46 protein-coding genes and 1 tRNA gene (1 of these 47 only partly in view) are annotated in these 56,613 nt (G+C 69.2%); 21 read left to right on the top strand and 26 right to left on the bottom strand.

All coding sequences use genetic code 11. The features are described from left to right. The 3 genes in view from J2X20_RS28390 to J2X20_RS28380 are tightly spaced (each overlapping or abutting the next) and all read left to right on the top strand, a layout consistent with a single transcriptional unit that may run on beyond the window. A protein-coding gene (locus J2X20_RS28390; RefSeq protein WP_310272942.1) for a TolC family protein crosses the window boundary here: on the top strand, nucleotides 1-615 show its end. The gene continues 621 nt to the left of window position 1, outside the view; the window shows 615 of its 1,236 coding nt (coding positions 622-1,236); the start codon falls outside the window, past its left edge; it ends in the stop codon at nucleotides 613-615. Then, nucleotides 612-1,838 carry an efflux RND transporter periplasmic adaptor subunit gene (locus J2X20_RS28385; protein ID WP_310272940.1) on the top strand — a complete coding sequence of 409 codons (1,227 nt, stop codon included), beginning with the start codon at nucleotides 612-614 and terminating at the stop codon, nucleotides 1,836-1,838. The genes J2X20_RS28390 and J2X20_RS28385 overlap by 4 nt, the downstream gene beginning before the upstream one ends. After that, nucleotides 1,835-4,981 (top strand): efflux RND transporter permease subunit, encoded by a 3,147-nt coding sequence (locus tag J2X20_RS28380; protein ID WP_310272939.1) that lies wholly within the window; start codon nucleotides 1,835-1,837, stop codon nucleotides 4,979-4,981. The genes J2X20_RS28385 and J2X20_RS28380 overlap by 4 nt, the downstream gene beginning before the upstream one ends. Here the strand turns inward: J2X20_RS28380 and J2X20_RS28375 are convergent. From J2X20_RS28375 to tssA, 19 genes are all read right to left on the bottom strand, one after another. Continuing rightward, on the bottom strand, nucleotides 4,962-5,369 hold the full coding sequence (locus J2X20_RS28375) for a DUF4280 domain-containing protein (RefSeq protein WP_310272937.1): 408 nt from the start codon (nucleotides 5,367-5,369) through the stop codon (nucleotides 4,962-4,964). The two genes, J2X20_RS28380 and J2X20_RS28375, sit on opposite strands and share 20 nt — an antisense overlap. A 181-nt stretch (nucleotides 5,370-5,550) precedes the next feature. Continuing rightward, entirely contained in the window at nucleotides 5,551-6,300 is a 750-nt protein-coding gene (locus tag J2X20_RS28370) for a PP2C family protein-serine/threonine phosphatase (protein WP_310272935.1), read from the bottom strand. Nucleotides 6,301-6,308: 8 nt separating this feature from the next. After that, nucleotides 6,309-8,078 carry a type VI secretion system-associated FHA domain protein TagH gene (gene tagH / locus J2X20_RS28365; RefSeq protein ID WP_310272933.1) on the bottom strand — a complete coding sequence of 590 codons (1,770 nt, stop codon included), beginning with the start codon at nucleotides 8,076-8,078 and terminating at the stop codon, nucleotides 6,309-6,311. Between the two features lie 67 nt (nucleotides 8,079-8,145). Continuing rightward, nucleotides 8,146-8,964 carry a hypothetical protein gene (locus tag J2X20_RS28360; RefSeq protein WP_310272931.1) on the bottom strand — a complete coding sequence of 273 codons (819 nt, stop codon included), beginning with the start codon at nucleotides 8,962-8,964 and terminating at the stop codon, nucleotides 8,146-8,148. Beyond that, nucleotides 8,964-10,703, bottom strand: coding sequence for a hypothetical protein (locus J2X20_RS28355; RefSeq protein WP_310272929.1), 1,740 nt, complete (start codon nucleotides 10,701-10,703; stop codon nucleotides 8,964-8,966). The genes J2X20_RS28360 and J2X20_RS28355 overlap by 1 nt, the downstream gene beginning before the upstream one ends. Beyond that, on the bottom strand, nucleotides 10,703-11,179 hold the full coding sequence (locus J2X20_RS28350; protein ID WP_310272927.1) for a DUF4123 domain-containing protein: 477 nt from the start codon (nucleotides 11,177-11,179) through the stop codon (nucleotides 10,703-10,705). Before J2X20_RS28350 ends, J2X20_RS28355 begins: the two co-directional genes overlap by 1 nt. Before the next feature lie 62 nt (nucleotides 11,180-11,241). Continuing rightward, a complete protein-coding gene (locus J2X20_RS28345; RefSeq protein WP_310272925.1) occupies nucleotides 11,242-14,109 on the bottom strand; it encodes a type VI secretion system Vgr family protein in 2,868 nt (955 codons plus the stop codon). Between the two features lie 167 nt (nucleotides 14,110-14,276). Further along, nucleotides 14,277-16,952, bottom strand: coding sequence for a type VI secretion system ATPase TssH (tssH, locus tag J2X20_RS28340; protein ID WP_310272922.1), 2,676 nt, complete (start codon nucleotides 16,950-16,952; stop codon nucleotides 14,277-14,279). 48 nt (nucleotides 16,953-17,000) lie between these two features. Beyond that, nucleotides 17,001-18,059, bottom strand: coding sequence for a type VI secretion system baseplate subunit TssG (tssG, locus tag J2X20_RS28335; RefSeq protein ID WP_310272920.1), 1,059 nt, complete (start codon nucleotides 18,057-18,059; stop codon nucleotides 17,001-17,003). Continuing rightward, nucleotides 18,056-19,927: a type VI secretion system baseplate subunit TssF gene (gene tssF / locus J2X20_RS28330; protein WP_310272918.1), complete on the bottom strand. Its 1,872-nt coding sequence runs from the start codon at nucleotides 19,925-19,927 to the stop codon at nucleotides 18,056-18,058. The genes tssG and tssF overlap by 4 nt, the downstream gene beginning before the upstream one ends. Nucleotides 19,928-20,044: 117 nt before the next feature. Further along, the gene (gene tssE / locus J2X20_RS28325; protein WP_310272916.1) at nucleotides 20,045-20,581 is read right to left on the bottom strand and encodes a type VI secretion system baseplate subunit TssE; all 537 of its coding nucleotides are present in this window, start codon (nucleotides 20,579-20,581) and stop codon (nucleotides 20,045-20,047) included. Next, complete coding sequence (locus J2X20_RS28320; RefSeq protein ID WP_310272914.1) at nucleotides 20,581-21,411, bottom strand: type VI secretion system accessory protein TagJ; 831 nt, start codon at nucleotides 21,409-21,411, stop codon at nucleotides 20,581-20,583. The genes tssE and J2X20_RS28320 overlap by 1 nt, the downstream gene beginning before the upstream one ends. Next, nucleotides 21,401-21,979, bottom strand: a complete 579-nt coding sequence (locus tag J2X20_RS28315; protein WP_310272912.1) for a double zinc ribbon domain-containing protein — start codon at nucleotides 21,977-21,979, stop codon at nucleotides 21,401-21,403. Before J2X20_RS28315 ends, J2X20_RS28320 begins: the two co-directional genes overlap by 11 nt. A 19-nt stretch (nucleotides 21,980-21,998) precedes the next feature. Then, nucleotides 21,999-22,841, bottom strand: coding sequence for a type VI secretion system tube protein Hcp (locus J2X20_RS28310; RefSeq protein ID WP_310272910.1), 843 nt, complete (start codon nucleotides 22,839-22,841; stop codon nucleotides 21,999-22,001). Continuing rightward, a complete protein-coding gene (locus J2X20_RS28305) occupies nucleotides 22,841-23,368 on the bottom strand; it encodes a type VI secretion system tube protein Hcp (RefSeq protein ID WP_310272908.1) in 528 nt (175 codons plus the stop codon). The genes J2X20_RS28310 and J2X20_RS28305 overlap by 1 nt, the downstream gene beginning before the upstream one ends. A gap of 44 nt (nucleotides 23,369-23,412) precedes the next feature. After that, entirely contained in the window at nucleotides 23,413-23,913 is a 501-nt protein-coding gene (locus J2X20_RS28300; RefSeq protein WP_310272906.1) for an Hcp family type VI secretion system effector, read from the bottom strand. Between the two features lie 92 nt (nucleotides 23,914-24,005). Then, complete coding sequence (gene tssC / locus J2X20_RS28295; RefSeq protein WP_310272904.1) at nucleotides 24,006-25,499, bottom strand: type VI secretion system contractile sheath large subunit; 1,494 nt, start codon at nucleotides 25,497-25,499, stop codon at nucleotides 24,006-24,008. A gap of 45 nt (nucleotides 25,500-25,544) precedes the next feature. Then, complete coding sequence (tssB, locus tag J2X20_RS28290; protein ID WP_310272902.1) at nucleotides 25,545-26,039, bottom strand: type VI secretion system contractile sheath small subunit; 495 nt, start codon at nucleotides 26,037-26,039, stop codon at nucleotides 25,545-25,547. 102 nt (nucleotides 26,040-26,141) lie between these two features. Next, complete coding sequence (gene tssA / locus J2X20_RS28285) at nucleotides 26,142-27,251, bottom strand: type VI secretion system protein TssA (RefSeq protein ID WP_310272900.1); 1,110 nt, start codon at nucleotides 27,249-27,251, stop codon at nucleotides 26,142-26,144. A gap of 158 nt (nucleotides 27,252-27,409) precedes the next feature. Here tssA and J2X20_RS28280 point away from each other — a divergent pair, with 158 nt between their 5' ends. The 4 genes from J2X20_RS28280 (at nucleotide 27,410) to J2X20_RS28265 (ending at nucleotide 30,770) form a co-directional block, all read left to right on the top strand. Then, nucleotides 27,410-29,203, top strand: coding sequence for a serine/threonine protein kinase (locus J2X20_RS28280; protein ID WP_310272898.1), 1,794 nt, complete (start codon nucleotides 27,410-27,412; stop codon nucleotides 29,201-29,203). Nucleotides 29,204-29,245: 42 nt separating this feature from the next. Then, entirely contained in the window at nucleotides 29,246-29,851 is a 606-nt protein-coding gene (locus tag J2X20_RS28275) for a hypothetical protein (protein WP_310272896.1), read from the top strand. 147 nt (nucleotides 29,852-29,998) lie between these two features. Beyond that, on the top strand, nucleotides 29,999-30,562 hold the full coding sequence (locus tag J2X20_RS28270) for an RNA polymerase sigma factor (RefSeq protein ID WP_310272894.1): 564 nt from the start codon (nucleotides 29,999-30,001) through the stop codon (nucleotides 30,560-30,562). 131 nt (nucleotides 30,563-30,693) lie between these two features. After that, a tRNA-Met gene (locus J2X20_RS28265) sits at nucleotides 30,694-30,770 on the top strand. Between the two features lie 68 nt (nucleotides 30,771-30,838). Here the strand turns inward: J2X20_RS28265 and J2X20_RS28260 are convergent. Both J2X20_RS28260 and J2X20_RS28255 read right to left on the bottom strand, forming a co-directional pair. Beyond that, entirely contained in the window at nucleotides 30,839-31,330 is a 492-nt protein-coding gene (locus J2X20_RS28260; RefSeq protein WP_310272892.1) for a DUF4224 domain-containing protein, read from the bottom strand. Between the two features lie 132 nt (nucleotides 31,331-31,462). Next, nucleotides 31,463-32,068: a hypothetical protein gene (locus tag J2X20_RS28255; protein ID WP_310272890.1), complete on the bottom strand. Its 606-nt coding sequence runs from the start codon at nucleotides 32,066-32,068 to the stop codon at nucleotides 31,463-31,465. A 96-nt stretch (nucleotides 32,069-32,164) separates the two neighbouring features. Between J2X20_RS28255 and J2X20_RS28250 the strand changes: the two genes are divergently transcribed. From J2X20_RS28250 to J2X20_RS28205, 10 genes are all read left to right on the top strand, one after another. Further along, nucleotides 32,165-33,031, top strand: coding sequence for a LysR family transcriptional regulator (locus tag J2X20_RS28250; protein WP_310272888.1), 867 nt, complete (start codon nucleotides 32,165-32,167; stop codon nucleotides 33,029-33,031). 52 nt (nucleotides 33,032-33,083) lie between these two features. After that, complete coding sequence (locus J2X20_RS28245) at nucleotides 33,084-33,977, top strand: HpcH/HpaI aldolase/citrate lyase family protein (RefSeq protein ID WP_310272886.1); 894 nt, start codon at nucleotides 33,084-33,086, stop codon at nucleotides 33,975-33,977. Nucleotides 33,978-34,015: 38 nt separating this feature from the next. Continuing rightward, nucleotides 34,016-36,346, top strand: a complete 2,331-nt coding sequence (locus J2X20_RS28240) for a sodium:solute symporter family protein (protein WP_310272884.1) — start codon at nucleotides 34,016-34,018, stop codon at nucleotides 36,344-36,346. Nucleotides 36,347-36,383: 37 nt separating this feature from the next. Next, a complete protein-coding gene (locus J2X20_RS28235; RefSeq protein WP_310272882.1) occupies nucleotides 36,384-37,259 on the top strand; it encodes a LysR family transcriptional regulator in 876 nt (291 codons plus the stop codon). A 163-nt stretch (nucleotides 37,260-37,422) separates the two neighbouring features. Further along, complete coding sequence (locus J2X20_RS28230) at nucleotides 37,423-39,603, top strand: TonB-dependent receptor (protein ID WP_310272880.1); 2,181 nt, start codon at nucleotides 37,423-37,425, stop codon at nucleotides 39,601-39,603. 35 nt (nucleotides 39,604-39,638) lie between these two features. Beyond that, nucleotides 39,639-40,850 (top strand): serine hydrolase domain-containing protein, encoded by a 1,212-nt coding sequence (locus J2X20_RS28225; RefSeq protein WP_310272878.1) that lies wholly within the window; start codon nucleotides 39,639-39,641, stop codon nucleotides 40,848-40,850. Continuing rightward, nucleotides 40,847-41,737, top strand: a complete 891-nt coding sequence (locus J2X20_RS28220) for a ribokinase (RefSeq protein WP_310272876.1) — start codon at nucleotides 40,847-40,849, stop codon at nucleotides 41,735-41,737. The genes J2X20_RS28225 and J2X20_RS28220 overlap by 4 nt, the downstream gene beginning before the upstream one ends. Before the next feature lie 4 nt (nucleotides 41,738-41,741). Further along, complete coding sequence (locus J2X20_RS28215) at nucleotides 41,742-43,859, top strand: formylglycine-generating enzyme family protein (RefSeq protein WP_310272874.1); 2,118 nt, start codon at nucleotides 41,742-41,744, stop codon at nucleotides 43,857-43,859. Nucleotides 43,860-43,923: 64 nt separating this feature from the next. Continuing rightward, nucleotides 43,924-45,735, top strand: coding sequence for a glycoside hydrolase family 127 protein (locus J2X20_RS28210; protein ID WP_310272871.1), 1,812 nt, complete (start codon nucleotides 43,924-43,926; stop codon nucleotides 45,733-45,735). Between the two features lie 71 nt (nucleotides 45,736-45,806). Beyond that, complete coding sequence (locus tag J2X20_RS28205; protein WP_310272869.1) at nucleotides 45,807-46,961, top strand: CaiB/BaiF CoA transferase family protein; 1,155 nt, start codon at nucleotides 45,807-45,809, stop codon at nucleotides 46,959-46,961. Here the strand turns inward: J2X20_RS28205 and J2X20_RS28200 are convergent. After that, entirely contained in the window at nucleotides 46,958-47,329 is a 372-nt protein-coding gene (locus J2X20_RS28200) for a VOC family protein (protein WP_310272867.1), read from the bottom strand. The genes J2X20_RS28205 and J2X20_RS28200 overlap by 4 nt on opposite strands. Before the next feature lie 103 nt (nucleotides 47,330-47,432). Between J2X20_RS28200 and J2X20_RS28195 the strand changes: the two genes are divergently transcribed. From J2X20_RS28195 to J2X20_RS28180, 4 genes are all read left to right on the top strand, one after another. Then, entirely contained in the window at nucleotides 47,433-47,900 is a 468-nt protein-coding gene (locus J2X20_RS28195; RefSeq protein WP_310272866.1) for an Lrp/AsnC family transcriptional regulator, read from the top strand. After that, complete coding sequence (locus J2X20_RS28190) at nucleotides 47,897-48,277, top strand: DnaJ family domain-containing protein (protein WP_310272865.1); 381 nt, start codon at nucleotides 47,897-47,899, stop codon at nucleotides 48,275-48,277. Before J2X20_RS28195 ends, J2X20_RS28190 begins: the two co-directional genes overlap by 4 nt. A 69-nt stretch (nucleotides 48,278-48,346) precedes the next feature. After that, nucleotides 48,347-49,075, top strand: coding sequence for an NIPSNAP family protein (locus J2X20_RS28185; RefSeq protein WP_310272863.1), 729 nt, complete (start codon nucleotides 48,347-48,349; stop codon nucleotides 49,073-49,075). Nucleotides 49,076-49,083: 8 nt separating this feature from the next. After that, complete coding sequence (locus J2X20_RS28180) at nucleotides 49,084-49,563, top strand: DUF1579 domain-containing protein (RefSeq protein ID WP_310272861.1); 480 nt, start codon at nucleotides 49,084-49,086, stop codon at nucleotides 49,561-49,563. Here the strand turns inward: J2X20_RS28180 and J2X20_RS28175 are convergent. From J2X20_RS28175 to J2X20_RS28160, 4 genes are all read right to left on the bottom strand, one after another. Then, nucleotides 49,560-52,079, bottom strand: coding sequence for a response regulator (locus J2X20_RS28175; RefSeq protein WP_310272859.1), 2,520 nt, complete (start codon nucleotides 52,077-52,079; stop codon nucleotides 49,560-49,562). The two genes, J2X20_RS28180 and J2X20_RS28175, sit on opposite strands and share 4 nt — an antisense overlap. Before the next feature lie 109 nt (nucleotides 52,080-52,188). Next, nucleotides 52,189-53,367, bottom strand: a complete 1,179-nt coding sequence (locus J2X20_RS28170; protein ID WP_310272857.1) for a glycoside hydrolase family 5 protein — start codon at nucleotides 53,365-53,367, stop codon at nucleotides 52,189-52,191. After that, nucleotides 53,364-54,938, bottom strand: a complete 1,575-nt coding sequence (locus tag J2X20_RS28165; protein ID WP_310272855.1) for a GH39 family glycosyl hydrolase — start codon at nucleotides 54,936-54,938, stop codon at nucleotides 53,364-53,366. Before J2X20_RS28165 ends, J2X20_RS28170 begins: the two co-directional genes overlap by 4 nt. Then, complete coding sequence (locus tag J2X20_RS28160) at nucleotides 54,935-56,512, bottom strand: family 43 glycosylhydrolase (RefSeq protein WP_310272853.1); 1,578 nt, start codon at nucleotides 56,510-56,512, stop codon at nucleotides 54,935-54,937. The genes J2X20_RS28165 and J2X20_RS28160 overlap by 4 nt, the downstream gene beginning before the upstream one ends. Between the last annotated feature and the right edge of the window lie 101 nt (nucleotides 56,513-56,613).

Below are 56,613 nucleotides of genomic sequence, written 5' to 3'. Positions count from 1 at the left end.
TTGGAGCGCTGGATGGGCGCGCCGGCCGAGGAGCTGGCAGAGCCCGCGGGCCTGCCGCCACCGCAAGAGCAGGCCTATGTGGCCAGCCATCCCGCCGTCCTCGCCGCCCAACTGGACGCCGAGCTGGCCCGCAAGGAGGCTGAACTGGCGCGGGCCAGCCGCAATCCGAACTGGTCCTGGGAGCTCAGCTACGGCCAGCGCGCCGGCTATCCCGACATGGTCTCTGTCGGCGTCAGCATCCCCTTGGTCGTCGCGCCGGCGCGCCGCCAGGACCGCGACATCGCCTCCCGGCTGGCCCTGATCGAAAAGGCCGAGGCTGCGCTGGCCGAGGCCACACGCATGGCCACTGGCGAGTACCGCGCGCTGGCCGGCGATGCCGGCCGTCTTGCCGAGCGCATCGAGCGCTACCGCGCGACCGTGGCCGTTGCGGCTCGACAGCGCACGAGCGCCGCCCAGGCGGCCTACCGCTCCAACCAGGCCCCCCTCATGACGCTGTTCGAGGCGCGCCACGCCGAGGTCCAGGCGCAGCGCAGGCTGCTCGCCCTGCAGCGCGAGCTGGCCCGGGCCCAGGTCCAGCTGGCCCTCAAGCCCATTCTCGAAGGAGGTGCACGATGAAGCGCGCAACTCTCGCTGCCGCGCTGATCGCCGCCGGCGCAGTGCTGGCCGTTGGCGGCTTCTACGCCGGCCGATCGACCCCACCCGCGGCCGCAATACCGCAGGCCGCCGAGCGCAAGCCGCTGTACTGGCACGACCCCATGGTGCCGGGGCCGCGCTTTGACAAACCGGGCAAGTCGCCCTTCATGGACATGCAGCTCGTGCCCGTCTATGCCGACGCGGCGGGCGAGGGCGGCGTCAAGGTCAGCCCGACCATTCAACAAAACCTCGGGGTGCGCACCGCCGTCGTCAAGAAGGCCGAGGTCTCGGCTTCCTTCGACGCCGTGGGCACGGTGCAGTTCGACGAGCGCTTGAGCGTCGCCGTGCAGAGCCGCGTGGCCGGTTACGTCGAGCGCCTGGCGGTTCGCGCGCCCATGGAGCAGGTGCGCAAGGGCCAGGCCCTGGCCACCGTCTTCGCGCCCGAATGGCTGGGGCCGCAGAACGAACTGCTGGCGCTCCAGCGGGCCGGCGTCGCACCGGACCTGATCGCGGCGACGCGCGAGCGCCTGCGCGCCATGTCGATTCCGGAGAGCCTGATCCGCCAGAGCGAGGAGGCCGGGACGGCCCAGGCCCGGTTCACGCTGAGCGCGCCCTCCGGCGGCGTGGTGGCGGAGCTGGGCGTGCGCGAGGGCGTTGCCGTTTCGCCCGGCATGACTCTCTTCCGCATTGCCGGCCTGGAGAAGGTCTGGGCCGTTGCTGAAGTCCCGGAAGCCCAGGCGATCCGACTCGTGCGCGGCCAGAAGGTCAGGGCCGTGCTGCAGGCCGACGCCTCGCAGGCCTTCAGCGGCGAGCTCAAGGAAATCCTGCCCCAGGTCAGCGCCAGCACGCGCACGCTGCAGGCTCGCTTCGAGGTCGACAACCGGTCCGGCCGGCTGATGCCGGGGATGCTGCTGCGCCTGCAGATCGCAGGCGCAACGACCTCACGTCTGGTCGTGCCCGCCGAAGCCGTCATACGCACGGGCACGCGGGCCGTGGCCATCGTGCGCAAGCAGGGCGGCGCCTTCGAGCCGCGCGAGCTCAAGCTGGGCGCCGAGCTGGGCGAACAGGTCGAAGTGCTCGAAGGGCTGAGCGAAGGCGATGAGGTCGTCGCCAGCGGCCAGTTCCTCATCGACTCCGAGGCGCGGCTGAAGTCCGTGCTCGGCGCCATGCAGGCCGCGCCAGCCGCGTCCGGAGGCGCCCAATGATTGCCGCCCTCATCCGCTGGTCGGTCGCCAACCGTTTCCTCGTCCTCATCGCCACGGCCTTCCTCGTCGCGGCGGGCGTGTGGTCCCTGTCTCGAACGCCGGTGGATGCCCTGCCGGATCTCTCGGACACGCAAGTCATCGTGCGCACCACCTACCCGGGCAAGCCGCCCCAGGTGGTCGAGGATCTGGTGACCTACCCGCTGACCACCACCCTGCTCAGCGTGCCGGGCGCCAAGACCGTGCGCGGCTACAGCTTCTTCGGCGACTCCTTCGTCTACGTCCTCTTCGACGACAAGACCGACCCTTACTGGGCGCGGTCGCGCGTCGTCGAGTCGCTGAACCAGGTGCAGGGCCGCCTGCCCGCGGGGGCGACGGCGGCGCTGGGGCCGGACGCGACCGGCGTGGGCTGGGTCTATGAATACGCCCTCATCGATCGCAGCGGCCACACCGACATCGGCCAGCTGCGCGCCCTCAACGACTGGTTCCTGAAGTTCGAGCTGAAGACCGTGCCCGACGTGGCCGAGGTGGCCAGCATCGGCGGCATGGTGCGCCAGTACCAGGTGGTGCTGGATCCGGATCGGATGCGCGCCCTCAGCGTCACGCAGGCCGTGGTCGCCCAGGCGCTGCAGAAGGCCAACCAGTCCTCGGGCGGCTCGGTCGTGGAGATGGCCGAGACCGAGTACATGGTGCGTTCGCGCGGCTTCCTGCAGTCGCTGGACGACTTCCGGACCATCCCGCTCAGCGTGGCGGGCACGACACCGGTGCTGCTGCGTGATGTGGCGACGGTCCAGATCGGCCCCGAGATGCGCCGCGGCGTTGCCGAACTGGACGGCGAAGGCGAGGTCACGGGCGGCGTGGTCGTGATGCGCTCGGGCAAGAACGCCCGCACCACCATCGCGGCCGTCAAGGCCAGGCTGGAGGCCCTCAAACCCAGCCTGCCCCGGGGCGTCGAGGTCGTCGAGACCTATGACCGCTCCCAGCTCATCGACCGCGCCATCGACAACCTGCGCGTCAAGCTCATCGAGGAGTTCGTCGTCGTCGGCGTCGTCTGCGCGCTGTTCCTGTTCCATCTGCGCTCAGCCTTGGTGGCCGTGGTGACCTTGCCGGTCGGTGTGCTCACAGCCTTCATCGTCATGCACTGGCAGGGCGTCAGCGCCAACATCCTGTCGCTGGGCGGGGTGGCCATTGCCTTGGGCGCCATGGTCGATGCCTCGGTCGTGCTGGTCGAGGCCGTGCACAAGCATCTCGAGCATTTCGAAGAGCGGCACGGCCGGGCGCCGATCTTGGCCGAACGCTGGGAGCTGGTTGCGCAGGCGTCGATGGAGGTGGGGCCGGCGCTGTTCTTCTCGCTGCTGGTCATCACCCTGTCCTTCCTGCCCGTCTTCACCCTCGAAGCCCAGGAAGGCCGGCTGTTCTCGCCGCTGGCCTTCACCAAGACCTATGCGATGGCGGCGGCGGCCGGGCTGTCGGTGACGCTGGTGCCGGTGCTGATGGGCTATCTCATCCGTGGTCGCATTCCCAGGGAGACGGCCAACCCGCTGAACCGCTTGCTCATCGCCAGCTACCGGCCGGCGCTGGAGGCCGTGTTGCGCCATCCCAAGGCCACGCTGGCCATCGCGGCGTTGGTACTCGCCGTGACCGCGGTTCCGGTCTCGCGCCTGGGTGGCGAATTCATGCCGCCGCTGGATGAGGGCGACCTGCTCTATATGCCGTCGGCCCTGCCAGGCATCTCGGTGTCCAAGGCGTCCGAACTGCTGCAGCAGACCGACCGCCTCATCAAGACCGTGCCCGAGGTCGAACGCATGTTCGGCAAGGCGGGGCGTGCCGACACCGCCACCGACCCGGCGCCCCTGGAGATGTTCGAGACCACCATCCGCTTCAAGCCCCGCGAGCAGTGGCGGGCGGGCATGACGCCGGACAAGCTGGTGGAGGAGCTGGACCGCGTCGTCAAGCTGCCCGGCCTGTCCAACGTCTGGGTGCCGCCCATCCGCAACCGCATCGACATGCTGGCCACCGGCATCAAGAGCCCGGTGGGCATCAAGGTGGCCGGGGCCGACCTGACCACCATCGACCGGCTCGCCGCGCAGATCGAGTCGGCCGTGAAGAGCGTCCCCGGCGTGTCCTCGGCGCTGGCCGAGCGGCTGACCGGCGGCCGCTATATCGACGTGGATGTCGACCGCGCCGCGGCGGTGCGCTTCGGGCTGTCGGTGGCCGATGTGCAGGCCGTGGTGTCCACCGCCATCGGTGGCGACAACGTCGGCGAGGTCGTCCAGGGCCGCGAACGTTTCCCCATCAACCTGCGCTACCCGCGCGAGCTGCGCGATTCGCTGCAGCGCCTGCGTCAGCTGCCCTTCCTGACCGACAGGGGTGCGACCGTGCTATTGCAGGACGTGGCCCGCATCGCCATCGCGGACGGGCCGCCCATGGTGCGCAGCGAGAACGCGCGCCTCTCGGGCTGGGTGTATGTGGACGTGCGCGGTCGCGACCTGCGCTCGGTCGTGCGCGAGATGCAGCAGGCCGTTCGCCGGCAGGTGGTGCTGCCGGCCGGCTACGCGGTGTCGTGGTCGGGCCAGTTCGAGTATCTGGAGCGCGCCACCGAAAGGCTGAAGCTGGTCGTGCCCGTCACCCTGGCCATCATCTTCGTGCTGCTCTATCTGCTGTTCCGCTCGGCCGGGGACGCGGCCCTGGTCATGGCCGCGGTGCCCTTCTCGCTGGTGGGCGGGTTCTGGCTGATCTGGATGCTGGGGCACGCCATCTCGGTGGCCACCGCGGTGGGCTTCATCGCCCTGGCCGGCGTGGCCGCGGAGTTCGGCGTCGTGATGCTGGTCTATCTGCAGAACGCGTGGACCCAGCGCCTGGCCGCTGGTGAGCCCGAGAACGAGGCGACCTTGCTGGCCGCCCTGCGTGAAGGCGCGGTGCTGCGGGTGCGGCCCAAGGCGATGACGGTGGCCGTCGTGATGGCGGGCCTGCTGCCCATCCTGTTCGGGCATGGCACGGGCTCGGAGGTCATGACACGCATCGCCGCGCCCATGGTCGGCGGCATGGTGACGGCGCCGCTGCTGAGCATGCTGGTCGTGCCGGCCGCCTGGCTGCTGCTGCAGCGCCGCCGGCTGACCGGCCGGCTCAGGGCACCATCTCCGTGACCTGGCCGGGCGACACGATGCTGACGACGCCGGCATAGGCGCACATCAGCTTGGAGGTGTTGTTCAGCACCGGCATATTGGCCAGCATGACCGTCGGCGCGCCCGGCACCCAGGGGGCCGGGAAGACCGGCACGCAGGGCATGGGCGTCAGCGTGAACACGCCCTGGGCCGCGGCCGTGGCGGCGGCGGTGGCGGAGGCGACGGCCGGGTTGGCCATGCTCTTGCACGGGCCGAAGGGCTGGATGTTCACCATGGGCTTGTTGTCCATGATGTTGGCCGCGAACTGGTTGCTGGTCTTCATCTTGTTCAGCGGCAGCACTTCCAGCGCGCTGGGCTTGGAGCCGAAGGTGCAGACCAGCTGGGCACCCTTGCAGACATGTTGAGGCATGGTGCTTCTCCTTCAGGTAGCGGAGCCTGGCGATTCCGGGCCGAGCGCCGGGCCGCTCCCTAGCCGGCCCGTCTGGCGATGTGCTTGCGGCTCGATGCCGCAAGCATCGCGGTCCCCTCGGGGGACCGGCTGGGCTTGCCTGCGTTCAGCAGGGCAAGACTGGACGAGGGGCCCACACATTTCAATCGGGCCTGAGCCAGAGGGCCAAGGCGGTGAAGTTGTCGTGGTTGGGCTTGTCGGCAGCGGCCAGGCGAACGCGCTGGCCGAGGTCGTTCAGCCAGGCCTGGGGATCCGGCGCGAAGGACAGGGCGGCGGCGATCTCCTCGTCGGTCATCCATTCCCACAGGCCGTCGGTGCACAGCATCAGGGCCTCGCGGCCCAGCAGGGGCCAGGGCTGTTCGGACACGCTGATGTGCAGGTCCTCGCCCTGGGTGCCCAGGGCCGAATAGAGCTCGCTGCGCTTGGGGTGGGCGCGGGCGCCGGCCTCGTCGAGCAGGCCGCCGTCGATGAGGGACTGCACCAGGCTGTGGTCACGGGTGCGCTGGGCCAGCAAGCCGTCGCGGAAGGCGTAGAAGCGCGAGTCGCCGCAGTGACCCCACAGCGCCGTGCGCTCCTGCAGGTCGATGGACAGCACCACCACGGTCGAATGCATATTGCGCAGCTGCGGATTGGCGTCGCGCTGGGCGAGCAGCTCGCGGTTGGCGTCCACCAGCAGGGCTTCCAGGGCTTGCGGGTGATGGGCCGGCAGGCTGGCATAGCCCTGCAGCACATGGCTGACGGCGAGCTTGGACGCGATGTCGCCGCCGCCATGGCCGCCGGCGCCGTCGGCCAGCACGCAGCACAGATAGCGCTCGGAATGCCAGTGGCCGCAGGCGTCCTCGTTGTAGTCGCGGCCGCCCTGTTCCGACATCAATGCGAGCTCAATTTGCACAGGGCTCCTTATCCTTGTTCTTGTTGAAGCGCATCGAGCTGCGCTTCATAGGCACGCAGGAACTCGCGCCCGAAGACCTGGTGGAAATCATCCGCCAGTTCGCCGGCGATCTGCTGGTATTCCTGCTGGAAGACCGACCACAGCTGGGCCTTGCGCGCCGCCGGCAGCAGGCTTGAAAGCACCGACTTCTGCGTCAGCCGCGATTCCAGCTGGGCGGGGTCGAAGCGCTGCAGCAGGCCTTCGAGTGCGGCGCGCATGCCGGCCAGGAAGGCGAGCTGGTGGGCGCGCAGGTCGTCGAAGGCATCGCGCATGGCGCGCTGCGGCGGGATGAAACCGCGCACCGTCGGGCCCAGCAGATGGCCCAGTGCCACCTCGGCCGTCGGCGAGAACTTCAGCGGGTTGTTCTCCTTGGCGACGATCATGGTCGCCTCGGCGCGCACCTCGCGCTTGAGGGCTGCGCGGGCGACGAGCAGGTCCACCGTGCCGCGGGCCGACTCGTGGATGAGCTGGCCGAGCAGGCGCATGAACTCGGGCGTCAGGCCCTCGGCCGGCAGATTGGGAATGCCCAGACCTTCGCGGAAGGCCGCCAGCAGGGCGGCCTGGTCGGCCGGCATGGCCGCAGGCGCGGCCTGGGCGACCGGCGCGGCCATGGCGGGCGGCGGAGGCGGCGGCATCAAGGGTGCCGCTGCCGCGATGGGTGGCGCAATCGTGACCGGCGCAGGCGCCTCGGCCTTCTTGCCGGCACGGATGATGGTGCGGCCTTCGCCGGCGCTGTCGTTCCAGGACACGACGGCGCCCGACAGCGTGCCGGACGGATCCAGCGCATTCAGCGCCGCCATGGAGGCAGCGGGCGGGCGGGGGCGCTGGCCCGTCGTCGAGGACGAGGGGGCGTTCGGAGGAATGAAGGGCCGGTTCAGCTCCGAGGTCGTGTCCGGCAGGGCCTGGCCGGCCGCAGCAGGCAGCATGCCCAGGGCCTGCATGGGGTCGGCGTGGCCCGCCATGTTGGGCTGTGCCACCGCCTCGCCGAGCAGGGACTGGGCCAGCGGGTTGTTGCTGGCCGGCGTGGGGGCGCCGAGGCCGAAGAGGGCGTCAAGCGAATCGCCGGCCGCGCCTCCCCGAGGGGCTGAACCGGGCAGGTCGGGGATCAACGGCGCGGGGGCCCCGGCGCCCAGGTCCAGGCCCAGGGCGCGTGCGCCGGCTGATTGCTGAGGGGCGGCGGCCTGCTTGGGCGCGGCCACCGGGGCGAAGGGATCCCAGTCGGCCGGGATGCCGCCCATGGCCTGCGCGGGCGGGGGCGGCGCGGCAAGCGGTGGTGCGGCCTGCGGCGCGGGCGGATTCGCGCCGCCGAACAGGCCCAGCGGGTCGGCGGCCTTCAGGTCGCGGCGGATGCCGGGTTGGGTCAGGGCCGTGGCCGGGGCCATGCCGAAGAAGTCGGCAAAAGGATCGGCCGCGGCGCCGCCGGCGCTGCCGACCTCGACGACGAGGACATAGCCGCCGATCTGGATCTGGTCGCCCGGCTTGATGGCGGCCTCGCGGCCCTTGCCGAGCTGGATGCCGTTGACGCTGATGGCATTGCTGCCCTGGTCGACGATGCCGTAGCCGCTGCTAGCGCGGAACAGCACGCGGGCGTGCACGCGCGAGATGGTGCGTTCGGGGTCGGGCAGCACCAGCTGGTTGGTGTCCGCGCGGCCGATGTCGCCGCCGAGTTCGTCGAACTGGGCGGACAGCGGCTGGCTCACGGGCAGGCCGTTGTAGGTGGTGACGTTGAGGCGGATCATGGTCAGTGATTCTCAGCGCGCCACGAGCGGGCGACGACCCCTGCAAAACGGGTGTTGGTCAAGGGGCTCATCTAAGCACATAGACCTTGCCTTCGATCAGGGTCAGGCGCAGGGGCCATGCGATATTGCCGAGGGTCGCGTCGTCGTTCTGGCTGCCCAGTATGGGGGTACCCAGGGGGTTCAGGCATTCCAGCAGGCGCCCGCCCGCCACCAGGCGCAGCAGCAGGGTCTCGGGCGTGGGCGGTTGCAGTGTCGCCAGTACCCCCGACTGCCAGAGCTGCTGCACCTGCTCGCGCAGGGCCGCCACGCCCTGGCCGGCCGGGCGCTGGTAGGCCTGGTCGACTTCCTCGAGCTTGAGTCGGCAGGCCGCCAGCAGACTGTCGGGGTTGCCGCGCGAAAGGTCGAAGGCGATGCGCTGCGCCGCGGCCAGCACGAGCTGGCGGTCCTGGGGCCCGGGGTTGAGGACGGGGGCGTCCAGCCAGCGCCAGCGCGGGAAGCCCACGGGCAGCTCCAGGTCCTGGTGCTGGACGGTCGGCGCCTCGAAGCTGGTGCCTTCCTCGACAGCCCAGACCACCTCGGCCAGCACGCGCACGGCCTCGTCGGCCAGGCTCTTGCCCTGGCGCAGCAGCACCAGCCGGGCCCGCGCATGGGCGGCGCGGGAAGCCATGCGCGGCTGGGCCGGCGCGTTCGGTGCGGCCACCGCCTGGGCGATGGGCGGCGGTGCGACGACCAGCGTGATGCGGTTGCTGCCGTTCTGCAGATATTCGTGCACCGTGATCGACTGGCTGCCCGCACCGGCCGGCAGGGCGAGCACGGGCACGCCATTGACCAGCACCTCGACGGGCTCGCCGCTGGTCTGCACGTGCAGGCACATCAGCCTGTCCATCAGCCTGCGCTCCAGTCGACGAGGGTGAGTGCGGGAAGCAGCTCGCACAGCTTGCGCTGCGTGCCACCGAGCGGGTCCTGGCGCAGCAGGCGGACGTGGGCCGGCTCGATGGCCAGGCGATAGAACCATTGCATGCCGCGACCGTCGGGGCGCGGGCGCAGGCCGCATTCGCCGACGACCGCGCCGCCCAGGCCCTCGGCCAGCGGGCCGGCCGACAGCAGGGCCGGCTGGCCGTTGGCGATGGCCTCGACGCTGAGAATGAAGGGTTGGCGCCAGCTCGTCTTGACCTGCTCCAGGTCCTGGCCGTCGGCCAACGTGGCCCGCCATTCGCTGCGGCCCTGGGCGCGCAGGCTGATGCGGGCGCGGCTGCCGGCCCAGTCCAGCTCGCCGCTGAGCTTGAGGTCTAGCACCAGGGCCGCGAAGTCGATGGCGCCCAGCACGCGCAACGCGACGCTGCCGTCGGCCGCACGCTGCCAGCCCCAGCTGATGTCGGCCTGGCCGACCAGCGGTGCCATCTCGGCTTCCATGCGGCCGCTGGTGCCGGCCATCTGCCGCGACCAGGCGATGAAGAGCTTCTCCAGGCCGGTGCGGGCCGTCGGCTGCAGGCCCTGCCAGGCCTTGAGCCAGGCAGGCGCCAGTTCGGCATGGCCGTCGGCTTCGAGGCGGCAGGCCGTGCTCGCGGCGTTCAGCGGCGGCGCCTCGCCTTCGACCGGCCAGGCCTGGGCGGGCAGGGCGCCATGGCGGATCTCGACGAGGTGCTGCGTCGCGGCATGCACCTGCAGGCCGAGTTCCAGGCGACCCAGGGTCGCGCCGGCATTGCGGATGCCGCAGCTCGTGATGCTGACGGTCTGCATATCGGGCGGCTCGCCATGGGCGATGCCGGCCGGGCCCAGCTTGGGGTCGGGCGGCGGGCTGGGCGGGGCGTGCAGGGTCAGGCTCAGCCGCGCCGTGTCGGCGCCGCGCCAGGCCAGGCGGCCGCTGCCGCTGACGTGCAGCACCTCGGGGTGGTGGGCATCGCAGATGGCCTGGGTCGTCACGGCGAGCTGCAGGCGCGCGCTGGCGCCGGCGCCGACGGCGCGGCTCAGCACCGGCAGCACCCGCGGTTCGTCCAGAGGCGCGGACAGGGTTTCAGGTTGTGGCGCCCGGGGCACGAGGTCGACGCGGCGCCAGGCACCGTCCTGGCCCTGGTAGGCCTGCAGGGGCTTGGGCTCGGTGACGGCGAAGGTGATGGCGGCCAGGTCGCAGGCCTTGGGCCGGGGCGGCGGCGGTTGGTCCAGGAAGATGGCGCGGCCGCAGGCGGCGCGGGCCAGCCCGGCCTCGATGGCGGCCTGGGCCTTGTCGAAGCCGGCCGGCGTCAGCGCATCGCCGCTGGGTGCGGCCTTGGCGGCGCGGCGCACCAGCTCCTCGCGCGAGCGGTGGGTGAGCTGGTGCAGCCTCAGCGTCGGGCTGAGCTGCGGGTCGGCGGCGATGGCCGCGGCCCAGTCGAAGCGAGGCCTGGCTTCGAAGTTGGCGCCCCACAGGCAGCACAGCGAGGCATAACGGGCCAGTTCGGCGACATGGCGCAGGCCGATCTGCTGGGCGCGCTCCAGGGCCGCGTCGACAAAGGCCGGCCAGCGGGCCTGGAGCTGCTGGGCCACTTCGGGCCAGGCGCTGCCCAGCAGCCGCAGCAGCTCGCGCGAGTCGCGCTTGAGCTGCAGGGCCTCGACCTTTTCGAGCTGTTCGGGGTTGAGCTGCAGCATCAGGCCACCCGTTCCCGCACTTGGGTGTCGAGCACGCCATCCAGCCTTTGCCACCAGGTCCAGCGCTGCGCGCCGGGGCTGACGAGCTGCTGGCCGGCGGCGAAGAAGGCGTCCAGCTGCGAGGGCGCCAGGCCCGGCAGCAGCAGGGCCAGCAGCTCCGGGTCCCACCAGCGCCAGGGGCGGCGGCGGCCGTCGGGGCAGCGCACCTCGGCGAGGTCGCGGCTGTGCTCGCGCATGGCCAGCAGCGGGCGCGTGCAAGACATCAGCACGCCCCAACCCTCGAAGGCGGTGCAGGCCTCGCCGAACAGCCAGCTCGTGAACTCGGCCTCGGGTTGCAGCTCGACGATATAGGCGGCTTGCGATGCAGCTTCGGGGGCCAGTGCGCCGCGCTGCAGGCAGTCCCAGCCGACCGACTGCGCGGCCTGCAGCCTTTCGGGCAGGCCGGGAATGACGCCGCCGTCGACGACAGCATGCACGCGTGCGTCAGTCCGGTCCCATAGCGCTGATCGGATCTGGGCCGTGGCCAGAGCGCCAGCTTTCAAACCGACCCTCCGCCGCCTTCGGAAGCTTCGGGCGGAGGCGGCGGATCCGCGGCGGCCGCTGCCTCGGCGGCAGCCTTGGCCTCGGCCTCCTTGGCGGCAGCATAGGCGGCTTCGGAGGCGGCCAGGGCTTCATCGGCACTTGGGCCGGCGTTCTCGGCCGCGGCCGCAGCTTCGGCCTGCTTGGCGGCTTCGTAGGCTGTCTCGGCGGCGGCCACGGCTTCGGAGGCCGTCTGGCGCTCGGTCTCGTTTTCGGCGGCGGCCTCGGCCGCCTTCGCGGCTTCGTAGGCAGCTGCGGCTTCGGCCGTGACCTCGGCCTTTGTCTTGCGCGGTGTCTCTGCTTCGGCCTTGGCCTCGGCGTCGCGTGCCGCATCCTCGTTGGCAGCGGACTCGGCCAGGGCCTGGTCGCGGGCGGCGCTGCCGTCATCGACCGGCTCCTCGGGCTCGTCGCTGTTGCTGCTCAGCGTGGCTCCGCCGGCCACGGCCATGGCGGCGGCACCGGCGGCTGCCAGGGCCGCGGCACCCAACCCGAGAGCACCGGCGCGCAGCGAGGACACGGCCGGCGGCCTCGCACCTGCCGCGCCAGCGCCGGCTGCACCCGCTCCACCGGCACCCGCCGCGCCGGCGTTGTCGGCCAGCGGGTCGGCAAACAGCTTGTCGTAGTCCTCGGCCTTGGCCGGGGTCAGGATCTCCTGGTTCTTGGCGTCCTCGGGCGCCTTGGGCTCGGCCGCGGCCGCGCTCTCGGCGGCGCCGGCGGAACCGCCGCCACCGCCGCAGTTGACCTTGACCATCGGGCCGTCAATGGTGACGCCGGTCGAGCTCAGCGTGATGACGGAGGCACCGCAGACGATCTTGATGCCGGCGGTGGCCTCCAGCACGATCTCGGCGCTGCCCTTGGCCTTGATGTTGACGGCCTGCATCAGCAGGTCGGCCGTGGCCTTCATCGACAGCTTGGCGCCCGACTCGCTGACGAGGTTGCCCGTCGTCTTGATATTGCCGGCGCCGCCGCTTTGCAGATTGATGTCGCCGCCGGCCTTGATGGCCATCTTGCCGGTGACGTCATAGCCCATGTCGGCGCCGATCTTGGCGTTGAAGTCCTTCTCCAGCTTGAGCTGGTAGGTGGCCGCGCCGGTCGTGAAGATGTCGCCGGCGACCTTGGTGTGCAGGTCCTTGCCGAGGTCGTGCATGACGTCCTTGCCGACGTTGACGTACCAGTTCTCGCCGACCACTTCCTTGCGCGTGAGCTTGACCTTCTTGGTCTCGTTCTTCTCGATCCAGTCGAAGGCGTCTTCCTTCACATGGCGGTGGAAGTTCTTCTGCGACTGCAGCCAGATGTATTCGCTGTCCTTCTTGTCGTCGAAGCGCAGCTCGTGGCGGGCGTCGGCGGCGCCCTCCTTGGTCGAGTGGGTGCGCCAGCCGCTGATGTCGGAATTGGCGGGCAGGGGGTAGCTGGGGATGTTGACGTCGTTGTGCACCGAGCCCGTGATCAGCGGCCGGTCGGGGTCGCCGCCGATGAAGCTGACGACGACTTCGTGCCCGACGCGCGGGATCATCCACAGGCCCATGCCCTTGCCGGCCCAGGGCTGGGACAGGCGCACGAAGCAGGAGCTGTTCTCGTTCTTGGTGCCCAGGCGGTCCCAGTGGAACTGCACCTTGATGCGGCCATGCTTGTCGGTCTCGACCTCGTTGCCCGAGGCGCCGACGACGAGGGCCGTCTGCGGCCCGTACATGACGGGGCGGGCGGTGCGTCGCTGCGGCCGGAAGGGGTTGCCGCTCGTGCTGATGCACATGACGCTGGCCAGCACGCCGTCGCGGCGGCTGCCCGACGGCTTGAGGTCCTCGATGGCCTCGTGGTCGTTGAACTCGGCGCTGAAGTTCATGCTGACGACGAGGTAGCTGTCCTCGTCGTCGGCATGGGGCGAGTCTTCGAGGTCGAAGGTGGCGCCCACCGCCAGGTCGTTGCAGTTGGTGGTGCCGGTATAGACCTTCTGCAGCGACTGCAGCTCCTCCAGCCGCATCTTGGCGACGCGGGTGGCGGCGGCCGTGGCGGGCTGGGCCGCGTCCTTGACCTGGTTCTGCACGGCGCGGGCCGGGAACTCATAGACCTCGCCCTTGCCGAGCTTGGCGGTCTCGGCCGTCGTCAGCGCGCTGTGGGTCTGCTCGATGGCGGTGGCGGTGGCGAGGTAGTCGAAGTCGCGCACGACGGCCTTGACCGAGTGCACCTCCTCGGCCACATGCCACTCCACCATGCTGGGCGTCTTGGCATCGAGCTTGTTGGACCACTTGACGACCTTGTCGCCATCCTTGGCCTTGTGCTTGCCCATCGAGTCGGTCAGCACCAGGGTGTGGGTGGTGCTGGTGTGCTCGAAGAAATAGTAGATGCCGACCTCTTCGAGCAGGCGGCTGACGAAGTCGAAGTCGGACTCCTCGTACTGCACGCAGTACTCCAGCGGCTTGTAGACCGAGGGATCCTGCAGCCGCCAGGCGAAGTCGGCGCTGTAGGGCGTCAGCACGGCGGTGACGATGTCCTTGACGCTCTTGTTCTGGAACACCTGGGAGTTGCGCGACTTGGTCGCGAACCAGGTCCAGGGCCGCATGGTGATGCGGTAGGAATCGAAACGGCCGCGGCGCTCGCCGCGCTGGGCCTCGGTGATGAAGCCGTTGAAATGGCGCTTGGCGCCATGCTCGATGGTGACGTTGGCGCGCGAACCCAGCAGGGCGTGCAGGTCGATGGACTCGCGCACGCCCAGCAGGCTGACATTGCCGACCAGGTCGACATGCCACTCCGGCAAAGCGCCGAGCTGCTCCTTGCCCTCCAGGCGCAGCACCAGCAGCTTGTCACCACCGAGCTTGGTGGTGATGGACATCACATCAGACATTTGTTGACCCCTCGTCCGATGAGTACATCAGCCGGTCCCCCGTGGGGACGGCGATGCTTGCGGCGTCGAGCCGCAAGCACATCGCCTGACGGGCCGGCTCGGGAGCGGCCCAGCGCTCGGCCCGGTAAGTCACTACGGCCACCATCTGCTCGTCCTCAATCGAACGCGTAGCTGAAGTCGCCGTCCGCCACGCCCAGGCTGACCTTTTGCAGCGGCTGGCCCGAGGCCGTGCGCGACAGGTATTCGATGGACACCTTGGGCAGCACGGTGTTGGTCAGGATGGCGTCAATGATGCGGCCGCCCGACTCGGCGTTGTTGCAGCGCTTGACGATGAGCTCCACTGCGGCGTCGCTGTACTCGAAGGGGATGCGGTGGTTTTCGGCCACGCGCTTGACGATGCGGCCCAGTTGCAGGCGCACGATGCGGGCCAGCATCTCGTCGGAGAGCGGGTAGTAGGGAATCGTCACGATGCGGCCCAGCAGCGCCGGCGGGAACACCTTCTGCAGCGGCTCGGTCAACGCCGTGGCCAGCGACTCGGGGTCGGGCAGCAGCTCGGGGTCGCGGCACATGTTCATGATGAGCTCGGAACCCACATTGCTCGTCAGCAGGATGATGGTGTTCTTGAAGTCGATGAGGCGGCCTTCGCCGTCTTCCATCCAGCCCTTGTCGAAGACCTGGAAGAACAGCTCGTGCACGTCGGGGTGGGCCTTTTCGACCTCGTCCAGCAGCACGACGCTGTAGGGCCGGCGGCGCACGGCCTCGGTCAGCACGCCGCCTTCGCCGTAGCCCACATAGCCCGGAGGCGCGCCCTTGAGCGTGGAGACGGTGTGCGACTCCTGGTACTCGCTCATGTTGATGGTGATGACGTTCTGCTCGCCGCCGTAGAGCGACTCGGCCAGGGCCAGGGCCGTCTCGGTCTTGCCCACACCCGAGGTGCCGCACAGCATGAAGACGCCGATGGGCTTGTTGGGGTTGTCGAGCTTGGCGCGCGAGGTCTGGATGCGGCGCGCGATCATGTCCAGGCCATGCTGCTGGCCGATGACGCGCTGGCCCAGCGTGGCGCCCAGGCGCAGCACGGCTTCCAGCTCGTTCTTGACCATGCGGCCCACGGGGATGCCGGTCCAGTCGGCGACGACGCTGGCCACGGCCTGCGCATCGACCGAGGGCAGGATCAGCGGGGCGTCGCCCTGCAGCTCGCTGAGCTTGGCCTGGGCGGCGTGCATCTCTGCCAGCAGCGCATCGCGGTCGGGTTGGGCCGAAGCCGCTTCGTCGACCGGCTGGCCATCGCCGCGCAGCTTGGCGCGCAGCTCCAGGATCTTGGCGACGACTTCCTTTTCCTGCGTCCAGCGGGCTTCCAGCTCGCCCAGACGGGTGCGCTCGGCGGCCAGCTTTTCTTCCACCAGCGTGCTGCGGTCGCCGATGTGCACGCCGACCTGGGCCTCGCGGGCAATGATGCCCTGCTCGATCTCCAGCGACTCGATGCGGCGCTTGCAGTCCTCGACCTCGGCCGGCATGGCGTGCTGGCTGACGGCCACGCGGGCGCAGGCGGTGTCCAGCAGGCTGACAGCCTTGTCGGGAAGCTGGCGGGCCGGGATGTAGCGATGCGACAGCTTGACGGCCGCCTCGATGGCCTCGTCCAGCAGCTGGATCTGGTGGTGCTTCTCCAGCACCGTGGCCACGCCGCGCAGCATCAGGATGGCCTTCTTCTCGTCGGGCTCCTCGACCTGCACGGTCTGGAAGCGGCGGGTCAGGGCCGGGTCCTTCTCGATGTACTTCTTGTACTCGGCCCAGGTCGTGGCGCCCACGGTGCGCAGGTTGCCGCGCGCCAGGGCCGGCTTGAGCAGATTGGCCGCGTCGCCGGTGCCGGCAGCGCCGCCGGCGCCCACCAGGGTGTGGATCTCGTCGATGAACAGGATGATGGGCGTGGGGCTTTGCTGCACCTCGTCGATGACCTGGCGCAGGCGCTGCTCGAACTCGCCCTTCATGGAGGCGCCGGCCTGCAGCAGGCCGATGTCCAGCGTCAGCAGGGTCACGCCCTGCATGGGCGGCGGCACGTCGCCACGGGCCAGGCGCAGCGCGAAGCCTTCCACCACGGCCGTCTTGCCGACGCCGGCCTCGCCGGTCAGCAGCGGGTTGTTCTGGCGGCGGCGCATCAGGATGTCGACGATCTGGCGGATCTCGTCGTCGCGGCCGGTGACCGGGTCGATCTCGCCCTTGCGCGCCTTCTCGGTCAGGTCGACGGTGAACTTCTTCAGCGCTTCCTGGCGGCCCATGGCGGCCGGCGCCATGGCGCCCGAGGCCTCGCCCGGCTGGCCGCCACTCAGCGCGCTGCCGTCGGTGGCGCCGAGGCCCGCTTCGCCGGTCTTGCCGATCAGGCTCTGCAGCTTGTCGGCCAGGTCGTCGGCCTTGATCTTCTCGAACTGGCGCGAGATGCCGATCAGGGCGTCATGCAGGGTGCGGGTGCTGAGGATGGCCAGCAGCAGGTGGCCGGAGCGCACCTGCGCTTCGCCGTACATCAGCGTGGCATAGACCCAGCCCTGCTGGATGGCGTGGGTGATGTGCTCGGAGAAGTCGCTGATCGACGTCGAGCCGCGCGGCAGGCGGTCCAGGTTCGTCGTCACGTCGCGGGCGAGGGCGGCCGCATCCAGGCCGTAGTGGCGCACGATGGCGGCCACGTCGGACTCGTTGTTCTCCAGCAGCTGGGTGATCCAGTGCACCAGCTCGACATAAGGGTTGCCCCTGAGCTTGCAGAAGACGGTAGCGCCTTCGATGGATTTGTAGGCCAGCGGGTTGAGCTTGCCGAACAGGGCTTGGCGGCTGATGTCAGTCATTTCCAGTTCTCCTCGGTGCTGAGTGACCGGGGCCGCCGTTCGGTTCCGCTACATCTGGTGTCGGGGCGCCAATGAGGGACCGAGGGGCTCCCGGCAGATGCTTTCCACGTTCATGACCAGCTGGTCGGCGCGCTTGCGCGGGCGCTGGCTGTTGAGCCAGGCGCTGCGGCCCAGCATGCCGACGCCGGGCTTCTTACCCAGCGACCAGGAAGGCACCTCGGCGGGCTTGAGCTTCAGGCGCACATCCCAGGCGAACTCGTGGCCGACGTATTGCCTGACCATGGCCTGCAGGGCCTGCAGGTTCTGGCCCGAGGGCAAAAAGGCCTGGAAGGCCGGCCAGCTCAGGGGGCCGATCTCGATGCGGAACTTGTGCTGCACGTCCCAGACCTGGCGGCCCAGCATGGCGCCACGGCCCAGGGCGACGCCGTCGTGCTTGACGAGGCGGGTGCGCTCCTCGGTCTCCAGCGTCATCCAGTGGCCGCTGAACTGCTGCACCTGAGCCGGCACGCGAAAGCGCAGCGCGATCCAGCTTTGCAGGCCGTCGGCATCGCGGGCCGAGCGGGCCAGGCGGCCGGCGAAATACAGCTTCGAGAAGTCGCCCAGGGCGTCGCGCTCGCGCAGCGCGGGCTCCGCCAGGCCGATGAGGGCGCCGACATGACGCACGATGGGCGCCTCGCGGCCGCGGTCCATGCCGACGACCGGGTTGGCGCGTGCCCAGGCCCGGTAGAACAGCAGGCCGAAACGGTGCAGCAGCATGTCGGCGAAGGCCGCGAAGGTGCGGTCGCCGTGGTGCAGCGAGCGCTCGCGGGCGTACTCCGTCATGTGGGTCGGCAGCGCGCCGTTGGGGCCGAACAGGCTCAGCACCCGCTGCACCAGGCGCGGCGGGCTGTGTTCGCTGGGCGCCAGCCTGGTGATGGGCGTGGGCGCGAAGTTCAGCGCCGGCTCGCTGGCAAAGCGCACCGGTTCGTCGCCGGGGCGCAGCGCGTCGCCCAGGCGCGGCTTGTCGGGGTGGGCAGCCTCGATGCGGCGCAGGGCCTGGAAGAGGTCGAAGCGGCCCGGGCGCGCCGTCAGCGCGTCGAAGATCGAGGGCTCGGGCTTCTGGCTCACAGGACTGCCCGGGCGCCGGGCAGGGGCTGCCAGCGCTTCAGCTCGCCGCGCGTGCGCGAGACCAGCAGGGTCTGCACAAAGCTGTTCATCGACACATGGCGGCTGAAGTAGTGGTGCAGCACGGCGCCCAGCAAAGTCGCGCTGCCGCCCTCGAAGGACAGCTCATCCACGGTCAGCTGCACCTCCAGGCCGCGGCCAAAGGCGATGGGGCCCGGTGCCGGATGGCGGCGCACCACCGGACGGGTGTCAACGGCGCGCACGCCCTCGATCTGGCGCAGCAGGCCGGCGTCCGAACTCTGGCCGAACAGGCCCAGCAGTTCGCGCAGGGCCAGGGCGCCGCGCTCGGCGTCCTCATCCACCAGCGACAGATAGTTCAGGGACAGCAGGGACAGCAGCCGCCAGGCGAGAGGACCCTCACGCGCCGCGCTGCAGGGGCGAGACGGGCCGGCGACGACGGCGATGTGGTCGACCGGCGCACGGGTCTCCAGCGTCAGCCCGCCATGGTCGCGGCCGGCCGGCATGAAGAGGGGCAGGTCGCGGTTGGTGCAGCGGATCTTGGCGCCCAGCTGGCGCAGCTCGGTCCGGTAGGGGGCGCGCTGCAGGTCGACCAGGGACAGGAAGACCTCGCTGCCGACATAGGCCGAGCGCGGGCCTTCGCGCTTGGTGCGGTCGCTGGCCAGGCGCGGCTCGCGCAACAGGCTGAAATAGCCCGAGGCACCGGCTGGGTCGGCATGGGGCACGTCGAACAGCGGCAGGAACTGCAGCTCGTCGGTATCGGTCGAGAAGCCGGTGACCGAGGACACGTCGAAGACCTCGAAGTCATTGCCGGCCAGGCGGTCAGGGATGACCTGAAAGGCCGTGGCGCTGTCGTCGACGGTGATGCGCTCGGCGCGGCGCTCGAAGAGGTTGATGGCCGGCACGCAGTTCAGGCTGAAGTTGGCCGGTTCGCCGCCGCCCTCCAGGCTGGGCTCGTAGCGGTCGAACAGCAGCACCAGCTCGAAGGTGTTGCCCGTGGCTGCCGCAAAGCTGGGCTTGAGGCCGGCCACGTCGATGAACAGGAAGCGCTGCGGAAAGGCGAAGTACTCCTGCATCAGCCGCGTGCCCGACAGGCCGCGCAGCGTGACCGGCAGCATGGCTTCGTCGTCGGCCAGGCCGACATGGCGCACGCGGCCGGGCGGGATGAAGTTGCGCTTCAGGTCGGGGCCCTTGCCGCCGGGGCCGGCCAGCACGCCGACGCAGCGGCAGGTGGCCAGCTCGTGCAGCTTCAGCGCCACGTCCTGCAGGCCGCCCATGAAGAAGCGCAGGCTGTCCAGCGGCAGCTTCGCGAAGCTCATGCCGGTGGGCAGCTCCAGCCGCACGCGCACGCCGCTCTTGGGGCGCTCGCGCAGCGGCAGGCCACTGAAATTGATGTCGGTGGCGCTGAGGAAGTATTCGACCTGGCTGACCTTGATCGGCGTCAGCGTGACGGGCTGGGCGGTGCGGAACTCGCAGCGCGTCGGGCCCAGCGGTGTCTTGGGGCCCATCAGCGCGCTGCCGCGCGGCAGCGTGAAGCCGGCGATCAGGTTGGGGTCTTGCGCGGGCTCGAGCTGGGCCACCAGCATGGACGGGATCGGCGCGCTGAGGTTGGGGCAGACCATGTCCAGCAGGCGCTGGGCCAGCTGGGGGAATTCGGCGTCCTGCTTGAGCTGCACGCGCGCGGCCAAAAAGGCGGAGCCTTCCAGCAGGCGCTCCACATAGGGGTCGGCGACCTCCAGGCCTTCCAGCCCCAAGCGCCCGGCGATCTTGGGGAACTCGCGCGCGAACTCGCCGCCCATCTCGCGGAGATAGCGCAGTTCCTGGTTGTAGTAGCGGAGGAGGCGGGGATCCATTTCAGTTTTCGGTGGCCGTAGTGCCTGACCAAGCGGCTGCCGCGGAGCCGGCTTTGCCGGGCCGCTGGCAGTGCCCCTTGAGGGGCGCGCGAAGCGCGCAGGGTTGGGCCATTGTCATCAGCCTCTCATGTCCCGCACGGCGGCCTGGCCCGTGTCGACGTCCACGTCCGCGCTGAGCAGCAGCTCCAGCGGCACCGGCTGGTTCCACATCTGGCCCTTGATGGTCAGGCGCAGGCTGGTCGGGCGCAGGCCGGTGCTCATGTCGTTGACGATGCGCACCTCCACCGTGGCCGGGTCCAGTCGCGGCTCGAAGCGGATGATGGCCTGGCGGACCTGGGCTTCGATGATGGGGAAGTTGTGGATGGTCATGGTCTGCCCGGTCAGGGGCAGGATGCCGAAGTTCAGCACCGAGTCGCAGGCATGCGGCACGCTCTTCCACAGCGCGGTGCGCTCGGGGTCGTCGCGGTTGCGGATGTCGGGCTCTTCGCAGACGGCGTTGAACAGCCAGGACAGGTCGCGCAGCACGGCCTCGCGCAGCTGCTTGCGGCTGAGCACGCGCGCTTCGAGCGACTCGACCTTGGAGCCGGGATCGTTGTCGGTGAGCCGGTCCAGCAGCGAGGGCTGGAGGCGGTCTTGCGCGCCGAAGCCGGCCATCACGCGCCTTCAGTCGGCGTATCGAAAACTATTTCGCGGATGGCCATCAAATCGTGGTCGCCGATGTCGCTGGTCAGCACGCGCTGGCCCAGGCCGGCGTAGCGCTCCTCGCCGGGCAGGGGCTGCCACTCGGTCTTGCGCGCCAGGTTGATGAGGCCGTCTTCGCTCTTCTCGGAGCCGGGGTAGCGCGTCGGCACCAGGGCGACGCTGTTGCCGCCGTTGGTGAAGCTCAGTTGGGCCGGCATCCAGACGCAGTCGCGCAGGTCTTCCGGTGCGTCGAAATGGATCTTGGCCAGGTGCTTGAAGGGCACCCAGGTGTAGTGGCCGTTCAGGCAGACCTCGAGCACCGGGCCCAGGCGCGAATCGGCGTCAGCCAGCCACTCGAAGGACTGGCCGTCGATGCTGCCGGCGCTGGTGGGTGCGGCCTCGAAGGCCTTGGCGGCGAGGTCGACGGCGAGTTCGTTGTTGCCTTCGCCCTGCTGCTTCAGCGATTCGATCAACTGCGCCACCCAGGTCTCGGGCTGGCCGAAGACGACGGGCGTGCGCTTGCCGGCAAAGACCTCGGCACGCAGCAGCTCGCAGCGGATGGCGTGGCCGACCGTCTCGCGCATCGGGATGGCGAGCTTGTCCATGTCGGCGACGACATTGAGCTGGGTGTGAGCCCGCTCCCACTGGCCCAGCACGCTGAGCAGTTGGGACATGAAGGTGCGCAGCTTGGGATCGGCCGGCTTGGCGCGCACGGCCTCGGTCAGCTTGGCGAGGGCGGCGCGCGGGTCGCCGGCGCGGAGAAGCTCTTCGGCGGCTTGTTGGGGAGTCAGGTCAGAAGCCATGGCCGCAGTCCGTACAGAAGCGGGCTTGCCGCGGAAGGGTGACGCCGCAGGCCGGGCAGCTCTTGTGCGTGCTGGCCATGTCGAAGCCGCATTCGTGGCAGAAGCGCCCGCCCTGGCTGGGTGTCTGGCAATTGGGGCAGGCGGCGCCACCACCGCTGGAAGCGCCATAGCCGGAGCCGGCTGAGGCACCCGTGTCCAGGGCGGCGCGGGCGGCGCAGTCGCGGCAGCTGTTGCTGCTGCTGTTCCAGCATTCGCGGCCCACCCATTTGCGGCAGCCGCTGCAGCGCTCGTACATGGGCGCCGCGGCGGCCATGGCTTCGGCCAGGGCCTCGGCCTTGGCGCTGCCCCCACCGGCCTCGGCAAAGGCGCCGGTCGCCCGGCTGGCCTTGTTGAGGTCGTAGAACATGAAGGCGAAGCGGCTCAGCCAGCCGGTGATCTGGCCCTTGCGATAGGGCTTGAAGGCCGAGCGCGAGCTCTCGCCGCACTTCTCGCAGAAGAACTCGAACTGGAAGCCGGCCGACACGTCGCTCATGCTCGTGCTGATGTCGCGGTAATTGGTCATTGCCATGGCGAGATTCCGTCCGGCTTCAGATCGGAGAACCGATGTTCTTCATCGTGAAGGCGCGCATGGTGCCTTGAGATAGCGTCTTGGCGGCCGCCTGGCCCGCGTTGCCGTGCGAGTAATGCGACGGCGGGTTCTTGTACATATAGGCCAGCGAGCCAAACTCGCATTTCCACTGCTCCATCATCTCCGTCATCGTGTCGGTGATGGCGACCTGCAGCTGGTATTCGACCAGGCGGATCTTCTGGATGGTGAAGACCAGCGAGGTGCCGTCCATCACGGTCGCGGAGCGCTTGTGGATGGTCAGCGTGCCGGAGGGAAAGATATCGCCGGCCTTCATCGAGTTCAGCATCTGCGTGCTGGCGATGTCGACACGCTTGGTGAAGGTGAACTCGAAATTCGGGTTGCGGTCGCCGGCGCCTTCGTGGCTCTTGCTGCCGCCCTTTTCCTTGGCAGCGCTGCCCGACTTGCCGACGTTGCTGGCCGTCGCGGCCTGCTCGATCTTCTTCTGAGCCTCGTTCATCGAGTTGCTCAGCCACTTGTCGTGCTTGTCCTGCAGCGACGAACGCTCGCTGTCGCTGCTGGCGCGGCCGAGGTCGCGCTTCAGCGAGGCCTGGGCCTGGGCCACCTGCTGGTTGAGGTTCTTCATCATGGCGGCGGGGTTGTCGCCCTTGATGAGGCTGGCCTTGCCGGCCTTGCCTTCGCCGGCGCCCTGCAGCTTCTCGTCCTCGTTGTGCAGCTTCCAGTTCAGGCTCTCGAGCAGGATCTGGCCCTGGAAGAGATGCGAGACCGCCTCGCCCGCCACCGGCACCCGGGTGGGGCGGAGCAGGATCATGTAGATGTCGGCGCCGTTTTGGGAGGAAGACATCAGAGCAGGGCCACGGGGTGGAAGAAGGGCGGCGTGGGCAGGTTGTCCTTGCCGAGGGTCTTCAAGTACATCATCTTGATGCTCTTGAAGTTGAGGGTCCAGTTCTCGGTCACTTCCTTGGACATGCCGCTGTCGGAGACGTCCAGGGTGCAGTCGGCGAAATGGCCCATGGTGCAGGCGAGCACGAAGCCGGGTTGATGGATGACGCGGCCCTGCTGCTTGATGTGCAGCACCGTGATGGTGGCACTGACCACCGGCAGGTGGTTGTCCAGGCAGAAATGCATCTGCGAGGAGCCGACGTCGAAGCGCTTCTTGAAGGTCAGCGGTTCCATCTGGACCGTGACCGGCGTGCCCAGGCCCGCCATGGACGCGGCCGCGGCGGCCATGCCGGCCAGGCCGCTGCCCTTGGCCTTGGGGTCCTTCAGGGCCGTCATGCCCCAGCCGAACTCCAGGATCTCGATGGAGCCCTCGAAACCCTCGAGCAGGCCCTCGCCCACCACCGGCCCGGCGCCGGTGATGAGTTGCATGAATATGTTCGAACGGCTCATGGTGCCGGGCGCCGCTCAGGGCATCAAGCCGAGGGAGAGGCCGTACCGGCCGGGATATCCCAGTTGTAGGTCTTAGGCGCGCCCAGCTTGCCGGTCTTGTTGTCCTGCGGCTTGTATTCGATCTTGACGGTCTTGAAGACCATTTCGACCTTCTGCGTGACGTTGCCTTCCTCGGTGCCGTTCTGGGTCACCTTGGTGATGAAGCAACCTTCCATCGTCATCGTGAAGTAGGTCTCGGGCGTGGCCGAGCCGGTCGTCTTCATCATCTGCAGCTCGACCTTGGGGAAGGCCTTGCCGGTACAGATATAGCCCAGGATCACGGTCGACGAGGTGTCGAAATAGTGTTCCCAGTTCATCTTGCCGGGGTTGGGCTTGCCGACCGAGGCGCCGCCGCCCTTGGTCCAGCTGGTCTCGGCTTCGACTTCCCAGTCCCAGCCCTGGATCTCGATCCACTTTTCCTTGCCCTTCTGGATGGACTCGCCATCGGCCTTGTCGAAGAAGGTGAGGAATGCATTGACTGCCATGTTGATATCTCCTTTAGAGGTTCAAAGCGCGGGAATGGTGGTGATGTGAGAAGACCCGTCCTGCTCCCGCGCCGGGCGAGTTCTCGAACTGTTTAAGCCGACTTTTCAGACGGCAGCTTGGACACGAGCCGCAGCGACACGGTCAGGCCTTCGAGCTGGTAGTGCGGCTTCAGGTAGAACTTGGATTGGTAGTAGCCGGGGGCGCCTTCCACTTCCGAGACTTCGACCTGGGCGGCCGCCAGCGGGCGCATGGCCTTGGTCTCTTCCGAGGAGTTCATCGGGTCGCCGTCGACGTAGTTCAGGATCCAGCTGTTGAGCCAGTCTTCCATCGCGTCGCGCGACTTGAAGGAACCCACCTTGTCGCGCACGATGCACTTCAGGTAGTGGGCGAAGCGGTTGCAGGCGAACAGATAGGGCAGGCGGGCGGCGAGTGCCGCGTTGGCGGTCGCGTCGGCGTCGTCGTACTCCTGGGGCTTTTGCAGGGACTGGCCGCTGATGAAGGCGGCGAAGTCGCTGTTCTTGCGATGCACCATCGACAGGAAGCCGTTCTTGGAGAGCTCGGCCTCGCGGCGGTCCGAGATGGCGATCTCGGTCGGACACTTCATGTCCACGCCGCCGTCATCGGTCGGGAAGGTGTGGGTGGGCAGGCCCGTCACCGCGCCGCCCGACTCGATGCCGCGGATGCGCGAGCACCAGCCGTACTGCTTGAACGAGCTGTTGATGTTGACCGCCATCGCGTAGGCCGCGTTGGACCAGGTGTACTTGCTGTGGTCGGCGCCTTCGGTGTCTTCCTCGAAGGCGAACTCGTCGACCGGCGCGGTCTTGGCGCCATAGGGCACGCGCGACAGGAAGCGCGGCATGCACAGGGCCAGATAACGCGCGTCGTCGGACTCACGCAGCGAGCGCCAGGCGGCGTACTCGGGCGTCGTGAAGATCTTGGTCAGGTCGCGCGGGTTGGCGAGTTCCTGCCAGCTTTCCATCTGCATGACGCTGGGGGCGGCACCGGTCACGAAGGGGGCGTGGGCGGCGGCGGCGATCTTGCTCAGCTCGCCCAGCAGCTCGACGTCGGGTGGCGTGTGGTCGAAGTGATAGTCGCCCACCAGGCAGCCATAGGGCTCGCCGCCGAACTGGCCGTATTCCTCTTCGTAGAGCTTCTTGAACAGCGGCGACTGGTCCCAGGCCGTGCCCTTGTAGCGCTTGAGCGTCTTGCCCAGATCGGTCTTGGACACGTTCATCACGCGGATCTTGAGCTGCTCGTCGGTCTCGGTGTTGTTGACGAGGTAATGCAGGCCACGCCAGGCGGACTCCAGCTTCTGGAAGTCCTCGTGGTGCATGATCTTGTTGATCTGCTCGGTGAGCTTGCTGTCGATGGCCGCGATCATGGCCTCGATGGTCTTGACGGCGTCGTCGCTGAGCAGCTGGGTGTTGCTCAGGGCTTGCTGGGCCAGCGTCTGCACGGCCTGCGCCACGGCGCCGCGCGCCTCGTCGGTCTTGGGCTTGAATTCCTTGTTCAGCAGGGCTGCGAAGTCATTGCCTTCGAAGGTGACGCCCGCCAGGGCCGATGCTGACTGTTCCGCTTGGGTCATGTTTGAAACTCCGGTCGTTTCAGGAATCTGTGGAGGGCTGGCGGCTTATTCGGCCTTGGGTGCGTCGGTCAGCGTCTTCAGCAGCGTCGGGTCGGCGAGCACCTTGGCGATCAGGTCGCCGGCGCCGCTCTTGCCGTCCATATAGGTGATCAGGTTGGACAGCTGCTGGCGGGCCTCGAGCAGCTTGTTCAGGCCCTCGACCTTGCGCGCCACGGCGGCGGGCGAGAAGTCGTCCATGCTCTCGAAGGTGATGTCCACCGGCAGGCTGCCTTCACCGGTCAGCGTGTTCTCGACGTTGAAGGCCACGCGCGGCTTCATGGACTTCATGCGCGAGTCGAAGTTGTCGACGTCGATCTCGAGGAATTTGCGGTCCGTCACCGGCGGCAGCGGATCCTCGGGCTTGCCGGACAGGTCGGCCATCACGCCCATCACGAAGGGCAGCTGGACCTTCTTCTCGGCGCCGTAGAGCTCCACGTCGTATTCGATCTGCACCCGCGGGGCCCGGTTGCGGGCGATGAATTTCTGGCTGCTCTTGCTCATCTCAATGCTCCTTGCGGATGGGATTCAGGGGTTCAGAAGATTGGGGCCACGAGGACGGCTGCGGGTGTGTATGAGAAGACGTCATCGCAGCGCAGGTTGCGACTAGGAATGCAGGCTGTCCGGGTCCACGCCGAGCATACGAGCCACTTCGTTCACGGCATCGGGGGCAAACTCTCGGACGAGCTGCAGGAAGTTGCGGTCGATGAGACGTTGTGCGCGGCGCAGCAGGTCGGCCGCCGGGTTGGTGGGTTCGTGCTTCTCGAGATAGGCGCAGACCAGGTCGATGGCGCGCACCGCGTCGGCGCGGCTCTCGATGGCGCCCAGGCCACCGCCGCCCCCGCCGCTGCGGCCACGGCGGGCCGGTGCCGGCGCGTCGTCGCCCGCATCACCGCCCTGGGCGATGCCGAGGTCATTGAGCATGCCGGCGAGGTCGTCCGCCGAGGCATCGATGCTGACGGGGCGCGGCGAGACGGCGGCCACAGCGTCCAGCATGGTGCGCAGGGCCGAGAAGTCGGGCAGGTCGCCGTAGTTCAAGCGCACGGCCAGGCAGGCGCCCAGCGACTCCAGCGCCGCCAGCGCGGCCGGTGCCTGGGTGGCAAGCTGCGGGTAGCCGGCGACGGCGTCGGCCAGCATGTTCTCGATCTGGCCGCGCGAAGGCACGGACTCGTCGTCGCGGGCCTGCAAGTCGCCCATGGCGATCTCGATGTCGCGCACGCTGATCTGGCCGATGCCGCGGTCGTTCAGCACCAGGCTGGCGCGCACGTCGCCCAGGGTGGCGTCCAGGCTGTTCAGCTCGCCCAGCACATTGATGCGGCCGAAGGCGTCGCCGTCGTCCAGGCGCGGGTGCAATTCGTCCCACCAGCGCGTCAGCAATTCTTCAAACAGGCGCAGGCCCGGGGCCAGCACCGCGAAGCCCTCCAGGCGCAGACGGGCGCGCAGCAGCAGATTGGCCACCCGCAGGTCGCGGCTGCGGCCGTTGATGTCGTCGGCGCCGCTGCGCACGGCGCGCCAGTCCGGCGGCTCGGCGGGGGCGAACTGGGTTTCGGGTTTGCCCGCAGCCGCCTGGGTCAGGGCCAGGAAATCGTTGTCGTATTCCAGGTCGGGGCCGCAGGGATCGTCCTCGGACACGGGTTGCAGCCAGGGCGCCAGCACGGGGTCGCTGCTGAGCGACGGCGTGGTGTCGGGCTGTGCGTCGAAGGGATTGCTGTCCATGGGGGTCCGATCTGGGGCTGCTGGTTGGGCAGGCAGGAGTTCGGCCGGTATGTAACCCGGGGCGGCGCTTAGTTCCCTGGGCCCTCACCTGGGTGCGGGGTGGCGGGAACGGAATGGCCCGCGGCGACACTCAGCATCTTGGACGTCCCGCCATCACGATGAACTCCTCCAGCGATCCGGAAGACAACGACGCGACCATCATCCGGCCCAGCGCCACCGCCGGCTCGGCCGCTCCCACGCCCTTCGAGGACGCGCCGACGGTCATGGGCGCCGCGCCTGCGCCCGAGCCCCCGCCCGCGCACATCGAGCGGGACGAGGGCGGCAACTCCCTGCCCGTGGGCAGCCGCCAGGCCGAGTTCGAGGTCATCCGCGTGCTCGGCGAGGGCGGCTTCGGCATCGTCTACCTGGCCCGCGACCATGCGCTGGAGCGCACCGTGGCGCTGAAGGAATACATGCCCGCCGCCCTGGCCCTGCGCGGCGACAGCTCCCAGGTGAGGGTGCGCTCGGAGCGTCACCGCGACACCTTCCAGGCCGGACTGAAGAGCTTCATCAACGAGGCGCGCCTGCTGGCCCAGTTCGACCATCCGGCCCTGGTCAAGGTCTACCGTTTCTGGGAGGCCAATGGCACCGCCTTCATGGTCATGCCCTTCATCGAGGGCAAGACGCTGAAGGACACCCTGAAGGAGATGCCCGAGCCGCCGACCGAGACCTGGCTGATGGACCTGCTGGCGCCCTTGACCGAGGCCCTGCTGGTGCTGCACGGCGAGAACTGCTATCACCGCGACATCGCGCCGGACAACATCATCCTGGTCAATGGCAATGGCGCGCGCCCGCTGCTGCTGGACTTCGGTGCCGCCCGCCGCGTCATCGGCGACATGACCCAGGCCCTGACCGTCATCCTCAAGCCCGGCTACGCCCCCATCGAGCAGTACGCCGAGGTGCCCAGCATGAAGCAGGGCCCGTGGACCGACGTCTACGCCCTGGCCGCCGTCGTCTACTGCGCCATCACCGGCAAGACGCCGCCGCCCAGCGTCGGCCGCATGGTCAAGGACGACTATGTGCCGCTGGCCCAGTTGGCCGAGGGGCGCTACAGCGACCGCCTCGTCAAGGCCGTCGACCGCGCCCTGCAGGTGCTGCCCGACCAGCGCACCCAGTCCATGACCGAGTTCCGCGAGGACCTGGGCCTGGCCGGCCATTACGCGCCCAAGCCGGGGCAGATGGCGACGCTGATCCAGGCGCCCGCCGCGACGCCCGAGCCCGCCCCCAAGCCGGCGGCCAGCCGCATGCCGCTGCTTGCCGGGCTGGGTCTGGTCGGGCTGGCGGTGGCTGGCGCGGCCGCCTGGTTTGCGACGCGCCCCGCGCCAGCGCCAGCGCCAGCGCCCGAACCCGTCGCCGCGGCCCCCGTGGCCGCGCCGGCGCCTGCATCGGCACCCGTCGAGGCGGAGCCGGTGGCGCGCGATCTGCCGAGCCAGTTCCGCTCCCTGGTGGCCCGCCACAGCGAAGGCTTCGACGTGCACGCCGAGGCCGAGAAGGCCACGCTGCGCATCGACCGCGACGAGCTGCGCTTCAGCGTCAGCGCCACGCGTGAGGGCTATGTCTATGTGCTGCTGGCCGGGCCGGACGGCAGCCTGGTCCAGCTCTATCCCAACGACAAGGCCAAGAACAACCACATCGGGGCCGGCGAGACGATGCGCCTGCCCGGCGCCAGCTGGCCGCTCAAGGCCAGCGACCCGCCGGGGCCGGAGCACTTCTTCGTCCTCGTGACGGCCGAGCCGCGCAGCTTCGCGCCCTGGTCCACCGAGAAGGACCCGAGCTATGGCTTCCTGACCCTGCCCGCCCAGGGGCCGGCCGGTGCTGCGCCGGGTTGGCTGCTGGGGCAGCCGGACTGCGGCCATGCCAACTGCAAGGCCGACTACGGTGCCGCGGTCTTCAGCGTCCAAGCCGTCAAGTAGGCATGAGGGCGGAACCGGGCAGCGGTCGCGGTTACCTAAGGAATGCCGGCAGACGAGGGCCGGCATCCACCGCCGACTCTGGACCGTGTTCTGAACCCCAACCAAGCCCAGGTCGCCCATCCGCAGGCGACGCCCGAGACACCCAGGCTGGACGCCTTCACGAGCGCCGCGTCCGTCGGACCGCTGCTGTGGGCCAGCCAGGTGGAGGGGCGGCTGGAGGTGCAGGGCGGCGTGACGCCGGCCGGTGTGGTGTCCGACGAGATCGGCCGCCTCTTCGTCATCGCCCTGCGTGAGCATTTCGGCGAGGCGGCCAGCGCCATCGCCGAGAGGGAATGGCGGCTCAACGGCAACCCGCGCCGCCTGCTGCAGGCCCGCGTCATCAAGCAGGCGGTGGCCTGCGCCGAGTCGGCCCTGAGCCTGCTGCTGGCCCAGTCCTGCCTGGTGCAGATCGAGTTCTCGGCCGTCATGCTGGGCTGGCGCTTCCGCCGTGTCGCCGAAGGCCTGGGGCTGGACCCGGCCAGCCTCGGCATCGAGCGCCGCCAGGCCCTGGACGACGCGCTCGCGCCGGACTTCCGACTGCCGCCGCCGGCCGATGCCGACGCCCTCGCCGAGCGGCTTCGGACCCTGCTCAGCCAGGTTCCGCATTGAGTTCGTGACGGAGTTCACAGCCGCGCGGGTTAACCCATGCCCGTGAATGCGGGGTAGGGCGGGTTTGGCTTGTCGCGAGTCCCGGTGCGACGGCGTCTGATCCAACAAGGCGGCCATGTCGGCCGCATCACCCGCCCGGAGCCCGCCATGCAGACGCAGTGCCCCCCGATCCGCCATCCCGCAGTTGCCGACCCCAACGTCATCTTCTCGGAGCTGTTCGGCGAACACCGCGACCGCCTGTATCGCTTCGTGCTGCGCCATATCGGCGACAGCACCGAGGCCGAAGAGCTGGCCCAGCAGGCCTTTGTCGAGGCGGCCCGCACGTTCGAGCAGTTCCGTGGCGAATCCCAGCTGTCGACCTGGCTCTACGGCATCGCGATGAACCTGGTGCGCAACCACCTGTCGCGCGCGCCGTCGCGGCTGTACCGCTTCGAGGACGAGTCGGCCCTGGAGGCCACGCCCTGCCTGCAGGCCAACCCCGAGCAGCAATGCCATATGAACCAGCTGATGGTGCTGTTGCAGACCGAGCTGGACGGCCTGATGCCCGAGATGCGCGAGGTGCTGCTGCTCGTCGCCATGGACGATATGAGCTACGAGGACGCCGCCGCCCTGCTGTCCGTGCCCATCGGCACCGTGCGCAGCCGTGTGTCGCGCGCCCGCTCGCATCTGCGCACCCGGCTGCAGGCTCGCGGCGCCCAGCTGCCCTTCTGAGCACGCCTCATTTCATGGCCGCGGCCGGACGCCAACCGCGGTGGGACAAGAAGGGCGAACACGCCCCGGGACATGGCTTGGTCATGAAATTGCCGAGAGCCCCAAAACCCGTGTATACTGCCAGCTTCAGTCGCGGGGTGGAGCAGTCTGGTAGCTCGTTGGGCTCATAACCCAAAGGTCGTAGGTTCAAATCCTGCCCCCGCAACCAAATACAGGAACCCGCTGAGTCGCAAGCTCAGCGGGTTTTTTCATGTCCGCTCGCGCAGTCGTCCGGGCTCAGCTGGCCAAGGCCAGATGCGCGTCCCCGCCGCTCTTGGCGTGCAGTCGGCCGGCCAGCCACTCGCGCACATGGAAGCGGCTGACCAGCAGGCGGTTGCGCATCACGCGGTGAGGAATGCGGTCTGCCTTGAGGGCGTCCAGCTGGCTGCTCAGCGAGCGCCGGCCCGTCAGGTCGCGCAGCTCTTCGGGCGTCATGAACTCCCGCCATTCCAGGCCGGTGGGCGTGGCCTTGCGGCGCTCCGGAGCCGGCTCGGCAACAGCTGCCGGTGCGGGCGCCGGCGCCGCGGTGGGGCGTGCAGCCAGCGGCCGCTTGGCGAACTCGACGATGGTGTGGCTCCAGCTCCCCTGGTTGTTCTCGCCGCAGAGGATTTCGTAGCGCTTGGCGAGGATCTCGCGGCGGCGGCGGGCCTTCTCCTCGGTGACGCGGGCATGTTCAACGAACCAACCGGGCAGGCGGCTCATCAGTTCGGCGGTGCGGGCTGCGGTCATGGCTGTCTCCTGTTGATGGAAGCAGTTTCGGCGCCGGCCCGCCCGGGGGATATCGCCCCGAGGAGGGGGCGAAGGGGGAGAGAGGGGGAGGGCTCCTGCAGCGTCTCCCCCTAAAGAGGGATGGTGGCAGGGCTAGGAGCGCCGCGGCCGGCCCTGGTCGCAGAGTCGGGTCGGGTCGGCGCGGGTGAATTCGGCCGTCCAGTTGGTCTCCCAGGTCTTGTCGTCATAGGAGAAGGCCTGGGCCCAGCGGGCATGGGTGGCGTCCAGGTTCTCCCAGACGAAGCGCACCTTGACGGGTTTGTCGCCGTCCTTGTCCTCGCCATAGAACTCGCCCCGTCCGCCCTGGAAGCCGCCGACGACGGGGATGGGGTCCAGCCGCCCCAGCGGCGTGGCCACCCAGTAGATGGACCACTGGCGCTTCTCGGTGTCGAAGGTGCGCAGCGTCAGGCCGCGCCGGCCCAGCGTCGGCATATGGAGCTCGTCGACATTGGCGATGCCGTCCAGGTAGTGGGTGAGGCAGAGGTTGGCCGGGAACTCTGTCCATTCCTGGCTGCCGACGTTGCGGGCCTTGAGGCGGCGCTGCACCGTCGTCCAGGCGCCGCCGAGGAAATCGAAGTCGTGGCTGTCGCCCTGGCGGGCCAGGGTGTAGCCCGGCGGCTCGGCGGCGGCCGCGGGGGCGGCGGCCAGCGCGGCGAGCAATGCGAAGGCGGCGAGATTTTGAGTCGATGATGGCGTCATGGCGAGGTCCTGGGCTGGTTGGAAACCCAGTCTAGGAAGCCCGGCCCTGCCGCTCAAAACGATGATTCCTGCGCTTGATCTGAAGCTCCACTTCAAATGGCCCTGAGCCCGACATCGCCGCTGCCGCTCGAGTCCCTGCGCGTGCTCGCGGCCTGTGTGCGGCATGGCAACTTCTCGCGCGCTGCCGATGAGCTCGCCATCACGCCGACGGCCGTCAGCCAGCGCATGCGCGCGCTGGAGGAGCAGTTGGGCGTGAAGCTCTTTGGCCGCCACGGCCCCAAGCTCATCGTGACCGAGCGCGCGGTAGCGCTGGCGGCCGGCGTCGAACAGGCGCTGGCCCTGATGCGCACGGCGGTCGACGACTGCCGGCGCGCCCGGCCGCCGTTGCGCCTGACCTGCGCGCCGACCTTCGCCGCCTGCTGGCTGGTGCCGCGCCTTGCGGCCTATCAGGCCCTGCCCGAATCCGATGCCATCGCCCTGGATGCCGGCCAGGGCCTGTCACCCGCAGGCAGCTTTGATGTCGCCATCCGCAGCGGCAGCGGACCCTGGCCGGGCTATCGCGCGAGCCGGCTACTCGCCGAGCAGGGCACGCCCATGCTCAGCCCGCGGCTGGGCAGGCCGGCAACGGTCGATGAGCTGCTGGCGCTGCCGCTGATCCCCGACCCGCGCTGGCCGGCCTGGTTGCAGGCCGCCGGCCGGCCGGACGCCCAACCGAGCTTCGTCAGCACGCGTTTCCCGAACTACGAGCTGGAAGCACGGGCCGCGGTGCAGGGCCTGGGCGTGGCCCTGTTGTCGCCGCGGCTGTTCGCCGATCTTTGCGAGCGCGGCGAACTGGTCGCGCCTTTTGCCGGCATCGTCGTCGACGGACCCGACAGCTACTGGCTGCTGTCGCCGCTGGACGCGCCGGAACCCCATTTCGTGCAGTGGCTGAAGGCCCAGTTCGCAACGAAAACTATCGTCTGAAGATGCCGGACGGCGGGTTTGCCTAGGGCCCAGTTCGCCCACACTGCCGGCCATGTTCAGCCGTCCTCCCGCCGCCCTGCGCGGCTTTCGCAGCAAGCTCTTCGTGCCCGGTGCACGGGCGGAGCTGTTCGACAAGGCGTTGAACGGCGTGGCCGACGCGCTGTCCTTCGACCTCGAGGATGCCGTGCTGCCCGAGTCCAAGCTGAGCGCGCGAGCCGACGTCGCCGCGGCACTGGCCCGCGCCGCGGCCATGCCACGCCGCCCCCTGATCATCGTGCGCGTCAATGCACCGGGCACGCCCTGGTTCGAGGACGATCTGCGTGCGCTGATCCAGCCGGGCCTGGACTGGATCAACCTGCCCAAGGCGGAGTCCGAGGCCGATGTGCTGCACGCCGCGCGCCTGCTCGGCGACCTCGAGGCCGCCGCCGAGCACGCCAGGCCCATCGGCCTGCTCGTCAACATCGAAAGCGCCGCGGCCCTGCAGCGTGCGGCCCGCATCGGCGCGGCGCATCCGCGCGTGGCCGGCCTGCAACTGGGTCTGGCCGACCTCTACGAACCCCTGGGCATCGCGCGCCACGACGCCGCCAACGTCCACGCGACCCTGCATGCGCTGCGCATGGCCGCCGCGGCGGCCGGCGTGCCGGCCTATGACGGCGCCTACCCCGACCTGGCCGACCTCGAGGGCTTTCGCGCCGAGGCGCTGATGGCGCGCCGCCTGGGCTTTGCCGGCAAGAGCTGCATCCATCCGCGCCAGATCGCGCCGGCCAACGAGATCTTTGGCCCGAGCGCCGACGAGTTGGCCTGGGCCGGTCGCGTCGACGCCGCGGCCAGCCAGGCCGAGACCGAGGGCCGTGGCGTCGTCGTGCTGGATGGCCGCATGATCGATGCTCCTTTCGTCCAACGCGCACGTCAGCTGCTGCAAGCCTCCCGCGGAGTGAATCCTTGATCGCCAGAATTCCTGCCTGGGGCCGGCCTCTTGTCGTGATGTTACTGGCCTTGCTGGCCTGGACTGCGCGCGCCGACAGCCTCGTCAACCTGCGCCGCGCCGACTTGCCGTCCCTGCCCATGGCCGCTCAAGGCCTTGCCGCCGTCAACGGGCGCGCCGCCGCCTTCACGGCAGATGCTGTCTGGCTGCTCGATGCGGCCGGCCAGCACTGGCAGCGCCAGGCCTGGTCGCCGCCGCAGGCCGTGCAAGCCACGGCGACGGCGGCCGGCGAGTCCGTGCTGCTGCTGGGCGCCAACGGCCAGACGCAGGCGGCCGCCCGCCTGGTCTTGCAGCAGGAGCGCCTCGTCACACAAGCTCTGCCCGCCTTGCCCCTGCCGCTGCGCGAGGCGCGCGCGGCGCTGACGGCCGAGCAGCTCTGGGTTGCCGGCCTCGACGCCCAGGGCCGCTCCCAGCTGCTGCAACTGCCGCTGCAGGTTGCCGACGCGCGCTGGCTCGTCCATCCCGGCCGGCCCGGTGCCGCCAAGCCGCGCGCCGTCTTCACACAGACGCGGGCCGTCTACGTCGTCGAGGAGGGCGCGCCCGACCGCCTGTGGCGCTGGACCGCCGAGGCCGGCTGGGAGGCGCGCGGCGCCCTGCCCGGGAAGCTTGCGGGCCCCTGGGCGCGCGCCAGCGGCCAGGCCCATGGCCTCTTCATCGTCGAACCTTTGGTTGGCGGCGCGCCGCGGCTGATGAGCTGGCAGACCATCACCCAGTCCTGGGCCGAGTTGCCCGACGGCGCGCTGAGTGGCGTCGCCCAGGCCCTGCCGTGGAAGGACGGCTGGCTGTGGCTGGACGGCGCCGGCAAGGCAGCGACGCTGGAGGTCGAGGGCGGCAAGCTGCTGCTCAAGCCGCTGGACTGGGTCGTCATCGTCGTCTACCTGGCGTCCATGCTGGGCATAGGCCTGTACTTCTATCTGCGCGAGAAGCGCCAGTCGACGGCGGAGTTCTTCGTCGGCGGCCGTAGCATCCCCTTCTGGGCGGCGGGCGTCAGCCTCTACGCGGCCAACACCAGCTCCATCAGCTATATCGCCATCCCCGCCAAGGCCTTCGAGACCAACTGGCAGTACATGACGAACAACCTCATCGCCGTGGGCGGTCTGATGTTCGTCGCCGTCTGGATCGTGCCGCTGCTGCGCCGCCTCGATCTGATGAGCGTCTTCTCCTATCTGGAGACGCGCTTTCACCCGGCCATCCGCATGCTGTCCAGCGGCCTCTTCATGCTGACCCAGCTGGGCAGCCGCATGAGCGTCATCCTCTATCTGCCCTCGCTGGCCATTGCCACCATCACCGGCATCCCGGTGACCTGGAGCATCCTGATGATGGGCCTGTTCACCATCTGCTACACGGCCCTGGGCGGCATGAAGGCGGTGGTGTGGACCGACATCGTGCAGCTCGTCGTCAAGATGGGCGGGGCCTTGTTCGCCATCGGCTTCATCGTCTGGTCGCTGGATGGCGGCGTGGCCGAGTTCGTGCGCACTGCGGCGGCCGAGAACAAGACCCACACCTTCGACTTCAGCTTCGACCTCGGCAAGGCCACGGTCTGGGGCTTCATCTTCCTCGTCCTCTTCGACGTGGTGCTGACCTTCCCCAAGGACCAGGTGCTGATGCAGCGCACCCTGTCCACGCGCGATGCCAAGGAGGCCGGCCGTTCGATCTGGGCCTTCGCGGCCATCATGATTCCCGGCGGCATCGTCTTCTACACGATTGGCACGGCCCTGTTCGTCTTCTACAAGGCCCACCCGGAGCGCATGAACCCGCTGCTCAGCATCGACGCCACCTTCCCCCTCTTCATCGCCGCCGAGCTGCCCAGCGGACTGACCGGCCTCATCATCGCGGGCATCTTCGCCGCCGCGATGGCGACGCTTTCAAGCATCATCAACAGCGTCTCGACGCTGGCCTCGGTGGATTTCTACGAGAAGCTCGTCAAGGACCCCGACCCGGCGCGCAGCGTGCGCTTCGCCGAGTGGATGACGGTGGCCGCCGGCCTGCTGGGCATCGGCTTTGCGCTGCTGCTGTCGCGCTACGACATCCATTCGTTGTTCGACGTCTCCATCGAGCTGGCCGGCCTGCTCGGCGGCGGCTTCGCGGGCGCCTATACGCTGGGCATGTTCACACGCCGCGCCAACTCGCCCGGCGTGGCCATCGGCGTCGCCACGGCCATCGTGCTGACGACGACGGCCTGGAGCTTCAGCCTGCTGCACCCCTATCTGTATCTGGGCATGTCCATCATGCTGTGCATCGTCGTCGGCTATCTGGCGAGCCTGTTCTTCCCGGCGCCGACGCGTTCGCTGCGCGGCCTGACCATCTACCGGCAGGACGCCGTGGAGTAACCTGCGGTCATAGAGGCAGCCTCAGAAGAGCCGCACGTTGGAGACACAGTTCCTGCACACCTTCGTCGCCGTCGTCGACCATGGCTCGATGGCCGCCGCGGCGCGCGTGCTCAACATCACGCCGGCCGCCGTCGCCCAGCAGATCCGCACGCTGGAGCGCGAGATCGGCGCGCCGCTGATCGCCCGCGCCGGCCGCTCCGTGCATGTCACCGAGCCCGGCTCGCGCATCCTCGAGCGCACGCGCGAGCTGCTGCGCGGCGTGGCCGACCTGAGCACCATCGCCACCGACGAGACGCCTGCCGGCGAGCTGCGCCTGGGCGCCGGCACCAATGCGCTGACCGGTCTGGTGCCAGACATCCTGGCCCGCCTCGTCGAGCTGCATCCGCGGCTCAAGGTCTTCATCCGCCCGGGCTATTCGCCCGAGCTGTATCGGGCCGTCGAGGCCGGCGACCTCGATGCCGCCGTCGTGCTGGAAGCGCCTTTCCCCCTGCCCAAGACCTGCGGCTGGGAGCTGCTGCGCGAGGAGGAGCTGGTCGTGCTCGCGCCGCGCCGCTGGGCCGATCGCGACCCGCACGAGCTGCTGCAGACCGAGCCCCTGGTGCGCTATGACCGCACGCAATGGGGCGGCCGCGTGGCCGACCAGTATCTGCAGCGCGCCGGCATCGTGCCGCAGGAGCGCTTCGAGCTGAACGCGCTGAACGCTATCGCCGTCATGGTGGACCGCGGCCTGGGTGTGTCCCTGGTGCCGGACTGGCTGCGCCCCTGGCCCGAGGGGCTGGACGTCGTCTGCCTGCCCCTGCCCCTGCCCAGCGAGCCGCGCCGCATCGGCGTGGTGTGGTCGCGGGCGACGGTCAGGCATCGCCTCGTCACGGCCTTTCTGCGCGAAGCGCGTGCGGTGTCCGGACTGGCCTGATGCGGCCGCATCGGCACACAACAAATTCTTCGGCCTGAACATAGGTGGCGCGGGTGTGAAGCATTCACGCCCTGGCTGAGACTGCGGCCACAGCGCCCGCCACGCCACGCCCACCGGCGTCACGTCGTGCAAGGCGCGCCCACAGACCGATGGAAAGCACAAGATGACGAGACAAGCACCGGCCAGCCAGGGCCACAACAGCACCCGTTTCCGCCGCCGCACCATTGCGCTGGCGGTCTTTGCCGCGCTGGCCGCGGCTGGCGCTGAGGCCCAGCAGGCCGCTGCCGACGCCGACAAGGACGCCGACGGCAAGGAACTGCAGCGCGTCATCGTCACCGGCACCCGCATCCCCAAGGCCGTCGACAAGATCCCCGGTGCCGTCACCCTGGTCACCAAGGAAGAGATCGGCCACACGCTGAACATGACGGACGACATGACGGCCGTGCTGTCGCGCACGGTGCCGGGCTACGCCGAGTCATCCCAGGCCATGAGCAATACCGGCGAGAACCTGCGCGGCCGCATCGCGCTGCGCCTGTTCGACGGCGTGCCCCAGGGTTCGCCGCTGCGCGAGGGCACGCGCAACGCCAGCTTCACCGACATGGGCCTGGTCGGCCGCATCGAGGTCATCAACGGTCCGTCGGCGTCCGAGGGCATAGGCGCGGCCGGCGGCATCATCAACTACCTGTCCAAGACGCCCACCAAGCCGGGCAGCGAGGTCACGCTGACGGCGCGCTACACGACGGCCTTCAAGGACGACAGCGCCGGCTGGAAGCTTGGCGCCAACTACGCCTTCAAGGCCGACGACTGGGACTTCATCGGTGCCGTCTCGCGCATCGACCGCGGCATGACCTATGACGGCCACGGTCGCCGCATCGGCCTGAACACCAGCGGCTCGGTGGCCGACTCGACGGCCGACAACCTCTACGCCAAGGCCGGCTTCAACTTCGGTGCCAACCGCGAGCAGCGCATCCAGGCCTCGTTCTCCAAGTTCAAGATCGAGGGCAAGGGCAATTACCACCTCGTCGACGGCGACCGCACGGCCGGCTCGACCAACACCTCCGAGAGGCCCGGCCTGTTCGGCACCCTCAGCGAGATCAACGACTTCCAGCAGAGCACGCTGTCCTACAAGCACAACGACCTGTGGGGCGGCTCGCTGTCGCTGGACGCCTACTACGCCGACCAGAAGATGCGCTACCCGGCCGAGAACGGCGCCGACCGCCAGGACCCGCTGATCGCGCCGCTGGGCACCCTGGTCGACCAGTCCGAGGTGCGCTCGCGCAAATACGGCCTGCGCAATGCCTACAGCCATGGCGACGTCTTCGGCATCGAGGGCCTGGAGGTGCGCGGCGGCGTCGACCTGACGCATGACACGGCCGCCCAGTGGCTGGCCCTGACCGACCGCCTGTGGGTGCCGCCGATGAACTACAGCAGCGTCGCGCCGTGGATCCAGGCTTCCTACGACATCGGCCCGCTGACCTTCTCCGGCGGTTTCCGCCGCGAGGACGGCGAGCTGGAGGTGGCCGACTACAAGACCACCTATTTCCGCAACCGCGTGGACGTCAAGGGCGGCACGCTGAACTACAAGGCCAACCTGCCCAATCTGGGTGTCGTCTGGAAGATCGGCAGCGGCTGGTCGGCCTTTGTGTCCACGGGCAAGGGCTTCACCCTGCCCAATGTCGGCATCCCGCTGCGCAACATCAACTACCCCGGCCAGTCCGTGGCGGGCATCCTGGACCTGCAGGCCGTCATCGTGAAGAACAACGAGGTCGGCTTCAACTGGCGCGGCGCCATGGCCTCCTTCGGCGGCTCCTATTACAAGAGCAAGTCCGACTTTGGCCAGTCACTGTCCATCGACCCCGTCACCAACGACTTCCTGCTGGCCCGCCAGCCCGTCAACATCAGTGGCTATGAGCTGACCGGCGAGCTGCGCGCCTCGCGCGACCTCAAGTTCACGGCCCTGTACTCGCACACCTCCGGCAAAACCTGGTTCACCAGCGGCGGCCCGCTGACCAAGCAGATGGGCGTGCTCGACATCAACCCCGACAAGCTCGGCGCCTCGGTCAACTGGCGTTTCCTGCCCCAGGTCGATGTGACGCTGGGCGCGACCAGGCTGAGCTCGCGCGACCTCAACGTCGGCACCAGCGCCGAGGAGCACACCAAGGGCTATACGCTGTTCGACTTCAGCGCCAACTGGGACTGGGGCCGTGGCGGCAAGAGCTCCATCGGCATCGAGAACCTGACCAACAAGTTCTATGTGCTGAGCTGGTCGCAGGTGGTGGGCTTCCGCAACTACACCTCGGGCCGCGGCCGCGTGGTGTCGGTGACGCATACGGTGAGCTTCTGACGCCTGACTCCCGATCCGGACCGACAAGGCGCCTGATGCTGGCCGGCGCCGCTGCTGCCGCATGGCCGGCGCGGGCCGAGCCGGCCCTGCCAGCCTGCACGCCGGCTTCGGCCGGCTTCTCGGCCGAAAGGCTGAGGCGGCTGGACACCTTCCTCGATGCCGACACCCGCGCCAGCGCGCGCGGCCCGGGCCACCTTGGCGCCGTCGTGCTGCTGGCGCGCGAAGGCTGCGTGCTGCACCACCGGGCCCACGGCCACCGCGACCTCGCGCGCCGCGAGGCCATGCCCGTGGACGCCATCTTCCGCATCTATTCGATGACCAAGCCCATCGCCTCGGTCGCCGTGCTGATGCTGATGGAGGAGGGCGGGCTGACGCTGGACGATGCCGTTGCGCGCCATCTGCCCGAGTTCGCCGCGCTGCACCTGCGCGAGGGCGGCGCGCCGCGCCGGCCCCTCACACTGCGCCATCTGCTGACGCACACCTCGGGCATCGAGACCGACGGCAGCGGGCCCGACCCGCAGGCCGCGGCCGATCTCGCGGAGCTGGCTCGCCGCGTCGCCGCCGTGCCGCTGGCGGTCGAACCGGGCAGCCGCTTCCGCTACGACGGCATCAACACCGAGGTGCTGTGCCGCGTCGTCGAAGTCGTGTCGGGCCAGCCCTTTGCGCGCTTCCTGCAGCAGCGCCTGTTCGATCCTCTGGGCATGGCCGACACCGGCTTCGCGGTGGCCGCGGCAAAGCGCCGCCGCATCGCCGACATCACCAGCGTCAGCGACGACGGCCGCCTGGTGCTTGCCGACGCCCGCTCGGCCGACGATCCCGGCGCGCCGCTGCGCGACTACGACAGCGGCGCCGGCGGCCTCTATTCGACGGCGGGCGACTATCTGCGCTTTGCCCAGATGCTGCTCGACGAGGGCTGGTGGCGCGGCCGGCGCCTGCTGTCGCCCCGGACCGTGGCCTTGATGCGCATGAACCAGGTCGCCCACCTGGACGTCGGCAACGGCCTCGGCCCCGGCGAGGGCTTTGGCCTGGGCGTGTCCATGCTGCTGGACCCGGCCAAGCGCGGCCGCCTCGGCTCCGAGGGCAGCTTCGGCTGGCCCGGCGCCGCAACAACCTATTTCACCGTCGACCCGCGCGAGCGCCTCGTTGCCCTGCTGCTGATGCAGCATGTGCCGCGTGGCCTCGCCGCCGACCCGCCGCGGCCCACCACCGCCTTCCACAACCTCGTCTACCAGGCCCTCGAGACATGAGCGCTCCCGCCATCCTGGTCGCCGGCTCGGCCAATCTCGACTTCGTCGTGCGCGCACCGCGCATTCCCAGCCCCGGCGAGACCGTGCTCGGTCGCGGCTTTGCCACCTTCCCCGGCGGCAAGGGCGCCAACCAGGCCGTCGCCTGTGCGCGCGCCGGCGGCGTGCCCACCGACATGCTGCTGGCCCTGGGAGCCGACGCCTACGCCGCCGAGCTCGAAGCCTCGCTGCGCGCCGCTGGCGTGACGCCCCATATCGTCCGTCCCGCGGGCCTGGCCACCGGCACGGCCTTCATCTGCGTGTCCGACGACGCCGAGAACGCCATCACTGTGGCGCCGGGCGCCAACGCTGGCCTCGCCCCCGAGCATCTGCCACCGCTGAGCGCCTACAGCCATCTGCTGCTGCAATTGGAGACGCCGCTGGCCACCGTCACCGCCTGCGCGCGCGCTGCTCACGCGGCCGGCCTCAACGTGACGTTGAACGGTGCACCGGCGCAGGCCCTGCCGCGCGCTCTGCTCGCCGCCCTGGACCTGCTGGTCGTCAACGAGGGCGAACTGGCCGCCATCAGCGGCATCCAGCACGACGTCGATGCCGCCATCGCCTCGCTGGACGTGCCCTGCGTCGTCGTCACCCTGGGCGCGCGCGGCGTGCGGGCGCGCTGCGGCGCGGCCTGGTTCGAGCAGGCCGGCTTTGCTGTCGAGGTTGTCGACACGACGGCGGCCGGTGACACTTTCTGTGGCGCCCTGGTGGCCGAACTGGGCCGCGGCGCCCGTTGGCCCGAGGCCCTGCGCTTCGCCTGCGCCGTTGCGGCCCTCGCCTGCACGCGGCCGGGCGCGCAGAGCAGCATCCCGGCGCGCGCCGCCGTCGAGTCCTTTCTGCAGTCCCGCTAGAGCCATGGCCGAGTACAAGTTCTCCCACGTCACCACGCAGCGCTATCTGCCCACGCCGGGCAAGGCACCGGGCTGGCCCTTCGCCGAGATCGGCCACTGGAAGATGGACGTCAACGGCACGGCCGACGACTGGCTGCGCGACCTGCGCGACTGGCGGCGCGAGCATCTGGTGCGCATCGGCTACGACGACGCCAACTACCGCCGCCCCGAACTGCAATGGGCCCAGCGCAATTTCGTGCACGCGCAGATGATGGTCGAGGACCGCTTCTTCTTCGACACGGCCACGGGCGAGTACACCGTGGACCGCTACCTCGACGACCTCGAGCAGCGCTTCGGCGGCCTGGACAGCGTGCTGATCTGGTACGTGTACCCGAACATCGGCATCGACGACCGCAACCAGACCGATCTTGCCGGCGACCTGCCCGGCGGCCTGGCGGGGCTCAAGCGCGCGGTGGACGCCTTCCACAGCCGCGGCGTGCGCGTCTTCCTGCCCACCAAGCCCTGGGACCACGGCACCCGCGAGCATCACGAGAGCGATTGGGAGGCCATCGCCGGCATCGTCGCGGCCGTCGGTGCCGACGGCATCAATGGCGACACCTACAACGGCGTGCCGCGCGCCTTCTTCGACGCCTGCGCGCGGCGCGGCAACTACGTGGTGCTGCAGCCCGAGTCGACGATCTCCTGCGAGGAGCAGCTGATCTGGAATGTGCAGAGCTGGGGCAAGAAGGTGCCCCAGGACGTCGTGCCCGTCGTCGCCAAGTTCAAGTGGCTGGAACCCCGCCACATGATCAACATCGAGAACCGCTGGAGCCGCGACCGCAACAACGACTTCCAGTACTGCTTCTTCAACGGCGTGGGCTACAACGCCTGGGAAAACGTCTGGGGCATCTGGAACGGTTTCACCGACCGCGATGCCGCGACGCTCAAGCGCATCGCGACGCTGTTCCGCGGCCTGGCGCCGCTGCTCGTCAGCCCGGATTGGCGGCCCTATGCACCGACGCTGCAGGGCGGGGTCTTCGCCAGCGCATTCCCTCTCGATGGGCGGCGGCTGTGGACGCTGGTCAACCGCAATGAATATGCCGTCGACGGCGAACAGCTGGCCGTCGAGCATGTCGAGGGCACGCGCTACTTCGATGCCTGGAATGGCGTCGAGGTGCAGCCGCGCATCGACGGGCCCCAAGCCATCTTCTCGGCCTCGCTGGAGGCGCGCGGCTTTGGCGCCTTGCTGGCCCTGGCGGCCGGCGAGTTGGCCGACGCGGCGCTGCTGGCGCGCATGGCCGAACTGGCCCGCACGCCGCTGCAGTCGCTGGACAAGACCTGGCAGCCGCTGACCCAGCGGCTCGTCGCCATCGAGCCGACGCCGCGTGCCGCTGTGGCGCCCGACGGCATGGTCGAGATCCCCGCTGGCGACTTTGACTTTGTCGTCGGGGGCGTCGAGGTCGAAGGCCAGACCTGGGCCGGCCTGGATGTGCAATACCCCTGGGAGGACGTGCCGCGCCGCCAGCACCGCCGCCGCATGGCCATGAAGCGCTTCTTCATGGACCGCACGCCGGTCACCAATGCGCAGTTCCAGGCCTTCCTGCAGGCCAGCAACTACCAGCCGGCCGACGCGCACAACTTCCTGCGCCATTGGGTCAACGGTGCGCCGCCCGCCGGCTGGGCCAACAAGCCGGTGACCTGGGTAGGCCTGGAGGACGCCCGCGCCTACGCCGCCTGGGCCGGCAAGCGCCTGCCGCATGAATGGGAATGGCAATACGCGGCCCAGGGCGGCGACGGCCGCGCCTATCCCTGGGGCGAGACCTGGGACGCTGCTGCCGTGCCGCCTCCCAACACCGGCCGCACGCTGACGCCGCCGGCCGACGTCGACGCCCACCCGCGCGGTGCCAGCCCCTTCGGCGTGCTGGACCTGGTGGGCAATGTCTGGCAATGGACCGACGAGTACGCCGATGCCCACACCCGCGCCGCCGTGCTGCGGGGCGGCAGCAGCTACCAGCCGCAAACCTCTCACTGGTACTTCCCGCAGGCCTACCGGCTGGACCAGCATGGCAAATACCTGCTGATGGCGCCGTGCAAGGACCGCTCCGGCATGCTGGGCTTTCGCTGCGCCATGGACGCTGCATGAGACTGACGCGCGGGCTGGCCGCCAGCCTGGCCCGCTGGCTGACCACCCAAGGACCACAGACACCATGACCACCTCCGTGCAACTCGGCGGCCTGCTGGGCGAGGCCCTCGAAGCCAGCCGCCGCGGCCGGCTGCACCGCTTCATCCAAGGGCCCGACAGCCCGGCCATCGCCCTTTTCCTGCGCGCCGTGGCCGACAAGAACCTGGAAGGCGACTGGTATGGCGAGCATGCCGGCAAATGGCTGGTGGCCGCCGCGCGCGCCGCGGCCCGCAGTGGCGACGCCGAGCTGGAATCCCATGTGCGCGCCGTGGCCGACTTCCTCTGCGCCCAGCAGGAAGCCGACGGCTATCTCGGCACCTATGCGCCGGAGCGCCGCTTCATGGTGGCCCAGCCGCCCAAGCCTCTGACCTGGGACGGTGCACCCGCGCTGCGCACCTGGGACATCTGGACCCACAGCTATCTCATCCTCGGCCTGCTCGAAGCCCACCGCCACTTTGGCAATCCGACCTGGCTGGACGCAGCCCGCCGCATCGGCGACCTGTGCGCGCGCACGCTGGCCGGCATCGACATCACGACGCTGGGCAACCATCACGGCATGTCGGCCACCGTGCTGATGGACCCGGCCTGCGAGCTCTATTTCGTGACCGGCGAGGCACGCTATCTGGCCCTGGCCGAACGCATCCTCGAGCAGGCCGACCGCCATGCGCCGCTGGCCCTGCTGAGCCGCGCCCTGGACGGCACGGACGCCGCCTTCATCGCCACCGGCAAGGCCTACCAGCTGCTGTGGAGTCTGGTGGGCCTGGCCAAGCTGCACCGCGCCACCGGCCGGCCCGAACTGCTGCGCGCCGTCGATGCGCTGTGGCACAACATCCGCGACCAGCATCTCAGCCTGGGTGGCGGCCCCTGGGGCGGCGTGGCCCACCGCTCGCGCGAGGTCTTCAATGCGCCGGGCAGCTTTGTGCCCGAGGCTTATGTCGAGACCTGCTCGACGCTGGCCTGGCTCCAGCTCAACCGCGAGCTGCTGCGCCTCAGCGGCGACGCACGTTACGCCGAGGAGATCGAGCGTGCGGCCTACAACGACCTGCTCGGCGCCCTCGCGCCCAACGGCGAGGACTGGTGCTACTACAGCTTCCCCAATGGCCGGCGCGTGCACACCACCTATTGGCGCTGCTGCAAGAGCAGCGGCGCGATGGCGCTGGAGGAGCTGCCGGCGCTGGCCGTCAGCGGTGGCGAGGGCGAAATCAGCGTGCATCTGTATGGGCCGCTGACGGCGCAATTGGGCGGCGTTGGCCTGCGCGTCGAGACTGCCTTCCCCTATGAAGGTGAGGTGAGGCTGGCTCTGGATCTCGCTGCGCCGGCCCGCCTGGCGCTGAAGCTGCGCTGCCCGTCCTGGGCCGCGGGAGCCTTTGTCCAGGTTGGCAGCGAGCGCTTCGACGGCGTGCCGGGCCGCTATCTCGTCATCGACAGGCTGTGGCAGCCGGGCGATGCCGTGCGCCTGCAGCTGCCGATGCCCATCGCCTTGCACGAGCGCCGCCACCGCAATGTGCAGGAATCGCGCGCCCCTGACGGCAGCGCCGTGCACCAGACCGTGCTCGATCTCGGCTATGCCGCCCTGACCCGCGGCCCGCTGGTGTTCGCGACCGCGCTGATCGACGGCTTCAAGACCGAGGAGACGGTGAGGCTGCCCGAGACGCCCGTCGATCAATGGGTCAGCGAGGTTGCGGGCGCCGCCGTGCCGACGCTGCGCATGGCCCTCGGCTATCGCCCGGCCCTGGACTTCCAGCCCTATTTCCTGGCCGGTGGCCGCGAGGACGGCGCCTGGCGCCTGACCTGGCTGTCCAAGGCGCCGGCACAACCAAGAAATCGTGATGCCTGAGCGAACGCCACCGCCCTTGGTTGCGCCGGTCTTTGCGCCCAGACTGGCATCCTCCTGACGAGTTGGACGCCGTGAACGCTGCTGCCTTTCCCCCCTCCACCCGACTGGGTCCGCCGGGGCCGCTGAGCGGCATCCGCGTCCTCGACCTCAGCGCCTATATCGCCGGTCCCTATGGCTGCACGCTGCTGGCCGACCAGGGCGCCGACGTGCTCAAGATCGAACCGCCGGCCGGCGACAACCTGCGCAACTACCCGTCCACGCTGGCGGCCGAGAGCCGGGCCTTCATCGGCGTGAACCGCAGCAAGCGGGGCGTCGTGCTGGACCTGAAGCGGCCCGAGGAGCTGGCCGTGTTGATGCGCCTGGTGCGCGAGGCCGACGTGCTGGTGCACAACTTCCGCCCCGGCGTGCCCGGGCGCCTGGGCATTGCCTACGAGCAGCTGGAGCTGCTCAACCCGCGCCTCATCTACTGCGCCGTGACCGGTTATGGCGAGACCGGCCCGCTGAAGGACAAGGCCGGCTACGACCAGGTGTTGCAGACCTTGACCGGCATGTGCGCCCTGCAGGGCAAGCGCGGTGGTCCGCCCGAGATCCTCTACGGTTCGGTCGTCGACTACTACGCCGCGGCCCTGGTGGCGGCCGGCGTGGCGTCGGCGCTGTTCGAGCGCGAGCGCAGCGGCTGTGGCCAGTATGTCGGCGTGTCGCTGCTGCGCAGTGCGCTGACCATGCAGTCGGCCCGCCTCGTCTGGGCCGGCGACGAACCGCTGGACATCGGCCGCGACATGCGCTCGGGCGGCGTCACCGGCATCCATCCGGCGCGCGAGGGCCATATCTATATCTCGGCCAACACACCGCATTTCTGGGCTTCGCTGTGCCGCATCACCGGCCTGGACGAGCTCGCGGCCGACGAGCGCTTCGACAGCGTCAAGAAGCGCGCCGCCAATGCCGCCGAGCTGTTGACGCGGCTGCATGCGGCCCTGGCCGCGCGCACGGCCCTGGAGTGGGAGGCTCTGTTCGGCGACGAGGTGCCCTGCGCGGCGGCGCGCCAGGTCGAGGACATGTTCCAGCACCCGCAAGTGCTGGCCGAAGGCATCGTCGGCGAGTTCGAGCACGCCACCGTCGGCAGCTACCGCGGCGTCACGCGGCCCATCGTGTTCGGCCGTACGCCCGGCCCCGAGCCCTTTGCCGCGCCCAGCCTGGGCCAGCACGACGACGCCATCAAGTTCTAGGCATTGGTCAGCACTTCGATGCGGTGGCCATCGAGGTCGTGGAACATGGCGCCGAAATAGGTCTCGCTGATGTCGGGCCGGGTGCGCGGCGTGAAGATGTCGCGAGCCGCCGCGGCCAGCGCGACCTCATGGGTGGCGGCCACGGCGATGCGGTCGGGTGCGCCGAAGGCGACGTGGGCGCCACGGGCTGCCACCGCCTCGTCGGCGGGCACGGGGTAGAGGAAGAAGCACCAGCGCTCGGGCGTGCCGAAGGCGGCTTCGCTGCCGGTATCGCGCAGCAGTTGCAGGCCCAGAGGCGCCAGCACGCGGCTGTAGAAGGCCACGGCGTCGGCGTAGTGGCGGGTGCCCAGGGACAGATGATCGATCATGGTCAGGAACTCCTTGCTGAATGGCTGCCATGCTAGGAAGGCTGTCCCGAGGAAATCCGGCAAGATGCGTTGAGCTTTTGCCGTTTGCCCGCAATTTCTGGACATGACCGACCTGGACCGTTTTGATCGCCAGCTGCTGAACCTGGTGCAGCAGGACGCCGCGCTGACCGCCGAGCAGCTCGCCGAGCATGTCAGTCTGTCGGCCTCGGCCATCCAGCGCCGCCTCAAGCGGCTGCGCGAGCAGGGCGTCATCCAGCGCCAGATCGCCGTGCTGGACGCCGCCGCCGTCGGCCAGCCGACGACCTTCATCGCCAACCTGCAGGTGGAGAGTGAACGGCCCGAGCTGATGGCGCGACTGCGGGCCTGGCTGGATGCGGAAGCTGCAGTGCAGCAGGCCTTCTATGTGACGGGCGAGGCCGACTTCGTCCTCGTCGTGACGTCCTGGGATGCCGTCTCCTACGAGGCCCTGATGGCGCGGCTGCTGGCCGACAACCCCCATGTGCGCCGCTACACGACCCAGGTCGCCATGGGGGTGCTCAAGCGTGGCCTGGTGCTGCCGGTGCCGCAATGACGCAGCCAACCGACTCCGAGCGCCGCAAGCAGCGCGACGCCTCCCTGCACTCCCTGGACGAGGCCATTGCTGAGCACCTGGCCGAGTCCTGGCGCAGCGGCGAACTGCAGAGCGCCGAGAGCTTTGGCAAGCCCCTGGCCGAACCCGAGGGGTGGGCGCAGACGCCGACGGAGTTCCGCCTGCCCTTCAAGATCCTGAAGAACGCCGGTGCGCCGCCGGCGGAGGTGGAGCTCTTCCACAGGCGCGCCGCACTGCGCGCCGAGCTGGCCGCGGTCACGAGCGACGACGCGCGGCTGCGCCTGCAGCGGCAGCTTGCCGAACTCGAGCAGGCCCTGGCCCTGAGGCTGGAAGGCATGCGCGGCAGCGGAAATTTGTAAAACACGACATGCCTTGACAGGTATGGCGGCGCAGACTGCACGGACCTTGAACTCCGTGGGCTCCGAGCCATGCCTCTCCCTCTCGCCACCACGCCGCCCGCCGCACCGGACTGCCAGGTCGTCGAACTGCGCCAGTACACCCTGCACCCGGGCCAACGCGACACGCTGATCGAGCTCTTCGACCGCGAATTCGTCGAGACGCAGGAGGCCCTGGGCATTCGCGTCATCGGCCAGTTCCGCGATCTCGACGGACCCGACCGCTTTGTCTGGCTGCGCGGCTTTGCCGACATGGCCGCGCGCGGCGACAGCCTGCCCGCCTTCTACGGCGGGCCCGCCTGGGCCCAGCACCGCAACACGGCCAACGCGACCATGATCGATTCCGACAATGTGCTGCTGCTGCGCCCGGCCTGGGCTGGCGCCGCGTTGTCCCAGCCGGCTCAGCCCCGCGCCGCAAGCGGTACGACGGCGCTGCCGCCCGGGCTCTTGCTGGCGACGGTCTTCCACCTGAAGGCGCCGGCCGGCCCCGAACTGCTGGGCCTGGCCCGCGGCCCGCTCAGCGATGCGCTGCGCGCGGCCGGCGCCCGCCAGCTGGCCTGGTATGTCACCGAGGCCACGCCCAACAACTTCCCGCGCCTGCCGGTGCGCGAAGGCGAACAGGTGCTGGTCTCCCTGGCCTTGTTCGATGACACCAAGGTTGTCCTGTCGCGGGACTTCGCCGCCTCACTCCAGTCCTGGCTGGCCCGGCCCACCCAGACCCTGCGCCTCGCGCCCACCGCCCGTTCCGCCCTTCACGCCTGAACCTCATCATGAACACGACTTCGACCCCGCAAGATTTCGACTTCTTCATCGGCCACTGGAAGGTCAGTCATCGCCGCCTCAAGGAGAGGCTGCTCGGCTGCGACGAGTGGGAGCGCTTCGAGGGCAGCTGCCGCATGTGGCCCCTGCTCGACGGCAGCGGCAATATCGACGACAACGTGCTGGAGTTGCCCTCCGGCACCTATCGCGCCTTGTCCATGCGCACCTTCGATCCGGCCAAGAAGCAGTGGGCCATCTGGTGGGTGGACGGTCGCAACCCGCACAGCCTGGAGCCGCCCGTCGTCGGTGGCTTTGCCGACGGCGTGGGCGAGTTCTATTGCGACGACCAACTGCGCGGCCAGCCCATCCGGGTGCGCTACCGCTGGACCGGTACGACGACCGGCAGCCCGCACTGGCAGCAGGCCTTCTCGCCCGATGGCGGCCGGACCTGGGAGGTCAACTGGGAGATGGACTTCGAGCGTCTGGCCTAACGCCCACGTGCAGCGCCGCGGGCGAAGGGCGAGATCCAGGCCAGCAGGGTGCGCACCAGCTGGCGCGGGTCGATGGGCTTGCTGACGTGGGCATTCATGCCCGCGGCCAGGCAGTCCTGGATGTCGCGCTCCATGGCGCCGGCCGTCATCGCGATGATGGGCAGGCGGGCATGCTGGGGCATGGCGCGGATCAGCCGCGTGGCGGTGAGGCCATCCATCTCGGGCATCTGCATGTCCATCAGCACGGCGTCGAAGTTCTCCTGCTTGAGGCGCTCGATGGCCTCCAGGCCGTTCTCGGCGATTTCGACCTCCAGCTTGACCATGGCCAGGAAGGCGCTGGCGACCTGCTGGTTGACGGGGTTGTCCTCCACCAGCAGCACCCGCGCGCCCCGGATGGGGCTCAGGGTCTCGGCCAGGTCGGTCATGCTGTTGCCGGGCGTGGTCTCGGCGGCCGGCTCGCCGCGCTGCAACTGCATGAGGGCGTCGAACAGCCGCGAGGGCGTGACCGGCTTGACGAGGACGAGGGTGTCGGCGCGGCCTTGCAGCTCCTCGGCAACGCGCTCGCTCGCATGCAGGCTGCCCAGGGCGATGACGGCCGGGGCCGGCGCGCCGCGTTCGGTGGCGGCCTGGCGGGCGGCGTCGACGAAATCGGCGCCGGCCGTCTTCCAGTCCAGCAGCAGCAGCTCATAGGGGTGGGCCGGGTCGGCCTGGCGCAGCCGGTACAGGGCCTCGTCGCCGAAGGAGGCCACGCCGACCTGGAAATGCCAGCTCTGCAGCATCTGCTGCAGGATCAGCCTCTCGGTGGGCTGGGCGTTGATGACCAGGGTGCGCATGCCGCGGATGCGGTGCAGGTCGATGCGCTCGGCGCCGGGCTTGGCCTTGCCGAAGCTGCAGGTGAAGGCGAAGGTGCTGCCCTGCTCAGGCTGGCTGCTGACCTCGAAGCTGCCGTCCATCAGCTCCACCAGGCGCTTGCAGATGACCAGGCCCAGGCCGGTGCCGCCGTATCGCCGGGCGATGGAGGCGTCGGTCTGGCCAAAGACCTGGAAGAGGCGGCTCGCCTGCTCGGGCGTCATGCCGATGCCGGTGTCGCGCACGGCAATGCGCAGCCGCATGCGGCCCTCGTCTTCGCCCAGCAGTTCGGCGCGCACGACGATCTCGCCTTTGGGCGTGAACTTGATGGCGTTGCCGACCAGGTTGTTCAGCACCTGGGTCAGGCGCAGGCTGTCACCCACCAGACGATCGGGCAGCTTGTCGTCGAACTCGAACAGCAGATCCAGCCCGGCCTCTTCCAGCCGCGCCGAGAACAGATGGCCGACGTTCTCGATCAGTTCCTCGGGGCTGAACTCCTCGGCCTCCAGCGTGATCTTGCCGGCCTCGATCTTGGAGTAGTCCAGGATGTCGTTGAGCAGGCTCAGCAGGGCCTTGGACGAGGTCTGCACCTTGGCGAGGTAGTCGCGCTGGCGCGGATCCAGCCGGGTCTCGAGGACGAGATTGGTCAGGCCGATGATGGCGTTCATCGGCGTGCGGATCTCGTGGCTCATGCTGGCCAGGAAGAGGCTCTTGGCCGCATTGGCGGCCTCGGCCTCGTCGCGCGCCGCGGCCAGGGCCTCGCCTTGGGCGTGGCCGGCCTCGTAGGACTTGAACAGGCGCGCATACAGGGTGCTGTTTTCCAGCAGCAGCTCCATCAGCACGGCCGAGCAGGCCAGGAAGCCGTAGATGCGGCCGGCATAGAAGCCGAGGTCGAAGCGGGCCAAGTTCAGCATGGCCGACAGCGCGATGTCGAACAGCCAGGCCATGCAGACCACCATCAGCCACAGGTCCAGCACCGTGCGCGGCCGCTGGCGCCACAGCGCGGCCAGCGCGACCAGGCTCAAGGCCCAGACCAGGCCCACGGTGACCTGAAAGGCCGGCGAATAGCGGCCGCCCACCAGCAGGTCGGGCAGCCAGCTGCTGCCCAGGGTCGCTGTGGCGATGAAAGCAGCGGCGCCCAGCAGCGTCAGGGCCGGCCAGGCCGGCGCCGGCAGGGCCAGCGGCGGCCGGGACTTCAGGGCCAGATAGCCCAGCACGAAGAGCGGAAAGCCGCCATGCCAGAACATGTAGAGCCAGACCGTCGTCTGCGTCGTCGCGCCGAGCAGGCCCGTCGCGCTGAAGAGGCCAGGGAAGCTCAGGGTGTGGGCCGTCGTCAGCGCGGCCGTGAACAGATAGCCGCAGCCCAGCATCAGCAGGGCCTGGGAGCGCAGGATGCGGTATTGGCCGAACAGCAGCACGGCCGTGATGAGGTCGGTCAGGACCAGGGCCGACTGGTAGAGGGGGATGAAGGCCGGCACGGCTGCCAGCTTCGTCTTCGCGAACGGGACCAGGGCCGCGAACACGGCCATCGAGACGATGGCGACGATCAGCGCGTGGCGGCGCTCGCGCGGGCCGGCGGGCTGGTCCAGCAGGAAGGCCGGGCCGTCCTGCGGCGGCCCGGCTTCAGCGGTGGCGTCGTCCTCCCGAGGCGAACTGCTGGCTTGCAAATCGGCTCCCTGCCGCGCCGTGCTGCGAGGCGCTCCCTAACAGGATAGTCGAACTGCGTGTCGCTCCCGCGGGGCAAGGTTTGCAGGCGTTACACGCCGCGCCGACGGGTCATTTCACGGCGTCCACCAGCGCGCTGATGATCTCGGGGTAGACCTGGGCGCCGCTGCTGCGGTTGAACAGACCCATGCTGTGGTTTTCGGTGGCCGCACCGGCATCCCAGTAGACGGGCACCATGCCGTGGGTCCAGGCCGAGCGGGCGACGTAGCGGTCCCAGGCCAGTCGGTAGGCCTCGGCGCCGGCGTACTCGGTGCGGCGGATGGCGCCGAACTCGCCCAGGATGACGGGGACGCCCTTGTCGACATAGCCGGCCTTCATCTTCTGGAACTGGGCATCGATCCAGGCCTCGTCGAAGCCGACCGCCTTGGCCTTGGCATCGGTGGCGCCAGCCCCCCACTGCCAGACCATGCTCTTGTCGTTGAGCGTGAAGTCGTAGGGGTCGTAGAAGTGCACTTCCATCATCAGCCTGTCCTTGGCCGTGTCGGTCGGCAGGACGGCGAAGTTGACGGCGTGGTCGATGTTGGTGTTGAAGCCCTGCACGACGAGATGGCGCGCCGCGTTGTTGCCGCCGGTGGCGCGCACGGCCGTCACGAACTGTTGGTTGAAGCCGTTCTGCACGGCGACGTACTCAGCCTTGGGCGTGCCGTAGTCGCCGTCCACCATCACCTCGTTGGTGCCGGCGAACAGCAAGGTGTCGTCGTAGGCCCTGAAGTTGTTGGCGATCTGGGTCCAGAACTTGGTAATGCGCGCATTGGCCAGCGCCTGGGCTGCATAGGTGGGTTGCATCCAGCCGCCATCCCAGTGGATGTTGATGATGGCGTAGAGGCCGGCCGTCTTGGCGTAGTCGACAACCTGGGTCACGCGGCTCATCCAGGCCGCGCCGATGTTGTCGTTGGCGTCGGCGTACTGCTTCCACGACACGGGGATGCGAACGGTCTTGAAGCCGGCGGCCTTGACGGCCGTCATGAAGGCCTGCGTCGTGGCCGGGTTGCCCCAGGCCGTTTCGCCGCCAATCGCTTCCAGCGAGTTGCCCAGGTTCCAACCAGCGCCCATCAATTTGGAGAGCTGCAGGCTGGTCAGATCGCGCATGCCCGATGGCGCCGCTGCTGGCGCGGGGGCGGGAGCAGGCGTGGGTGCGGGCGCAGGTGCCGGCGAGGAAGCCGCCGAGGCACCACCGCCGCCACAGCCGGCCAGGGGCAGCAAGGCGAGGACTGCGTGACGCCGCTTCATGCGCCCACCTTTTGCAGGCTCAGCAGCACCACGTCGTGGCTGCGCAGCTTCAAGGTGAGGGTGGCCGTGCCGCTGGAGCCGACGCGCAGCTCGCGCTGCACTTCGGGCTTGTCGGTCGTCAGCGCCTGCAGCTCGGCGAGTTGCTGCGCATCGAGATTCTTCGGTGATCCCATCTTCAGGTAGGCGGTGTGAGCGTCGTTGATTTCAAAGCCGGTGCGGCGTTGCGTGAGCTGGTAGCGGCCGGGCGCCAGATGGCGCAACTCGACGGTGGCCGTGCCGACATCGTGCGCCGGCTGCGGCTTGCCGAAGAAGCTGCGGTTGCTGAGCTTCTGCCCGGTGTTGCGCCAGTCCCAGACCAGGGCCTGGACTTGCTGGCCGTCGGTGGCGGCCCAGCTGGAGCCGTCGCCGGTCGGCACTTCCTTGCCCTGCAGGGCGGCCATCTCTGCCAGATAGCGGTAGGCAAACCACACCGGCTTGCGGATGCCTTCCCGCGTCATCAGGCCAAAGCCGCCGTGGAAGGGCGCGTCGGGCGGTCCGGGCTCCTCGAAGAGATCCGTGTAAGTCCAGTAGCTCATGTGCTGGGCCAGGCCTTGAGTCTGTTTCAGTTTGCTCAAGACATAGGCCGCGCTCATGTAGGAGTCGTGCACGAGGTCGCGCGGGTTGTAGCTGGTGCTCCATTCGGTGAAGAACAGGGGCAGGCCGGGCAGATGCGAGGCCTCGATCTCCTTGCGCACGCGCCGTACGTCGCCCACGATGGCGTCGGGCGAGGGCGAGAGCTTCAGGTCCTCCTTGCCGAACTCGTCGAGGAAGCCGTTGTCCACGCCATAGGTGTGGGTGGTGATGAAGTCCACCGGCGAACTCGTCGCCTTGGCATGCGCCAGGAACTCCGGCACCCAGGCCGCGCCGGCCGTGGACGGGCCGCCGACGCGCAGCTGCGCATCGATCGCCTTCATGGCCTTGGCGGTGCGGGTGTAGAGCTCGAAGTAGGCCTTCTGGTCTGCCTTTTCCCAGAAGCCATCCAGGTTGGGCTCGTTCCAGACCTCGAAGTACCACGTGCGCACCTCGGCCGCGCCATAGCGCTGCAGGATGTGGCGGGTGAAGGCCTCGATCAGCGCCACCCAGCCGGTGGGTTCGGGGTGGGAGGTGTTGCCGGCCCAGTAGAAGATCTTCAGGTCGGACGTCTTCAGCGCCAGCGGCGTGAAGCCCAGCTCGACGAAGGGCTTGATGCGGCGGGCCAGCATCGCGTCGTAGAGCTTGTCGATGCCGGTGAAGTCGAAGACCAGCTGGCCGGAAGCATCGCGGGTCACCGTCTTGAAGACGTCGTGGAAGATGGCGTGAAAGCGCAGATAGCGAAAGCCCAGTTCGTCCACGGCTGTCTTCAGCTGGGCCAGCGCATCCTCGCGGTAGGTCGTGCCGGGATAGTCGGCGCCGACGCAGTGGTCGAAGAAGCGATCCAGGGGTTGGGTGGCCTGGGCCAGGTCCAACACGATGCGGCGCGGCTTCGCAGGCGCGGCGTGGGCGACCAGGGGCAGGGCCGCGGCGGCGGCGATCAGTTGGCGGCGGGAGGTCATGCGGTCAGGCCTCGATAGACAAAATTGCGGGCGCGGACTTCGCCTGCGCCGGCGCTGAACAGCGCGGGTCGCAGGCTGACGAAGCCGCCGAAGACGTTGTGATGCAGGCCCGAGACCTCCATCTGCCAGGGGTGCTGGACCCAGGTCTTGCCGTCATCGCGCGAGTAGCGCCAGGTGATGACGTTCTCACGGTTGACGAGGTGGATGCGAACCTTGCGCGTCGGCATGGATTCGCGCATCCATGAGTGCTCCTGGCCATAGCCATAGGTCAGCAGCTGCGTGGTGCTGAAGCCGATGCCGACATGGCCGCGCTCGTCGTAGAACAAGCCCAGACCACCGTGGCCATCACCGCTGATCTCCAGGTCGACGCTGCACTCGTAGCTGCGGTCGCCCGCTATGCAGACCAGCGGCGAGCAGTCAGCCAGCGACTTGCCCTTGCCACGCATCAGCAAGCTGTTGTCCTGCCAACGCAGGCGTGAAATCTCGTCGGGCCCCGGCGCGTGGAAGGTCCACTGCACGCCCACGCGGTTGCGCGAGAAGTCATCGGACAGCGCGACGCCGGCAGGGCTCGCCTTGCCACCGCGTGGTTTCGGCAAAGGCCTGTCCAGCGTGCCACCCTTGGCACGCAGCCAGCCGTCCTTCGTCCACTCGACCGGCTCCAGCAGGGCCTGACGGCCCAGGGTGCGAAAGCCGTTCTCATAGCCGTGATAGACCATCCACCAGTCGCCGCCCGGCCCTTCGACGACGCTGGCATGGCCGCGCGACCACCAGGGCTCGCTGGCGCTGCGCGTGCGCACGATGGGGTTGTGCGGGCAGTGCTCCCAGGGGCCGTGCACGGAGCGTGAGCGGGCGACGGTGACCATATGGCTGGTGGGCGGCCCGGCGGTGCCACCGACGGCGGAGATCAGATAGAACCATTCGCCGCGCCTGAGCAGCTTGGGCCCCTCGGGCGCGAACATCTCGACGACCCAGTCCTTGGGGTATTGCCAGGGTGTCCAGGCCTTGTCTTCCAAGGGGCCGTCGGTCGCGAGGCCGTCGTCCTTCAGCCGCACGCGGCGGCCGCCGTTGACGAAGAGGTAACGCTTGCCGTCCTCACCGACGACATGGCCAGGGTCGATGCAGCCGGGGATCTTCAGATCGATGGGCGCGCTCCACGGGCCGCGGATGTCGTCGGCATGGATGACGTAGACGCCGGTCCCGGCATCCTGCAGCACCGGGATGTAGATGAAATAGCGGCCCTGGTGCTTGACCAGGTCCATGGCCCAGACGGTGCCGATGGGCTGGGTCAGCGCCGCGGTCACCGGCGTCCAGTTCACCAGGTCCTGCGAGTGCCAGATGACGGCACCCGGGTAGGACTGGAAGGACGAGAACGTCATCCAGTAGTCGGCGCCGTCCTTCAGGATGGTGGGGTCGGCGTGGTCGCCCGGGACGATGGGATTCACATAGGTCCCGTTGCCCAGGTCGGCCTTGCGCTGACCCTCGATGCCCGCGCCAAAGCGGGGGGCGGCGAGCGCGGGGCTCACCGCGGCACCCGCCAATGCGGCCTGTACGGCCGTGCGGCGTGAGATGTTCATACCTTCCCCCGGGTGGCTTCCAGCTTGCCGCGGATCTCGGCCATGCGCGCCTCGGTCAGCTCAAAGCGCAGCAGCGAGAACAGCGCCAGCACCAGGCCGAT

Origin of the sequence: Roseateles saccharophilus, from assembly GCF_031458095.1 — a bacterium.
GTDB lineage: Bacteria > Pseudomonadota > Gammaproteobacteria > Burkholderiales > Burkholderiaceae_C > Pelomonas > Pelomonas saccharophila_A.
Note: the sequence above shows the minus strand (reverse complement) of the source record. Positions and strands in the feature narration are given on the sequence as shown.

What these genes read in the sequence shown, in the direction of transcription:
- J2X20_RS28385 (WP_310272940.1), top strand. Translation starts at nt 612, where the DNA reads ATGAAGCGCGCAACTCTCGCTGCCGCGCTGATCGCCGCCGGCGCAGTG.
- J2X20_RS28380 (WP_310272939.1), top strand. Translation starts at nt 1,835, where the DNA reads ATGATTGCCGCCCTCATCCGCTGGTCGGTCGCCAACCGTTTCCTCGTC.
- J2X20_RS28375 (WP_310272937.1), bottom strand. Translation starts at nt 5,369, where the DNA reads ATGCCTCAACATGTCTGCAAGGGTGCCCAGCTGGTCTGCACCTTCGGC.
- tagH (WP_310272933.1), bottom strand. Translation starts at nt 8,078, where the DNA reads ATGATCCGCCTCAACGTCACCACCTACAACGGCCTGCCCGTGAGCCAG.
- J2X20_RS28360 (WP_310272931.1), bottom strand. Translation starts at nt 8,964, where the DNA reads ATGGACAGGCTGATGTGCCTGCACGTGCAGACCAGCGGCGAGCCCGTC.
- J2X20_RS28355 (WP_310272929.1), bottom strand. Translation starts at nt 10,703, where the DNA reads ATGCTGCAGCTCAACCCCGAACAGCTCGAAAAGGTCGAGGCCCTGCAG.
- J2X20_RS28345 (WP_310272925.1), bottom strand. Translation starts at nt 14,109, where the DNA reads ATGTCCATCACCACCAAGCTCGGTGGTGACAAGCTGCTGGTGCTGCGC.
- tssH (WP_310272922.1), bottom strand. Translation starts at nt 16,952, where the DNA reads ATGACTGACATCAGCCGCCAAGCCCTGTTCGGCAAGCTCAACCCGCTG.
- tssF (WP_310272918.1), bottom strand. Translation starts at nt 19,927, where the DNA reads ATGGATCCCCGCCTCCTCCGCTACTACAACCAGGAACTGCGCTATCTC.
- tssE (WP_310272916.1), bottom strand. Translation starts at nt 20,581, where the DNA reads ATGGCCGGCTTCGGCGCGCAAGACCGCCTCCAGCCCTCGCTGCTGGAC.
- J2X20_RS28320 (WP_310272914.1), bottom strand. Translation starts at nt 21,411, where the DNA reads ATGGCTTCTGACCTGACTCCCCAACAAGCCGCCGAAGAGCTTCTCCGC.
- J2X20_RS28315 (WP_310272912.1), bottom strand. Translation starts at nt 21,979, where the DNA reads ATGGCAATGACCAATTACCGCGACATCAGCACGAGCATGAGCGACGTG.
- J2X20_RS28310 (WP_310272910.1), bottom strand. Translation starts at nt 22,841, where the DNA reads ATGTCTTCCTCCCAAAACGGCGCCGACATCTACATGATCCTGCTCCGC.
- J2X20_RS28305 (WP_310272908.1), bottom strand. Translation starts at nt 23,368, where the DNA reads ATGCAACTCATCACCGGCGCCGGGCCGGTGGTGGGCGAGGGCCTGCTC.
- J2X20_RS28300 (WP_310272906.1), bottom strand. Translation starts at nt 23,913, where the DNA reads ATGGCAGTCAATGCATTCCTCACCTTCTTCGACAAGGCCGATGGCGAG.
- tssC (WP_310272904.1), bottom strand. Translation starts at nt 25,499, where the DNA reads ATGACCCAAGCGGAACAGTCAGCATCGGCCCTGGCGGGCGTCACCTTC.
- tssB (WP_310272902.1), bottom strand. Translation starts at nt 26,039, where the DNA reads ATGAGCAAGAGCAGCCAGAAATTCATCGCCCGCAACCGGGCCCCGCGG.
- tssA (WP_310272900.1), bottom strand. Translation starts at nt 27,251, where the DNA reads ATGGACAGCAATCCCTTCGACGCACAGCCCGACACCACGCCGTCGCTC.
- J2X20_RS28280 (WP_310272898.1), top strand. Translation starts at nt 27,410, where the DNA reads ATGAACTCCTCCAGCGATCCGGAAGACAACGACGCGACCATCATCCGG.
- J2X20_RS28275 (WP_310272896.1), top strand. Translation starts at nt 29,246, where the DNA reads ATGCCGGCAGACGAGGGCCGGCATCCACCGCCGACTCTGGACCGTGTT.
- J2X20_RS28270 (WP_310272894.1), top strand. Translation starts at nt 29,999, where the DNA reads ATGCAGACGCAGTGCCCCCCGATCCGCCATCCCGCAGTTGCCGACCCC.
- J2X20_RS28260 (WP_310272892.1), bottom strand. Translation starts at nt 31,330, where the DNA reads ATGACCGCAGCCCGCACCGCCGAACTGATGAGCCGCCTGCCCGGTTGG.
- J2X20_RS28255 (WP_310272890.1), bottom strand. Translation starts at nt 32,068, where the DNA reads ATGACGCCATCATCGACTCAAAATCTCGCCGCCTTCGCATTGCTCGCC.
- J2X20_RS28250 (WP_310272888.1), top strand. Translation starts at nt 32,165, where the DNA reads ATGGCCCTGAGCCCGACATCGCCGCTGCCGCTCGAGTCCCTGCGCGTG.
- J2X20_RS28245 (WP_310272886.1), top strand. Translation starts at nt 33,084, where the DNA reads ATGTTCAGCCGTCCTCCCGCCGCCCTGCGCGGCTTTCGCAGCAAGCTC.
- J2X20_RS28240 (WP_310272884.1), top strand. Translation starts at nt 34,016, where the DNA reads ATGTTACTGGCCTTGCTGGCCTGGACTGCGCGCGCCGACAGCCTCGTC.
- J2X20_RS28230 (WP_310272880.1), top strand. Translation starts at nt 37,423, where the DNA reads ATGACGAGACAAGCACCGGCCAGCCAGGGCCACAACAGCACCCGTTTC.
- J2X20_RS28225 (WP_310272878.1), top strand. Translation starts at nt 39,639, where the DNA reads ATGCTGGCCGGCGCCGCTGCTGCCGCATGGCCGGCGCGGGCCGAGCCG.
- J2X20_RS28220 (WP_310272876.1), top strand. Translation starts at nt 40,847, where the DNA reads ATGAGCGCTCCCGCCATCCTGGTCGCCGGCTCGGCCAATCTCGACTTC.
- J2X20_RS28215 (WP_310272874.1), top strand. Translation starts at nt 41,742, where the DNA reads ATGGCCGAGTACAAGTTCTCCCACGTCACCACGCAGCGCTATCTGCCC.
- J2X20_RS28210 (WP_310272871.1), top strand. Translation starts at nt 43,924, where the DNA reads ATGACCACCTCCGTGCAACTCGGCGGCCTGCTGGGCGAGGCCCTCGAA.
- J2X20_RS28200 (WP_310272867.1), bottom strand. Translation starts at nt 47,329, where the DNA reads ATGATCGATCATCTGTCCCTGGGCACCCGCCACTACGCCGACGCCGTG.
- J2X20_RS28195 (WP_310272866.1), top strand. Translation starts at nt 47,433, where the DNA reads ATGACCGACCTGGACCGTTTTGATCGCCAGCTGCTGAACCTGGTGCAG.
- J2X20_RS28190 (WP_310272865.1), top strand. Translation starts at nt 47,897, where the DNA reads ATGACGCAGCCAACCGACTCCGAGCGCCGCAAGCAGCGCGACGCCTCC.
- J2X20_RS28185 (WP_310272863.1), top strand. Translation starts at nt 48,347, where the DNA reads ATGCCTCTCCCTCTCGCCACCACGCCGCCCGCCGCACCGGACTGCCAG.
- J2X20_RS28180 (WP_310272861.1), top strand. Translation starts at nt 49,084, where the DNA reads ATGAACACGACTTCGACCCCGCAAGATTTCGACTTCTTCATCGGCCAC.
- J2X20_RS28170 (WP_310272857.1), bottom strand. Translation starts at nt 53,367, where the DNA reads ATGAAGCGGCGTCACGCAGTCCTCGCCTTGCTGCCCCTGGCCGGCTGT.
- J2X20_RS28165 (WP_310272855.1), bottom strand. Translation starts at nt 54,938, where the DNA reads ATGACCTCCCGCCGCCAACTGATCGCCGCCGCCGCGGCCCTGCCCCTG.
- J2X20_RS28160 (WP_310272853.1), bottom strand. Translation starts at nt 56,512, where the DNA reads ATGAACATCTCACGCCGCACGGCCGTACAGGCCGCATTGGCGGGTGCC.